This window comes from Microbispora oryzae (assembly GCF_017896165.1).
GTDB classification, from domain to species: domain Bacteria; phylum Actinomycetota; class Actinomycetes; order Streptosporangiales; family Streptosporangiaceae; genus Microbispora; species Microbispora oryzae.
This window is the reverse complement of the sequence record NZ_JAFCNB010000010.1, coordinates 56,909-113,353: the sequence shown is the minus strand read 5'-3', so window position 1 is coordinate 113,353 and position 56,445 is coordinate 56,909. Positions and strand designations below refer to the sequence as shown.

General features: G+C 70.2%; 53 protein-coding genes and 1 other RNA gene (2 of these 54 only partly in view). 31 read left to right on the top strand and 23 right to left on the bottom strand.

Annotation, left to right across the window (positions count from 1 at the left end; all coding sequences use genetic code 11):
• The 7 genes from JOL79_RS19435 to JOL79_RS19405 all read left to right on the top strand — a co-directional run.
• Positions 1-68 carry the final stretch of a dihydrofolate reductase family protein gene (locus JOL79_RS19435; RefSeq protein ID WP_210157267.1) on the top strand. Its footprint begins 577 nt before the window's first position, so 68 of the gene's 645 nt are visible here — the last part of the coding sequence; its start codon lies beyond the left edge, outside the window; the stop codon is at positions 66-68.
• A gap of 21 nt (positions 69-89) precedes the next feature.
• Positions 90-881, top strand: coding sequence for an alpha/beta fold hydrolase (locus JOL79_RS19430; RefSeq protein WP_210157266.1), 792 nt, complete (start codon positions 90-92; stop codon positions 879-881).
• 104 nt (positions 882-985) lie between these two features.
• Entirely contained in the window at positions 986-1,708 is a 723-nt protein-coding gene (locus JOL79_RS19425) for an ABC transporter ATP-binding protein (protein WP_210157265.1), read from the top strand.
• Positions 1,705-2,406, top strand: coding sequence for an ABC transporter permease (locus tag JOL79_RS19420; RefSeq protein WP_210157264.1), 702 nt, complete (start codon positions 1,705-1,707; stop codon positions 2,404-2,406). The genes JOL79_RS19425 and JOL79_RS19420 overlap by 4 nt, the downstream gene beginning before the upstream one ends.
• Before the next feature lie 10 nt (positions 2,407-2,416).
• Positions 2,417-3,559 carry a sensor histidine kinase gene (locus tag JOL79_RS35495; RefSeq protein WP_210157263.1) on the top strand — a complete coding sequence of 381 codons (1,143 nt, stop codon included), beginning with the start codon at positions 2,417-2,419 and terminating at the stop codon, positions 3,557-3,559.
• Complete coding sequence (locus JOL79_RS19410; protein WP_210157262.1) at positions 3,556-4,161, top strand: response regulator transcription factor; 606 nt, start codon at positions 3,556-3,558, stop codon at positions 4,159-4,161. Before JOL79_RS35495 ends, JOL79_RS19410 begins: the two co-directional genes overlap by 4 nt.
• A 113-nt stretch (positions 4,162-4,274) precedes the next feature.
• A complete protein-coding gene (locus JOL79_RS19405) occupies positions 4,275-5,087 on the top strand; it encodes an alpha/beta fold hydrolase (RefSeq protein ID WP_230985078.1) in 813 nt (270 codons plus the stop codon).
• Positions 5,088-5,139: 52 nt separating this feature from the next.
• Here JOL79_RS19405 and JOL79_RS19400 read toward each other — a convergent pair whose 3' ends face one another.
• A complete protein-coding gene (locus JOL79_RS19400; protein WP_210157261.1) occupies positions 5,140-6,000 on the bottom strand; it encodes a helix-turn-helix domain-containing protein in 861 nt (286 codons plus the stop codon).
• A 138-nt stretch (positions 6,001-6,138) separates the two neighbouring features.
• Here JOL79_RS19400 and JOL79_RS19395 point away from each other — a divergent pair, with 138 nt between their 5' ends.
• From JOL79_RS19395 to JOL79_RS19380, 4 genes are all read left to right on the top strand, one after another.
• Positions 6,139-6,894: an SDR family NAD(P)-dependent oxidoreductase gene (locus tag JOL79_RS19395; RefSeq protein WP_210157260.1), complete on the top strand. Its 756-nt coding sequence runs from the start codon at positions 6,139-6,141 to the stop codon at positions 6,892-6,894.
• An 80-nt stretch (positions 6,895-6,974) separates the two neighbouring features.
• Positions 6,975-7,412: a type II toxin-antitoxin system HicB family antitoxin gene (locus JOL79_RS19390; RefSeq protein WP_210157259.1), complete on the top strand. Its 438-nt coding sequence runs from the start codon at positions 6,975-6,977 to the stop codon at positions 7,410-7,412.
• Between the two features lie 230 nt (positions 7,413-7,642).
• Positions 7,643-8,827: a hypothetical protein gene (locus JOL79_RS19385; protein ID WP_210157258.1), complete on the top strand. Its 1,185-nt coding sequence runs from the start codon at positions 7,643-7,645 to the stop codon at positions 8,825-8,827.
• Positions 8,824-9,468 (top strand): 2'-5' RNA ligase family protein, encoded by a 645-nt coding sequence (locus tag JOL79_RS19380; RefSeq protein WP_210157257.1) that lies wholly within the window; start codon positions 8,824-8,826, stop codon positions 9,466-9,468. The genes JOL79_RS19385 and JOL79_RS19380 overlap by 4 nt, the downstream gene beginning before the upstream one ends.
• A gap of 101 nt (positions 9,469-9,569) precedes the next feature.
• Here JOL79_RS19380 and JOL79_RS19375 read toward each other — a convergent pair whose 3' ends face one another.
• The 4 genes from JOL79_RS19375 to JOL79_RS19360 all read right to left on the bottom strand — a co-directional run bounded on the left by JOL79_RS19375 (position 9,570) and on the right by JOL79_RS19360 (position 11,763).
• Entirely contained in the window at positions 9,570-10,379 is an 810-nt protein-coding gene (locus JOL79_RS19375) for a ParB/RepB/Spo0J family partition protein (protein WP_210157256.1), read from the bottom strand.
• An 18-nt stretch (positions 10,380-10,397) separates the two neighbouring features.
• A complete protein-coding gene (locus JOL79_RS19370; protein ID WP_210157255.1) occupies positions 10,398-10,751 on the bottom strand; it encodes a hypothetical protein in 354 nt (117 codons plus the stop codon).
• Between the two features lie 446 nt (positions 10,752-11,197).
• Positions 11,198-11,416 (bottom strand): hypothetical protein, encoded by a 219-nt coding sequence (locus tag JOL79_RS19365; protein WP_230985077.1) that lies wholly within the window; start codon positions 11,414-11,416, stop codon positions 11,198-11,200.
• A gap of 125 nt (positions 11,417-11,541) precedes the next feature.
• On the bottom strand, positions 11,542-11,763 hold the full coding sequence (locus tag JOL79_RS19360; protein WP_210157253.1) for a hypothetical protein: 222 nt from the start codon (positions 11,761-11,763) through the stop codon (positions 11,542-11,544).
• Positions 11,764-11,968: 205 nt separating this feature from the next.
• Here JOL79_RS19360 and JOL79_RS19355 point away from each other — a divergent pair, with 205 nt between their 5' ends.
• The 5 genes from JOL79_RS19355 (at position 11,969) to JOL79_RS19335 (ending at position 18,069) form a co-directional block, all read left to right on the top strand.
• Positions 11,969-12,637, top strand: a complete 669-nt coding sequence (locus JOL79_RS19355; RefSeq protein ID WP_307848616.1) for a DUF5919 domain-containing protein — start codon at positions 11,969-11,971, stop codon at positions 12,635-12,637.
• Between the two features lie 140 nt (positions 12,638-12,777).
• Positions 12,778-15,867, top strand: a complete 3,090-nt coding sequence (locus JOL79_RS19350) for a DEAD/DEAH box helicase (RefSeq protein ID WP_210157251.1) — start codon at positions 12,778-12,780, stop codon at positions 15,865-15,867.
• A 197-nt stretch (positions 15,868-16,064) separates the two neighbouring features.
• Positions 16,065-16,754, top strand: a complete 690-nt coding sequence (locus JOL79_RS19345) for a hypothetical protein (RefSeq protein WP_210157250.1) — start codon at positions 16,065-16,067, stop codon at positions 16,752-16,754.
• Positions 16,751-17,428 carry a DUF4166 domain-containing protein gene (locus tag JOL79_RS19340; RefSeq protein ID WP_210157249.1) on the top strand — a complete coding sequence of 226 codons (678 nt, stop codon included), beginning with the start codon at positions 16,751-16,753 and terminating at the stop codon, positions 17,426-17,428. Before JOL79_RS19345 ends, JOL79_RS19340 begins: the two co-directional genes overlap by 4 nt.
• An 11-nt stretch (positions 17,429-17,439) precedes the next feature.
• Positions 17,440-18,069, top strand: coding sequence for a TetR/AcrR family transcriptional regulator (locus tag JOL79_RS19335; protein WP_210157248.1), 630 nt, complete (start codon positions 17,440-17,442; stop codon positions 18,067-18,069).
• A 17-nt stretch (positions 18,070-18,086) separates the two neighbouring features.
• Here the strand turns inward: JOL79_RS19335 and JOL79_RS19330 are convergent, their stop codons facing one another.
• From JOL79_RS19330 to JOL79_RS19310, 5 genes are all read right to left on the bottom strand, one after another.
• Positions 18,087-18,713: a Uma2 family endonuclease gene (locus JOL79_RS19330; protein WP_210157247.1), complete on the bottom strand. Its 627-nt coding sequence runs from the start codon at positions 18,711-18,713 to the stop codon at positions 18,087-18,089.
• Between the two features lie 63 nt (positions 18,714-18,776).
• A complete protein-coding gene (locus JOL79_RS19325) occupies positions 18,777-20,987 on the bottom strand; it encodes a glycoside hydrolase family 6 protein (protein WP_210157246.1) in 2,211 nt (736 codons plus the stop codon).
• 96 nt (positions 20,988-21,083) lie between these two features.
• On the bottom strand, positions 21,084-23,108 hold the full coding sequence (locus JOL79_RS19320) for a polyprenyl synthetase family protein (RefSeq protein WP_210157245.1): 2,025 nt from the start codon (positions 23,106-23,108) through the stop codon (positions 21,084-21,086).
• Between the two features lie 20 nt (positions 23,109-23,128).
• Complete coding sequence (locus JOL79_RS19315; protein WP_210157244.1) at positions 23,129-23,878, bottom strand: ABC transporter permease; 750 nt, start codon at positions 23,876-23,878, stop codon at positions 23,129-23,131.
• Between the two features lie 35 nt (positions 23,879-23,913).
• The gene (locus tag JOL79_RS19310) at positions 23,914-24,573 is read right to left on the bottom strand and encodes an ABC transporter ATP-binding protein (RefSeq protein WP_210157243.1); all 660 of its coding nucleotides are present in this window, start codon (positions 24,571-24,573) and stop codon (positions 23,914-23,916) included.
• A gap of 303 nt (positions 24,574-24,876) precedes the next feature.
• Here JOL79_RS19310 and JOL79_RS19305 point away from each other — a divergent pair, with 303 nt between their 5' ends.
• A complete protein-coding gene (locus JOL79_RS19305) occupies positions 24,877-25,713 on the top strand; it encodes an SAM-dependent methyltransferase (RefSeq protein WP_307848615.1) in 837 nt (278 codons plus the stop codon).
• Between the two features lie 6 nt (positions 25,714-25,719).
• Here JOL79_RS19305 and JOL79_RS19300 read toward each other — a convergent pair whose 3' ends face one another.
• The 4 genes from JOL79_RS19300 to JOL79_RS19285 all read right to left on the bottom strand — a co-directional run bounded on the left by JOL79_RS19300 (position 25,720) and on the right by JOL79_RS19285 (position 30,149).
• Entirely contained in the window at positions 25,720-27,216 is a 1,497-nt protein-coding gene (locus JOL79_RS19300) for an FAD-binding oxidoreductase (protein ID WP_210157242.1), read from the bottom strand.
• Between the two features lie 72 nt (positions 27,217-27,288).
• On the bottom strand, positions 27,289-28,746 hold the full coding sequence (locus JOL79_RS19295) for an NADH-ubiquinone oxidoreductase-F iron-sulfur binding region domain-containing protein (RefSeq protein WP_307848614.1): 1,458 nt from the start codon (positions 28,744-28,746) through the stop codon (positions 27,289-27,291).
• A complete protein-coding gene (locus JOL79_RS19290; RefSeq protein WP_210157241.1) occupies positions 28,743-29,519 on the bottom strand; it encodes a hypothetical protein in 777 nt (258 codons plus the stop codon). The genes JOL79_RS19295 and JOL79_RS19290 overlap by 4 nt, the downstream gene beginning before the upstream one ends.
• Positions 29,520-29,561: 42 nt before the next feature.
• Positions 29,562-30,149 (bottom strand): DUF4142 domain-containing protein, encoded by a 588-nt coding sequence (locus JOL79_RS19285; RefSeq protein WP_210157240.1) that lies wholly within the window; start codon positions 30,147-30,149, stop codon positions 29,562-29,564.
• Positions 30,150-30,279: 130 nt separating this feature from the next.
• Between JOL79_RS19285 and JOL79_RS19280 the strand changes: the two genes are divergently transcribed.
• Positions 30,280-30,846 (top strand): sigma-70 family RNA polymerase sigma factor, encoded by a 567-nt coding sequence (locus tag JOL79_RS19280; RefSeq protein ID WP_307848613.1) that lies wholly within the window; start codon positions 30,280-30,282, stop codon positions 30,844-30,846.
• Positions 30,846-31,043 (top strand): anti-sigma factor family protein, encoded by a 198-nt coding sequence (locus JOL79_RS19275; RefSeq protein ID WP_210157239.1) that lies wholly within the window; start codon positions 30,846-30,848, stop codon positions 31,041-31,043. Before JOL79_RS19280 ends, JOL79_RS19275 begins: the two co-directional genes overlap by 1 nt.
• A 32-nt stretch (positions 31,044-31,075) precedes the next feature.
• On the opposite strand, the gene JOL79_RS19270 is transcribed toward JOL79_RS19275, so the two are convergent.
• Positions 31,076-31,792, bottom strand: a complete 717-nt coding sequence (locus JOL79_RS19270; RefSeq protein ID WP_210157238.1) for an ArsR/SmtB family transcription factor — start codon at positions 31,790-31,792, stop codon at positions 31,076-31,078.
• 162 nt (positions 31,793-31,954) lie between these two features.
• Between JOL79_RS19270 and JOL79_RS19265 the strand changes: the two genes are divergently transcribed.
• From JOL79_RS19265 to JOL79_RS19255, 3 genes are all read left to right on the top strand, one after another.
• Complete coding sequence (locus tag JOL79_RS19265) at positions 31,955-32,872, top strand: DMT family transporter (protein ID WP_210157237.1); 918 nt, start codon at positions 31,955-31,957, stop codon at positions 32,870-32,872.
• Between the two features lie 114 nt (positions 32,873-32,986).
• Entirely contained in the window at positions 32,987-33,805 is an 819-nt protein-coding gene (locus tag JOL79_RS19260; RefSeq protein WP_210157236.1) for a tryptophan 2,3-dioxygenase, read from the top strand.
• Positions 33,806-33,838: 33 nt separating this feature from the next.
• Positions 33,839-38,782, top strand: a complete 4,944-nt coding sequence (locus JOL79_RS19255; protein WP_210157235.1) for an NAD-glutamate dehydrogenase — start codon at positions 33,839-33,841, stop codon at positions 38,780-38,782.
• An 18-nt stretch (positions 38,783-38,800) separates the two neighbouring features.
• Here JOL79_RS19255 and JOL79_RS19250 read toward each other — a convergent pair whose 3' ends face one another.
• Positions 38,801-39,898 (bottom strand): DUF8094 domain-containing protein, encoded by a 1,098-nt coding sequence (locus JOL79_RS19250; RefSeq protein ID WP_210157234.1) that lies wholly within the window; start codon positions 39,896-39,898, stop codon positions 38,801-38,803.
• Positions 39,899-39,981: 83 nt separating this feature from the next.
• Here JOL79_RS19250 and prfB point away from each other — a divergent pair, with 83 nt between their 5' ends.
• Positions 39,982-41,091, top strand: coding sequence for a peptide chain release factor 2 (gene prfB / locus JOL79_RS19245; protein ID WP_210157233.1), 1,110 nt, complete (start codon positions 39,982-39,984; stop codon positions 41,089-41,091).
• A 56-nt stretch (positions 41,092-41,147) separates the two neighbouring features.
• Here prfB and JOL79_RS19240 read toward each other — a convergent pair whose 3' ends face one another.
• The gene (locus tag JOL79_RS19240) at positions 41,148-41,339 is read right to left on the bottom strand and encodes a hypothetical protein (RefSeq protein WP_210157232.1); all 192 of its coding nucleotides are present in this window, start codon (positions 41,337-41,339) and stop codon (positions 41,148-41,150) included.
• Positions 41,340-41,518: 179 nt separating this feature from the next.
• Here JOL79_RS19240 and ftsE point away from each other — a divergent pair, with 179 nt between their 5' ends.
• From ftsE to ssrA, 5 genes are all read left to right on the top strand, one after another.
• Positions 41,519-42,208, top strand: coding sequence for a cell division ATP-binding protein FtsE (gene ftsE, locus JOL79_RS19235; RefSeq protein WP_210157231.1), 690 nt, complete (start codon positions 41,519-41,521; stop codon positions 42,206-42,208).
• 14 nt (positions 42,209-42,222) lie between these two features.
• Positions 42,223-43,122, top strand: coding sequence for a permease-like cell division protein FtsX (ftsX, locus tag JOL79_RS19230; protein ID WP_210157230.1), 900 nt, complete (start codon positions 42,223-42,225; stop codon positions 43,120-43,122).
• Positions 43,123-43,212: 90 nt separating this feature from the next.
• On the top strand, positions 43,213-43,695 hold the full coding sequence (gene smpB / locus JOL79_RS19225) for an SsrA-binding protein SmpB (RefSeq protein ID WP_210157229.1): 483 nt from the start codon (positions 43,213-43,215) through the stop codon (positions 43,693-43,695).
• 3 nt (positions 43,696-43,698) lie between these two features.
• Entirely contained in the window at positions 43,699-45,588 is a 1,890-nt protein-coding gene (locus JOL79_RS19220) for a penicillin-binding transpeptidase domain-containing protein (RefSeq protein WP_210157228.1), read from the top strand.
• A gap of 341 nt (positions 45,589-45,929) precedes the next feature.
• Positions 45,930-46,317, top strand: a transfer-messenger RNA (tmRNA) gene (gene ssrA, locus JOL79_RS19215).
• 1,360 nt (positions 46,318-47,677) lie between these two features.
• Here ssrA and JOL79_RS19210 read toward each other — a convergent pair.
• On the bottom strand, positions 47,678-48,064 hold the full coding sequence (locus JOL79_RS19210) for a type II toxin-antitoxin system death-on-curing family toxin (RefSeq protein WP_210157227.1): 387 nt from the start codon (positions 48,062-48,064) through the stop codon (positions 47,678-47,680).
• Entirely contained in the window at positions 48,061-48,261 is a 201-nt protein-coding gene (locus JOL79_RS19205) for an Arc family DNA-binding protein (protein ID WP_210157226.1), read from the bottom strand. Before JOL79_RS19205 ends, JOL79_RS19210 begins: the two co-directional genes overlap by 4 nt.
• 138 nt (positions 48,262-48,399) lie before the next feature.
• Between JOL79_RS19205 and JOL79_RS35085 the strand changes: the two genes are divergently transcribed.
• Positions 48,400-49,002: a UTRA domain-containing protein gene (locus tag JOL79_RS35085; RefSeq protein ID WP_307848612.1), complete on the top strand. Its 603-nt coding sequence runs from the start codon at positions 48,400-48,402 to the stop codon at positions 49,000-49,002.
• A gap of 9 nt (positions 49,003-49,011) precedes the next feature.
• Here JOL79_RS35085 and JOL79_RS19195 read toward each other — a convergent pair whose 3' ends face one another.
• Positions 49,012-50,088, bottom strand: a complete 1,077-nt coding sequence (locus tag JOL79_RS19195; protein WP_210157224.1) for a S1C family serine protease — start codon at positions 50,086-50,088, stop codon at positions 49,012-49,014.
• Positions 50,089-50,274: 186 nt separating this feature from the next.
• On the opposite strand from JOL79_RS19195, the gene JOL79_RS19190 reads away from it, so the two are divergent.
• Positions 50,275-52,497, top strand: a complete 2,223-nt coding sequence (locus tag JOL79_RS19190) for an acyl-CoA dehydrogenase family protein (RefSeq protein WP_210157223.1) — start codon at positions 50,275-50,277, stop codon at positions 52,495-52,497.
• An 82-nt stretch (positions 52,498-52,579) separates the two neighbouring features.
• Here the strand turns inward: JOL79_RS19190 and JOL79_RS19185 are convergent, their stop codons facing one another.
• The 3 genes from JOL79_RS19185 to JOL79_RS19175 all read right to left on the bottom strand — a co-directional run bounded on the left by JOL79_RS19185 (position 52,580) and on the right by JOL79_RS19175 (position 56,121).
• Positions 52,580-53,734 (bottom strand): S1 family peptidase, encoded by a 1,155-nt coding sequence (locus JOL79_RS19185; RefSeq protein ID WP_210157222.1) that lies wholly within the window; start codon positions 53,732-53,734, stop codon positions 52,580-52,582.
• A gap of 86 nt (positions 53,735-53,820) precedes the next feature.
• The gene (locus JOL79_RS19180) at positions 53,821-55,080 is read right to left on the bottom strand and encodes a S1 family peptidase (protein ID WP_210157221.1); all 1,260 of its coding nucleotides are present in this window, start codon (positions 55,078-55,080) and stop codon (positions 53,821-53,823) included.
• A gap of 60 nt (positions 55,081-55,140) precedes the next feature.
• Complete coding sequence (locus JOL79_RS19175) at positions 55,141-56,121, bottom strand: LysR family transcriptional regulator (protein WP_210157220.1); 981 nt, start codon at positions 56,119-56,121, stop codon at positions 55,141-55,143.
• Between the two features lie 286 nt (positions 56,122-56,407).
• On the opposite strand from JOL79_RS19175, the gene JOL79_RS19170 reads away from it, so the two are divergent.
• A protein-coding gene (locus JOL79_RS19170; protein WP_210157219.1) for a damage-control phosphatase ARMT1 family protein crosses the window boundary here: on the top strand, positions 56,408-56,445 show its beginning. It continues 1,150 nt past the right edge of the window; 38 of the gene's 1,188 nt are visible here — the first part of the coding sequence; the start codon lies at positions 56,408-56,410; its stop codon lies beyond the right edge, outside the window.

The following is a 56,445-nucleotide window of genomic DNA, read 5'->3' as shown; positions in this document are numbered from 1 at the left end:
AGCGCTTCAGGATCGAGTCCGTGACCACCCCCAGCGGCGTCACCCACCTGACCTTCACCCGCCGGTAGACCCTTGAGAGGCTGACAGACATGACCGAGAACATCACGTCCGCGGACGGTACGACCCTCGCCGTCGACACGATCGGCCACGGCGCGCCGGTGATCCTCGTCGGCGGCGCGTTCAACGACCGCTCGACCGTGGCCGGGCTCGGGGCCGAGCTCGCGTCGTCGTTCACCGTGGTGACCTACGACCGCCGCGCCCGGGGAGCCAGCGACGACAAGAGCGACGACTACTCGGTGGCCAACGAGGTCGCCGACCTGGGGGCCGTCATCGACCACGTCGGCGGCCGGGCCTCGCTGTTCGGGCACTCCTCGGGGGCAGTGCTCGTGCTGGAGGGGGCCATGGGCGGGCTGCCCGTCGACCGGATCGCCGTCTACGAGCCGCCGTACTGCGCCGACGAGAACCAGCCCAGGCCGCCGGCCGACCTGTACGACCGGCTCGCGGCCCTGGTCGCCGCCGGTGACCGCGACGGCGCCACGGAACTGTTCCTCTGTGAGGCGGTCGGCGTACCGGCCGAAGTGATCCCCGGGATGAAGGCCGGGGAGGGGTGGTCGTTCATGGCCGGCAAGGCGCCGAGCCTGCCGTACGACATCCTGGTCAGCAAGCCCTGGCAGGTGATGCCGTTCGAGCGGCTCGCCCGGATCGGCGTGCCGGTGCTCGCGGTCTACGGCGACCAGACCTCGCCGCTCCTCGCCGAGGGGACGAGGGCGGTCGCGGCGACCGTGCCCGGCGCCGAACTGACGGTGATGCCCGGCGAGGACCACGCGGTGCTGCAGCGCCCGGCGGCGCTGGCGGCGATCCTGGCGAAGTTCCTCGGCTGAGCGGTCCGCCGGGCGGCTCCGGTTCCAGACCCGTGACATCTGTCGTGGCCGGGTCGTGACAGACGGCCGAGGTCCGCGCGGCGGCGGCGGCGGAGGCTTGCCGCATGGACATTCACGAAGGCGCCCCCGCCCTGTCCGTGGCGGGGCTGCGCAAGACGTACGGCGAGAACCGCGCGGTCGACGGAATCGACCTGGTGGTGGGCCGGGGGGAAGTGGTGGCCCTGCTCGGGCCCAACGGCGCGGGAAAATCCACCACGATCGACATGCTCGTCGGGCTCGCCCGCCCGGACGCCGGGGAGATCATGCTGTTCGGCGTGTCCCCCCGCGAGGCGGTGCGGCGCGGCATGGTCGGCGTGATGCCCCAGGAGGGCGCGCTGCTCGACGACGTGACCGTGGGCGAGACCGTGACACTGATCGCGTCCTTGCACCGCACGTCGATCCCTGTGGAGGAGGCGCTGCGCCGCGCCGGGGTGGCCGGCCTCGCCGACCGGCGGGCGGCCCGGCTGTCCGGCGGCCAGCGGCAGCGGGTGCGGTTCGCCATGGCGCTGGTGCCCGGCCCTGACCTGCTGGTGCTCGACGAGCCGACGGCGGCGATGGACGTCGAGGCCAGGCACGAGTTCTGGCAGTCGATGCACGCCTTCGCCGAGACCGGTCGCACCGTGCTGTTCTCCACGCACTACCTGGAGGAGGCCGAGGCGTACGCGGACCGGGTCGTGCTGATGCGGGCGGGCCGCGTCGCGGCCGACGGCCCCGTGTCCGCGGTCGGCGCGCTGGGCCTTGAGGACGCCTTCCTGCGCCTGACCGGAGCTTCGGAGACCGTGCGATGACCGGATACCTCGTGTTCGAGATCAGGCGGATTCTGCGCGACGCCAAGTTCCTGTTGTTCGCGGTCGCGCTGCCGGTGGGTCTCTACCTGCTGATGGCCGACCGTTTCATCGACCAGGGGGCGCCCGCGGCGTACGTCATGGGCGGCGTCGCGGCGTTCGGGGCGGTGAAGACGGCGCTCGACGTCGGCGCCCGCACGGCGGTGGAGCGCGGCATCGGCTGGCAGCGCCAGTTGCGGCTGACCCCGCTCAGCGGCGGCGGCTATCTGCTGGCCAAGGCGTCGGTGGCGATGGTCGTGGCGCTGCCCCCGGTGGCCGGGGTGTCGCTGGTCGCCGCGCTCGTCAGCGGGGTGCACCTGTCCGCCGGCGGGTGGGCGCTGGCCGTGCTCGGCGTGTGGGCGGGCGCGGTGCCGTTCGCCCTGCTCGGCCTGCTGATCGGTCAGTTCGCCACCGCCCAGAACCTGCAGGCGTACCAGGGTGCGGTGGTGCTGGTGCTCAGCTTCGTCGGCGGGCTGTTCATCCCGGTGAGCACGTTTCCGCAGGCGCTGGCGACGGTGGCCAAGGTCCTGCCGAGCTACTGGCTCGCGCAGGTCGGGCACGCCACCGCCCCCGGGCAGGCCGCGCTGGTCCTGGCGCTGTACACGCTCGTGCTGGGCGCCGCCGTGGCCGCCCGGTATCGCCTCGGCACTGCTCGGGCCTAGGGTGTTTGACGTGGGCGATCAGGGCGTATGGGGGCGTTCCGCCTGGCCGGTGTGGAACCCGGCCCGGGTGGGCTCCCGCTCTGCCCACATCCGCGGAATCATCGTGCTGTCGCTCCTCCTGCTCTGGCCGCTGTGGGAGGCGCTGGGACCGGACGGGGTGTGGCCGGACTCCCTGCCGCTGCGGATCGCGATCGGAGCCGTCACGGTCCTGTACGCCGCGGGCTGGCTCGGCGCCATGATCGCCGGGGTCCGCCTGCCGCCCCGGCGGCGGATCGTGCTCCTCGGGGCCCTGTTCGTGCTGGCGGCCGTGGCGGCCCTGCTGCGCGACGGCCCGTTCTTCCTCGGCCACGCCGGCGTTTTCGGCTTCGTGCTCGCGGTGGCGGCCTGGCTGCTCCCGGCCCGCTGGGGGGTGCTGCTCGGGCTGGCGACCTGGGCGGTTCAGGTGTTCGTGCATTGGGCCGCCCCCGGCCCCATGAGCTGGGGACAGGTGGGCGGGCTCGTCCCCGGGATCATCATTCCGGTGGCCGTGACGCTGCTGATCCGGCTCGTCGTCCAGCTCGGTCAGGCCCGCGAGGAGATCGCGGCACTGGCCGCGGCGGCGGAGCGCGACCGGCTGGCCAGGGACCTCCACGACGTGCTCGGGCACAGCCTGACCACGATCACCGTGAAGACCGGCCTGGCCCGCCGGGTGCTGGAGAGCGGCGGTGACCCGGAACGCGCGCTCACCGAGCTGCGCGACGTCGAGCGGTTGTCCCGGCAGGCGCACAACGAGGTGCGCCTGACCGTGGCGGGCCGCCGCCGGCCGTCCCTCGCCGCCGAGCTCGCGGGGGCCCGCGCCGCGCTGCGAGCCGCCGGGATCAGCCCGATCCTCCCGCCGTCCGCGGACCGCGTCCCGGCCGAACTGGCCGAGCCCTTCGCGTACGTCCTGAGAGAGGGAGTCACCAACGTGATCCGGCACAGCGGCGCGACGCGGTGCGAGGTGCTGTTCGGAGACGACTGGCTGGAGGTGCGCGACAACGGCCCCGGGCGGAACGCGGCGGGCCCGGGCAACGGCCTGACCGGTCTGGCCGAACGGCTGCGCGCCGTCGGCGGAAAGGTCGAAGCGGGCCCGCTCCCCGCCGGCGGCTTCCGGCTGCGGGCGAGCCGCGCATGATCAGGGTGCTGCTCGCCGACGACCAGGCGCTCGTACGCGGCGCCCTGGCGGCGATGCTCGCGCTGGAGCCCGACATCGAGGTGGTGGCCCAGGTCGGCTCGGGCGAGGAGGTGCTCGAGGCCGCGCGCCGGACCGTCCCCGACGTGGCGCTGCTCGACGTGCAGATGCCGGGCAGGGACGGCCTGGAGGTCACCGCCGATCTGCGCGCCGCGCTCCCGTCGTGCCGGGTGGTGATCTGTACGACCTTCGGGCGGCCTGGTTACTTCGCCCGTGCCATGGAGAACGGCGCCTCGGGCTTCGTCGTGAAGGACGCGCCGCCCGAGCACCTGGTCGACACGGTGCGCCGGGTCCACGCGGGCCTGCGCGTGGTCGATCCCGCCCTTGCCGCCGAGTCGCTCGCCAGCGGATCGAGCCCGCTGACCGCTCGGGAGCGCGACGTCCTGCGCGCGGCCCGGCAGGGCGGCACCGTGGCGGAGATAGCGCGGAGCCTGCACCTGTCAGCCGGGACCGTACGCAACCACCTGTCGGCGGCGATCGGCAAGACCGGCGCCGGCACCCGCGCCGAGGCCGCGCTCATAGCCGACGAGCACGGCTGGCTCTAGGCGGCCGTCGGCCGTATCCGGAGGCACGCGCGGTTCGCCGCCGGCCCTCTGCTGGTATGCCGGAGTTCCTCCACCGGATGGCTCGCTTCCAGGCGCTTGGCTAAGTTGTCGGCATGGAGGCAGAGGTCGGCGGCGCAGCGGTGCATTACGTCGAGCACGGCAGCGGAACTCCTGTGGTGGTGTTGCACGGGGCGGGGGTGGACCATCGCGAGATGGTCGGTTCCCTGGAGCCGGCGTTCCGCGACATGCCTGGCTATCGGCGCGTCTACGCGGATCTGCCCGGCATGGGCCGCACTCCGGTGCCGGATTGGTTCCGCGGCTCCGACGACGTCCTCGATCTCGTGCTCGGCCTGATCGACGCCGTCGTGGGCGACGAGAGGTTCGCTGTCGTCGGCCACTCCTTCGGCGGTTATCTGGCCGAGGGCGTCGCGCACCGGCGTCCGGCCCAGGTCGCGGGGCTCGCGCTGATCTGCCCCGTCGGTGAGGAGGCGCGTGAAGTGCCGCCCCATGCGGTCCTGCGCGCCTCGGTCGACGTGACCGATGCGCTGAGCCCGGCCGAGCAGGCCCAGTTCCGGGACTACTTCGTCGTGCAGACGCCCGCCACCCTGGAGCGGTTCCGGGAGTACGTGGCTCCGGCCCTGCCCCTCGTCGACCAGGACGGCCTTGGACGGATGTCCGAACAGTGGCGGCTGAGCGGCACTTCCGGGGACGCGCCGCCGTACATGGGCCCGACGCTGATCCTCGCCGGACGGCAGGACGCCACGGTGGGGTACGCCGGTGCGTGGGAGCTGGCGGAGCGATATCCGCATGCCACGTACGCCGTCCTGGACCGGGCCGGCCACGCGCTGCCGCACGAGCAGGCCGGGCTGTTCACCGCCCTCATCACCGAATGGCTCGACCGGGTGGGCGAGCGTCTCGCCGCGTGAGCGCCGTCGTCACCGGCCGCAGCCGTACTCAAGCGCGCTCACCGTGCCGCCATCAGCCCGTGACGGCGCGAAGGGCGCCGGGGTGGCGGCCGGTGAGGCGGTCGAGCCTGGCGGCGGTGGCGTCGTCCGCGGGGAGATAGGCGATCAGGAGCTGGTTGTCGTCGTCGGACAGGCCGAGGGTCTCGTAGGCCAGCCGCAGTTCGCCCGCCTCCGGATGCGCCAGCCGTTCGAGGCCGGTGCGCCTGGACGGTCCGGGCGGAGTCGCCAACCGGTCGGTGAAGGGCGCCCCGACGGCGAGGGTCAGTTCGTTGACGAGGTGCTCGACGTGCGGGTCCTCCCGGGAGACCCCTATTTTCAGCCCGGCGAGCCGCTCGCCGGCGACCCGGTCCCACTCGGGATACGCGGCTCTGGCCCGGGGGTCGGCGAAGACGTACCGCACCAGGTTGGGCGGCCGGCGGTCCAGCAATCCGATGGGGCCGGCGAGCCGCTCGTAGCCGTTCGTGTGGGCGAGCACGTCACCGAGCCGGTTGACGACCAATGCCGGGGCAGGTTCGAGCCGGTCGAGCAGTGCCCGGACGGTGGGACGGACCGACTGCGCGGGCGGTCCCTGGCACGGGCCGACGAGCCGGCCGGCGCCATCGGCCGCCTTGAAATGGTGGAGCAGATGGAGGCGGTCGTCGGCGGACAGGCGCAACGCGTCGGCGAGGGCGGCGAGCACGGGCACCGAGGGGTGCCGATCACGTCCCTGCTCAAGCCGGGTGAGGTATTCGACGCTGATCCCGGCGAGCGTGGCCAGTTCGGAACGGCGAAGGCCGGGGGTGCGGCGCCGGCCGCTGCCGGGCAGCCCGACCTCGGTGGGGGTGACGGCCTCGCGACGGGCCCGCAGAAACTCGCCCAGAGTGTTGTCGCTCACGATTCGCAGGCTACCGAGTGGCCGTGTTTCCGATCGTGGCCCTGCGGGGGCCAGTCTCGGCCCGGTCTCCCTCCCGTGGTTCCTGCCGCCGGATCCTCGGTCTTGCTCAAGGTTTCCGCTGTCGTGAGGAGCATTGGAATGGATCTGGGACTCACCGGCCGCACGGTCATCGTGACGGGGGCCTCCGGCGGCATCGGCCGCGAGATCGCCCGCGGGTTCGCCGCAGAAGGGGCCGACGTGGTTCTCACCTATCACCGTGCGCAGGCGGGCGCGGAACTGCTCGCCAAGGAGATCGGCGGGCGCTCGCTCGTCGCCCCGTACGAGCTGGACGACGAGGACGCGGCCCGCGGCCTGGTCGAGACCGTGCTGGAGTGGTCCGGCCGGATCGACGTGCTGGTCAACAACGCCGTGCGCTGGGGCGCCGCCGAGCCGGCCGCGAACCTTCCCTTCGAGGCCGTGCCCGACGAGAGGTGGCAGAAGGTGATCCGGGCCAACGTCGAGGGCGCGCTCCGGCTCAGCCGGGCGGTCGTCCCGTCGATGCGGGAGCGTGGCTGGGGACGGCTGGTGCACATCTCGTCGAGCATCGCGGTCGACGGCATGCCCGGCGGAGAGTACTACGGGGCGGCCAAGGCGGCACTGCACGGTTTCAGCAGGTCCGCCGCGTTCGGGCTCGGGAAGGACGGCGACATCCTGTCCAACGTCGTCATGCCCGGATTCACCAGGACCGAGACCAACGTCGCGATGGTCGAGCAGGCGGGCGGGCACTACAGCGCGCGGGCCCCGATCGGCCGCCTACTCGACGCCGCCGAGGTCGCGGGCGCCGTCGTCTACCTGGGCTCGGCCGCCAACACCGGCATCACCGGACAGGCCATCAAGGTGACCGGCGGCGCCTGACCGTCGAACGAAGAGTAGTAGTCGGCGTACGTGAGGCACCTCCAGATCCGATACTGGCGGTCGGACGAGGAGGAACCGGCATGGAATCGCATTGCGCCAGCTCCGCAGGCGAGCTTCTTCACGCGGTCGAGCGGGGCCGGAGCGTGACGGTGCGCGCTGGCGACCGGACCATGGCGGTCGTGGACGGCGAGCGGCTCCGTGACTTCCTGGCTCGCTTCTGCCCGGCCGAAGCCCGGGTCGTGGCAGAGGACGGCAGGTGGTCGGTCTTCATTCCCGGCCTGCCGGTGGCCGCCGACGGCTCGACATACGACGAGGCGATCGACGAGATGGGCAACGCCCTCCGGGAGTACGCCGAGGACTGGCAGGAGCACCTTGCGGATACGGCCAACCACCGGGGCAACTGGGCCCTGGTGCAGATGATCTGCCTGAGCAGCGAGGACCAGCTTCGGGAATGGCTGACGATCCACCGCCCGGTTCCCGAGGCGGGGCAGCAATATGCAACCCGGGACAGGGGCTAAGGAGCCGAGGCAAGGGCGGCCAGGGTCCTTGTAGGCGTGGACCCGCTCTGTTTCACCTGCTATGACAGCGCTGCGTAACCTTCCCGGCACAGGTGCGGATGGGGGAAACTGAGGGCGGCCAGGATCGCCCCCGGATCCGAGCAGAGGTGCAGGCGATGAGCGACGACCTTCCGCGATGGGCCGTACGGCTACGCGCCGAGCGGCGTGACAGGTTGTGGAGTCAGCGTGAGATGGCTCGCCGCCTGGTCGAGGCCGCCGATGGAGACATTCGTGCCCGCCTGCCGTCTCGGGAGACCATGATCCGCCGGATCAAGGCGTATGAGGCCGGGCACAACCAGCCCGGCGACCCCTACCGGGTCCTGTACGCCCGAGCCCTCGGGCTCAGCGAGGCCAACCTGTTCGGTGAGCCGGTTCCCACGGGTGACCTTTCATCCGTGGAGAGCGAGGCGATCGATTTCATGGCCTGGCTTGAGCAGACCAACGTAGGCGACAGCACGATCGGAATGCTCGCCGAGGAGACGGAACGTCTCCAGGAAACCCACGCGCATGTCGCTCCGAGGCGGGTGCTCGCCGATGTCATGCGCCTTGAGCGGCAAACTCGCCTGCTCGTCCGAGGGGGCAGGCAGAGGCTCCGCCAGACCCGTGAGCTGTTCCGCATCGAGGCCGAGTTGCTGGGCCATGCCTGCATCCTTCTTGGCGACCTGCATCGCAACACCGCCGCCATCAGCCACGGCACGGCCGCCGTGGTCTGTGCCGAGGAAGCCGGTGTGGGGCCAGCCGCCGCGCTCAGTGCCCAGGCGAAGACCGAACGATGGCGGGGGCGGCTCGCTGTGTCGGCCAACCTCGCACGGCAAGGGTACGAGTGCAGTCCGCCGACCCAGCTCCGAGTGCTGCTCGCCAGTCAGGAGGCGAATGCCGCGGGCCTGCTCGGAGACAGGCGGCGGGCGCAGGAAGCTCTGACGCGTGCCGAAGAGGCCGCCCAGGGTCGGCTCTCCCAAGACTCCGGCATATCGCCCTGGTCGTGTCCGCGCCCCCGGCAGGCGCTGTACGCGCTCTCGGTCGCCCTGCGGGCCGGCAATCCCGAGCAAGCTCTTCAGGCCGCCCGCATGGCAGAGTCGGCTTGGGCATCCGGCGACCCCCGCGTACCCGCCACTTGGGCGCAGATCAGGTTCGGAGCTGCCAACGCCTACGCCATGATGGGCGACCTTCATGGTGCCGCCGAGCAGATCGCGCCCGTGATGAGCATGCCGCCGGAGCTCCGCATGTCCACCGTGACGAACTACCTCGTGGAATTGGACGCGCGATTGGATGATCAGCGGTTCCAGGGCTCCGATGTCGCAGCGACCCTCCGAGACCAGATCCGCGACTTCACTTCCGTCGCCCTGTCGGCGGTCGGTTCTGGGGAGAACGCGTGAGCCCCCTGCCGCAGTTCATGGCTGACCGCTGGGGGAGACGCGAGATGCTCCCTCGGGGGAAGGGGCGTATCTACTGGCACGTCCTGTTCCGCGATCACCCTCAGGTTCAGGCGATGGTGAGCGAGGCGCATCGACGGTTGGCGGGGGTAGAGGGGCTTGATCCGGTGCCGTACGAGTGGCTGCACCTGACAACACTCGTCGTCGGCCTGACGGACGAGATCACGCAGGAGCAGCTCACCGCACTGATCGGCGAGGCTCGGAAACACCTGGCGGAGGTGCGGCCTATCACTGTGACGTTCGGCCGCGTGCTCTACCACCCTGAGGCGATCGCCGTGGAAGCGCGTCCCGTGGCGGTCCTGGCGCCGATGCTCGACGCCGTACGGGCCGCCACACGCGCCGCGACCGGCCGCGACGGCGAGTTGGGCGCCGATCCCTGGATCCCTCACGTCACCGTCGCCTACAGCAGCGCGGAACAGCCCGCCGCCCCCGTCATCGCGGCCCTGGGCCGCCACCTACCGGACTGCGAGGTCACGATCCGGGGCATCAGCCTGGTCCTCCAGGACGGCCCCGAATACCTCTGGGCCTGGCGCCCGCGCGCAGAAGTCCCCCTTGGCACTCCGGCTGATGGGAACGGCCTATAGGGCCCCGGCTGGTTGAGGCCGCAGATAGTTACTCGTCTCTGCCGTGACTCAGATGACCCGCAGTACAATCTGCACTTCACTAAGTGACGACCAGTCGCGAATTAACCGATGCGGTTATTGGCGCTGCGCCCCTTGTTCCAAGCTTCAACGACCATTTGATAGCACTGACTCTCGCGCGACCCAGTGCCGCTGTTGTTGTAACCGCCGTTTGAGGCCCGCGTCAACGCTTCAGAGCGCCAGCGTGCCGCCATGCCCCGCTTGAGTAGTCTCTTCGCGAGGTCCTCGTCATCGATACCGGAACCGTGGCGGGACAGGAACATCGCTACGCCACCCAGAATCACGCCGTCCCAGGATTCCTTGTTCCTACCCCAGGCGGCCTGCACCACCTGCAACGTTCGGTCCAGAACCTCTGGCCCGTACTGCTTGGTGATGCGCAGCACAGCGGAGACCGCACCCACACTGTTCGTTGAACTTGAACCCAGCTTGAGCTCATGGCTGTTGAGTACTCGGTCGACGTTCACGCAAAGCGCGTCTCCGGCGGTCAAGCCGACTTTGTACTCGTCCAGAGTGCTGACCTTAGCTGACTCCCGGTTCTTGATGAGGAAGAGCGTCGCCTCCTGCTGCTGGGTGAGGCCATAGTGGATCTCTGCCTTGATGGTCTGGAGGCCTCGGAGCCTGCAGGCCTCAGTGCGGTGCATGCCGTCAACCACGTACCGGCCGCCGTCAGCTCGCTCCGAGACCACGATCGAGCCGAGCGCGTCCACGATCAGGCCGTCAGCGATGCCTTTCGCTCGCTTCAGGTTGAGTCCGCGCTGTGCGTCTTCGTCGATCTTGAGCGAGTCAATGTCCACCTCAACGCCGTACTCAACTCGATGGTCCGGGAGTTCGTACTGGAAGCGAGACTTGGGCATAGGGCCAGACCTCCTTGTCTAAAGCTGCTTGAGCTGCTGTTTTGTCGATTCGAGAGGCGTCTCAAGCGGAAGGGGAACGCGCTTGAGAAACTCGGTCGCAACCTTCTCGCTGGTCGTTGACACCGTCCTGCGCGTGCTTCCGTTCCGCTCGTCGTAGTGCAGGACAACTGGAAGCGATTGCCATTTGTTTCTGGCAGCTCTGTGCTGTCTCCCCTTGTCAACCATCGTTTCGGCCCATGCCCCCATGACTGCAAGGGCAGGTACAGCGGCCCATGCAAGCAGGTCGTGCTTCCACTCGGTGGCGAGGTTCACAGCGATGGCCAGGCTGGCTGCGGTAAGAGCGCACCAAAGTTTCCGCGCCTTGAGGTTCATGTCTGATGGCCTATCAGGACGGCTTCTCGGTTAGGAGGCCGTCCTGTGTCCGTGCTCAACACCGCTCAGGCCCGTTCCGGGCACTTTAGCCGCCGCCTTACCGATGTACAACTAGAACTAATGCCTACTCTTGCGCCTGGAATCTATAAATCAGATCAAAATCGGGACAAATCACCACTGTGCAATCGTCCGGCATGCGGAAACGCCTGTTGATAACAAAGAGGTAACGCTGCCGTTGTCGTTGTGATGAGCTGAGCCGGTCGGGAGCCCAACCGGCTCGGGCCTCAGAGAGCGGGGGGAATCCTTGGCCGCACAGTAACGGTCGGTCATTCAGGATCCGGGGATAGGCGCCCTCAACTCGGCGGACGCCGCTGGGCCGGCTATCAGTCGATCTACGCCAGCTCGGAGCCCCTGCGTGAGGAGTCGGTGCGGTTCCGTTGAAAGGGTTATCGGGCGCGGCCGAGCAGCAGTTCCGTCCACAGTGGGCGCTTCCGCGCATGCGGCAGGCGTTCGGTCTCGTGGATCTTCGGCTGGTCGCCGCTCCGGTCCGTACGGCGGACGAACAGCAGCCCGCCGGAGGCGCACAGTTCATACGCCAGCGGCGAGCAGTAGTCGCAGGTGTGGGCCACGATCCGGACCCGGGCAGTGCGTCGGGTCTCGCGCATCCACCGGATCGCGACGTGCCCCGGCTGCTCCGGAGCCACATGCAACGCGGGACAGCCGGGGTCGACCTGGGCCCAAGCGTCAAGCGCACGGACAGCGGATGCTCGGAGGGCAGATGCGCCGCCTCTCACTGGGGCGGCAACCGTGCGGCGAGCTCTTCCTGATCGCGGAGTTGCGCAACGAGTTGGTCGGCGTCGTCAGCGTCGATGGTGTGGCTCAGCCCGTGATTTAGCTGCGCGTCGGTGAGCCGCCGATTGCGCGTGGCCCATAGGCGATCCGCCGAACTCCGCCAGATCGTCCAGCGAGGGAACGCGGCCTGCAGATCCTCAAAGGTTGTCGTCGTGGACATGGCGGCAGCATGACGTACCGTGTCGGGGCATTCACACCGCGTTCTCGGGACGCGCGGGACGTTCCGCGTTACCGTCTAGATACGTCCTCAACGTCCTTCCGATTCGAGGTCACTGGTGGCAAACGACTCCCTGCGCCAAGCCATGTCCAGTGCGAGACTTACCGAAAGGGACCTCGCGCTGCGATGCGAGGTTGACGTTAAGACGGTGTCCCGCTGGCTGACTGACGAGGCGCGCATGCCGCACCCACGTCATCGGTGGGCCGCTGCCGAAGCGTTGGGAGTGGATGAGTCCGTGTTATGGCCCGAGGCGATAAGGAACACGGTCAAGACCGGCCCCGATCGGGAAGTAGTGTCGGTCTACCCCTACCGATCAGCCTGCCCGAAGAGCGTGTGGCGAGCGCTCATCACCGAGGTGAAGTCGAGCATCACCCTGGCCGGATACACGAACTACTTTCTCTGGCTTGAGCACCCCAATCTGGCAAAGGTGCTCAAGCGCAAAGCCGAACAGGGCTGTCACGTCCGTTTCCTGATCGGTGACCCAGAGAGTGAGGTCACTCGCCGACGGGAGGAAGCCGAAGCTGTCCCACTCACAGTGTCCACTCGGATCCGTATCACGCTGGCCGAGATGGACCAACTCAAGGGCGTGCCCGGCATCGAGGCACGGTTCGGCGACGAACACATCGCCATGTCGGCGTTTCAGTTCGACGACGAGATGCTTGTCACCCCACACCTGGCCAAGCTGGTCGGCCATGACTCCCCGATGCTGCACCTCAAGCGCTACCAGGACGACGGCCTCTTCGACCGCTTCGCGTACCACGTCGAAGAGCTGTGGTCCGCCGGCCGAGACATCTGGCTGGAAGCGCCTGCGGGATGACGTCGCCCCTGATGACCCGATGAATGGGAATGTGCGGTGACTTATCTGATCACGTGTTTGTGATACTTGAGCGGGTGTTTCCAAATACGATGATCGCCTGCGGTGCGCCTGCAGCGCAGACCTAGTCACAAGGACATGTTGTGGACGACGCCCCGATCACTGGTCTATACGATTCCTTGCTCACCGACAAGCTCGCCAAAAGCGTCGATGCGTGGCGGCAGACGGGACACCTCGTGGAGGTGTCGGAAGTCGACAAAGAGGAGATCGCTCACCTGCTGGGCCGTTTCGTCGGGGAAACGGCGGCCCGCGCCTTGGCCATGCTGAGAGAGCCCCAAGAGCAGGTTGAGCTGGTCAATCGGCTACTGAGCCAACTGACGGAACCCGAAGAAGCTGTGGCAGATAAGCCGAGCAGGCTGTTGTCGATCGTGAGGGATAGCCCGGGGACGATCTTCCCGGCGCGCCCCTCGACCTCGCTGTCGGAAGCGGCCTTGCTGACCAACGCTCGCGAGGATCCCAACCTGGCGCACGAGTTGGCAGCCGAGTTAGCCACCGCCGACCGGGTGGACTTGTTGTGCGCCTTCGTCAAGTGGTCGGGGCTGCGAATTTTAGAACGCTCCCTCGCCGAGTTGCAGCGTCGAGGTGTTTCTCTGAGAGTGATCACTACGACGTATATGGGGGCAACCGAGCGCCGTGCGCTGGACCGGCTGGTGCGGGACTTCGGCGCCGAGGTGCGCGTCAGTTACGAGCAGAACTCAACCCGCCTGCACGCCAAGGCATGGTTGCTGCGCCGTCGCACCGGATTCGATACCGCCTATGTCGGCAGCTCCAACCTTTCCCGGGCGGCACTGTTGGATGGGCTGGAATGGAACGTCCGGCTTTCATCAGTGACCACCGCTCGGCTGCTTGACAAGTTCGAGGCTACCTTCGACTCCTACTGGAATCGGGCCGAGTTCGAGTCTTACGACCCGACGGTTGACGGAGACCGCTTGGATGAGGCGCTGTCTCGGTCGAAGGTAGGCAAGCAGCTTTTTGATATTCCTGCGTTGGTGCCACACCCGTTTCCACACCAGCGCGAGATGCTAGAGGACCTGGATGTTGAGCGCACCATCCGTGGCCGGCATCGCAACCTCCTCGTCGCCGCTACCGGCACTGGTAAGACGGTGGTGGCCGCCTTTGACTACCGCAACCTGCAGCAACGGCTGGGCCGTCAGCCATCATTGCTATTCGTAGCGCACCGGCGTGAGATCCTCGCTCAGGCACTGCGCACGTATCGGCAGGTGCTGGCCGTGCCAGACTTCGGTGAGTTGCATGTGGGCGAGGATCGTTCGCGAAGTTGGCGGCATGCTTTCGCCAGCGTGCAGTCACTCACCGCCATGGGAATCGAGTCCTTGGATCCTGAGCATTTCGACGTAGTGGTCATCGATGAATTTCACCACGCGGCAGCTCGTACCTATCGACGGATCATCAATCACCTCAAGCCCAAGGAACTGCTGGGACTCACCGCGACCCCGGAACGCGCCGACGGTACCTGGGTTCAGGACGAGTTCTTCGAGGGCCGTATCGCCTCGGAGTTGCGCCTATGGGACGCGCTGGACGCCGACCTTCTCTGTCCGTTTCACTACTTCGGTATCAACGACGAAACCGACCTGTCCGGAATTGGATGGTCACGCGGCTCCTATGATAGCCACGCGCTCGACAACATGTTCACTGGTGACGATGCCCGTGCCCGTCTGGTGGTCAACGCCCTGAAGGACAAGGTCAGTAACTTAGCCGCTGTTCGTGGATTGGGCTTCTGCGTATCAGTACGGCATGCGCAGTTCATGGCCGAATTCTTCACCAAGGCGGGGTTGCCTTCTCTTTCGGTGGACGGCTCGACCGATGACGTCGCCCGAAAGGACGCACTGCGGTTGCTGCGGGATGGCGAGGTTCGCTTCCTGTTCGCGGTTGACCTGTTCAACGAGGGTCTAGACGTCCCGGACGTGGACACGCTGTTGCTATTGCGGCCGACCGAGAGTGCCACTGTTTTCCTTCAGCAACTTGGCCGAGGACTTCGTCGTACCCCCGGCAAAGAGGTGCTTACGGTGCTGGACTTCGTCGGCCAACACCGTAAGGAGTACCGCTTCGCTAACCGATTTCAGGCGTTGACCGGGTTCGCGCGGGGGAGGCTAGACAAGCAGGTCAGGGACGACTTTCCGCTGCTGCCATCCGGCAGCCAGATTGTACTGGACCGCGTGACGAAGGATCGGCTGCTAGCCGAGCTCAAGATTCATCTCGCAGCGACCGTTAACACGCTGACGCAGGAGATCCGCTCTAGCGCGGAAAGGTCGCTTATCGCGTACCTCGAGGAGAGCGGGCGCGATATCGGCGACCTATATCGCAATCGAAGGTACTGGACATCGCTCCTCCGTCGGGCCTCTCTGCTGCCCGAGTCCGGCTCCCCGCTAGAGGAGGCGCTTGGCCGACGGATCCGGGCACTTTTGCACGTGGGCGACCGCCGTCGTGCCGAAGCGTATGCCCGACTGCTGAGCGCCGATTGCCCGCGCTATGCGGACTGCTCACCTTCGTATCAGGCCTTTGCACGGATGCTGTTCTTTTCCTTCTGGCGGGACGGTGGTGACTTCTCCTCCTACGATGAGGCGCTAGTACGGCTACGCGGGGAGAGCACTCTTTGCGAGGAGATCCGCCAGGTTCTTGCCTACGGTGTCGACCGCACACGGCATGTGGCCCGTCGGCTCGGTCCGAGTCTCGACGCCGTGCCGCTCTCGGTCAACGCCCGCTATTCCGCGGAGGAAGTGCTGGCCGCGATTGGCTGGGCATCCCTGGGAGGGCTGCTACCGTCCACGATGCGCGAGGGTGTTGCGTGGAGTCCTGTCACTAAGTGCGATGCCCTGTTCGTCACCCTGCATAAGAACGAGGCGGAGTTTTCCCCGCAGACCATGTACCGGGATTACGCGCTCACCCCAAGGCTTTTCCATTGGGAGTCACAGAACCGGACCAGTTCCCACTCTGCTACAGGTCTGCGCTATCAGAAACATGAGACCGGGGGTAGCCACGTGCTCTTGTTCACCCGGGAGCGGAAGGAGAACGACAACGGCCACCCCGAACCTTTCGTTTTTCACGGAACTGCACGATACGTCGAACATCGAGGTGATCGCCCGATGGCCATCACCTGGAGACTCGACGAGGAAATGCCTGCCGACCTATTTCGGAGGGCTGCCATAGCCGGCTGACGTCGGCGTCTGCACGCCGCCGTGGACGCCTGTGCGTATCTGCGCATGCCGGCCCGCGGCGCGTCATCGATCCGCGGTGACTCTTTGGCGTGCCGCCCTCCGCCTGAGCACCTTCCGCATGCTCTGATGCGACTTGAGCGATCGCTTAAATCGGCTTACCCTCGGGTTTGAGCGGTCGCTCAAACTTTGGAGGGCTCATGGGTCGCTTCGTCTACGTGGAGTGTCTGATCAAGGCGGACATCGAGGAGCTGTGGCGACGGACGCAGCGACCTGACCTGCATCAACGCTGGGACTTGCGGTTCGCCGAGATTGACTACCTGCCACGTGCCGACGGTCAGCCCCAGCGCTTCCGGTACGCCTTGCGACTCCTGCCCGGGCTGGTCATCACCGGTGCCGGTGTCACCGCCGGGGAGCGTCACGACACCGGCGGAAGGACGTCGGCGCTGCGGTTCGCCTCGGCCCACCCGTTCTCGCTGATCCGCTGGGGCTCCGGCTACTGGCGCTACATGCCCACCGACGACGGTGTCCGGTTCGTAACCCGGTACGGCTATCGCCCTGGCTGGGGGAAGGCCGTCGACCTCGTGTTCCGGCCGCTCATCGGCTGGGCGACGGCCTGGTCCTTCGACCGGCTCCGTATCTGGCTGGAGACGGGACGGACGCCCGAGCGCTCCCTGTGGCAGGCCCTCGCCGAAACCTGCCTGCGTACGTTCACCGCGGCTGTAGCCGTCGCGGCGACTCCGGCGGCCGTCGCCTGCGTGGTCGTCGCCGGGGTCGTCCTCCTGCCGCCGCTCCCGTCGACCCCTGCGGCCCGCCGATGCCTGCGCCGTCCGCCCGACCGGCCGGTGGTAACAGCCCCACACCCTCTGACCCATCTGGAGACGCTGTGACCTCGATCTTCGAACGTGCCCTCGGGGCCGACTTCGCCCGCCTGCATCCGCAACTGCGGCAGCGGCTCGGCGTCAGCGTCACCGATGGGCGGGCCTGCCTCGGCACTGGGGTGATGGAGCACATCTGGCATGCCCGGTTCACCCGGCCGTTCCTGGCCCTCGGCGCGAAGCGCAACATCCTCGTCCCCGAGCAGGGCCGGCAGGTGCCGTTCACGATCGAGAACTATCCGTACGTCGACTCCTACGGACGGGAGACGGTCACGTTCGTCCGCACCTTCGACCTGCCCGGCCGACGCAGGCGGTTCGACGCGACTATGGTGTACGACCTCGAAGGAGACGGCGTCGTCGACTACCTGGGCTGCCACCAGCATCTGGCCGTAGACCTCGACCTGCGGGTCGACGAGCTGGGCGGCCTGGTCATCCGGTCCGGCGAGTTTCGCCTGCACGAGGGCTGGTTCTCGTGCCGCCTCCCCGAGCTCATGACCGGCACCGCCGTCGTCAGGGAGTCGTACGACGACGACGCGGGGCGGTTCCGGATCGGAGTCACGGTCTCCCACCCCAGGCTGGGTCCCCTTTTCGGCTACCGAGGCACCTTCAGCGCCCGCTACGTCGACATCACCGAACACGGCGTGCCCGATACGGTGAAGCCGCGGCGCGAAGAGGTACGCCGCTGAAGGGGGAGACGATGGGCGACACCCGGACGAGGCTGCTCGAAGGCGCTCTGGAGACGTTACGGACCCAGGGCATCGCGGGGGCCTCCGCGCGGGCGATCGCCGGCTCCGCCGGGGTGAACCAGGCGCTCGTCTTCTACCACTTCGGCACGGTCGACGACCTCCTCGCCGCCGCCCTGCAGTACGGCTCGGAGCAGCGGGTGACCGTCTACCGGGCCCGCTTCTCGGCCGTCACCTCGCTGAAGGAACTGCTCGACCTCGGCCGTTCGCTGCACGCCGAAGAACGCGAGGCGGGCAACCTGGCCGTGCTCGCCCAGATGCTCGCGGGCAGCCAGATGGAGGGCAAACTCGCCCCCGCCACGGCGGCCGGGTTCGGCATGTGGGTCACCGAGGTCGAAGGGGTGCTCCAAAGGGTCCTGGCGGGCACCCCGCTGGCGGAGTTCGTGGACGTCGCGGGGCTCGCCCGCGCCACCGCTGCCGCCTTCGTCGGTCTCGAACTGTACGACGGGGTCGATCGAGACGGCGCGCAGCGCGCGTTCGACAGCCTGGAGCAACTCGCCGGCCTGGTGACCGTCCTCGACGACATGGGCCCGCTGGTCCGGCGTACCGTCCGCTCTCGCCTCCGCAGGGCCAACTCCGGCTGATCGCCCCCAGAAGGGGGCTAAAACTCCAGTTCGGACCAGTCGATGGCGATGGGGATGGGATTGGCGACGGCGGGCCGGTCTGCTGGTTCGTCCTTCATGAACGTCTCGATGTGCTTGTACAGCGTCGAGGCGTGGTCGAGCCGGTAGCGTTCGATGACCGAGACGCCTGTGCCGTCGAGCCGGACGATCCAGTAGTGCTCGACTCCCGCCTTCGCGTACTCGCCGAATTTGTCGGTCGTGTCCTGCGTCTCCGACCCGGGCGACACGATCTCGACGACAAGCAGGGCATGCTTGGCCCTGAGCCGTTCGCCGCGCTCCCGATCAAGGCAGCGGTAGAGGACCACGTCCGGCCGCCGGTTCAACAGCGGCACGTCGCGCAGCCTCAGGTCCACGTCGGTGTTGACCGTGAGGCACCCGCGCCCCCGGCCCATCGCCGCCTTGGCCTCTCGCTCGATCAGGTTCGCGAGACGGCGGGCCGCCGTTTGATGATCGGGGCTCGGCGCCTCGCAGTAGACGACGTATCCGTCAACGATCTCGATGGCCCGGCAGATCTCCTCCGGCAGAGCCTCGTACTCCTCCGCGGTGACAGGGGACGGCTGCGGCCGGAGGCGATGAAACCAGCTGTCATCGGGCAGGGCCGTCATCTCCCGTGGTGGTCGTAGCGGCTTCGCGCTCAGTCTAGGCGGCTGCTCACGGCGAGGGGCGGTTCAGCGCAGCGGGGGGACGGCGTTGCGGGCGCGGTCGAGGGCGAGGGCGGCCCACCAGGTGCCGCCGATGGGGTCGACCTGCTTGTAGACGGGATCCTGGGGCCCGGGGCCGCCGCGGGTGCACTGGCCGTTGGACATCTCGGGGGCGCGGAGCCACAGATACGCGTCAACCAGTTCGCTGCCGGTGTCGGTGGTCGGGCGGATGCCGACGCCTCGGCCCGGCGGGTTGCACCACGCCTGAGGGTCGGCGTACTTGCCGTCCGGCGGGCTCCATCCGCCCTTGCCGTTCCGGCTGGTGTCGATGACGAAGTGGGTCAGGGGCACCCCGGCGGGTACGGCGTCGAGCTCGGCGCCGGAGCAGGTGTTGTGATCGTCGTCGAGCCTCAGGTAGAGGCAGCGGGAGAGGCTCTCGCCATACCGGACAAGCCCGTCGGTCTCCTGGTAGTCCGCGGCGTTCAGGTAGAAACCGTCGGCGCGCTCCACGCCGGCCCGTACGAGCCGGTCGGCGATCTGGATGAGGCTCGGCCAGCCCTCGATGCCGCCGTCGAGATAGACGGCCGTGTGGGGGAGCGCGCCCAGGCGGTTCACCGCGTAGCCGAGCTCACGGTAGCGTTCGGCCGCGCCCGCCTTGCCGCCGGACGAGCAACTGTCCGAGCCGGCGACCTTGGTCAGGCTGTTGGGTTCCAGCACGACCACCGTCCGCGCCGACCCGATTCCCTTCGCCACCCGGTCGATCCAGGCGCGGTACGACCGCTCGTCCGGCTGCCCCCATTGGGAGCAGTCCTTCATCGGGATCTGGTCGGTCACGAACACGGGGACGGCGTGCCGGGCGGAGGCCAGCCGCACGGCGGACGCGACCGCGCGCCCGGCCACGGCGGCCGTCGCGTTGAGGTTCACGGGATGCGGCACCGCGGCCAGGGCGCGCATCAGCGCCGCGTCGGCCTTCCTGCCCTGCGCGTTCAGCACATCCGCCTGTCGCCGTGCGTCAGGGTCCGGCCGGTACGCGAACCGTACGGTCGGCTCGCGCAGCGGGTTGCCGTCGCTCCCCTTCGAGGCCGCGGGCGACGCGGGCGTACCGGCCGGGGCAGCACCCGCGACGGCGGAGCGCGTGGAGGTGACAGTTGAGGTGACGCCGGAGGCCGCGGGCCCCGAGGGCGGCGTGTCATCGCCGCCGAGCTTCACGACGGCCACCGTCGCGATCACGGCCAGACCGGCGACCCCGGCCACGACCCCGCCCAGCACTCCGCGCCGTCGCGTCACGCCTCCCGGCATGGTCGTGGCCGCTGACCCGAAAACCTGTGACCCCAGGATCGGTGACTCCACAACGGGACCCGAACCCGTGAGGACGTCCAGGATGTCCGGCACGGTCGGCCGTACGGCCGGGTCCTTGGCCAGAGCGCGGGCCACCAGCGCGCCCAGCGGCCCGTCGAGACCGGTCAGGTCGGGCTCCCCGTTGAGGACGCGATTGAGCACGACCGGGAGCGATCCCTGGCCGAAGGGCGCGCGGCCCGTCCCGGCGTACGCGACCGTGCCCGCCCAGGCGAAGACGTCCGAGGCGGGGGTGAGCGGGCCGCCCTCGAACTGCTCCGGCGACATGAACGACGGAGTGCCGACGACCGCGCTGCTCATCTGGGTGGCGGCGTCGGCGAGGTGGGCCACGCCGAAGTCGATGACCTTGGGACCGACGGGGGAGAGGAGGACGTTGCCCGGCTTGAGGTCGCGGTGGATGATGCCGGCCGCGTGGATGGCCCGCAGGGCGACGGCGACGCTCACCGCGAGGCCGTCCAGGCTGGAGCCGCGCAGCGGGCCGTCCCGTTCGACGGCCTGCCGGAGGGTCGGCCCGGCGACATACTCCGTGACCAGGTAGACGGTCTCGCCGTCCACCTCGGCGTCCAGTACGGCGGCGGTGCAGAAACGGGCGACCCGCTTGGCCGCCTCCACCTCGCGGCGGAACCGGCGGCGGAAGCCGGGATCGGCGGCGATCGTGTGGTGGAGCAGCTTGACCGCCACGCGTGTGCCGTCCGGCGCCTCGCCCAGGTAGACGGTGCCCATCCCGCCCTCGCCCAGCCTGCGCAGCAGCCGGTAGGGCCCAACCTGACGCGGATCGTTCTTACGCAGGTCGGCGGGGTGCTGCGGGCCTGACCTGGGCCCGTCGTCGGAGCCGGGTAAGCTCCCCGGCTCGCCGCCGCCGTTCACGCCGGATCGCGACATCGCTCGCCCCCGCTGGAGTGCCCTCGACAGATCGTTAAGGATCCTATTGACCGCGGCCGGTCTTGTGGGAGGGCCTCCCGAGAGGCGGGACGGCGGTCAGCGGCCCGCGCCGGTCTCCGCGTACTCAAGCAGGAGCTCGCGGCGCAGCCGGGCCAGGTACGTCTCACTGCCCGCGGAGGAGCGGCTGTACCGGTCGATGTCGTGGATGGCGCGCCAGCCGGGCAGCCGATCTCGGATCATGCGCAGCAGGCCGATCACCGGCGTGGAGCCGGAGCCGCCCTGGGCGGGCCCCAGGATGGCGGGCCCGGCGGTGAGGATGGCGTCCACCTGGGCGTGGCCGTTCTCGATCTGCCGGGTCACCTCGTCGATCGCCTCCCGCCTGCCGCAGCCGGTCTCGTGGCGGAGCACCCTGACCAGGTTGTAGGGAGCGCCGACGGCCTCGTCCTCGTCGAAGGTCCTGAGGTCGTTCTCCGCGAGCATGGTGGCCGTGCCGAGGTCCAGCAACCGCCGGAGAAGCGGGTGATCATGGAGCTCCGGCTCGAACTCCCGTCCGCAGGTGATCTCGAAGCTGTCGAGGAAGACCGGCACCCCGGCGCTCCCCAGACGCAGCGGGAGCTGGTCTCGCAGACTCGGGACGAATCCGCTGAGCCGGTGGCATGCCTCGCGCTCGGCCGCCTCCAGCCATTCCAGCAGGTGACCGATGGCCCGTGTCCGCCACGCGGGCGACTGGATCAGGCGGATCCGTTCCCAGGCCTGAGCCAGGCCCGTGGCGACCGCCCCACCGGACGGCGGGCCGTCGTCGAGCCCCCGGACGAGAAGGGTGAGCCGGCGTCGCAGCCGGACGACGTCGGCGGGGTCGGTGAGCCCCGGCTCGTCGAACAGGTCGTCGAGCAGGGCGAACATCACCATCCACCGGGCCAGCGTCTCGACCCGCTCGGCACCGGCGTCCGGCCAGAACCGCGCGGCGACCGCTGCCATGCCGCTCCATCGCGGGTGGCGGGCCTCCTCCGGCGTGGCGGCCAGGCCGGTGTCCAGCAGCCATGCGTTCAGCCGCTCCTGTACGCGCTCCAGCTCACCGGCCGGGACGGGAAGGGGCACGGGAGAGGGCGCGGGTACGGAGACGGGAGGCGGGTCGGCCCGCTCGCCGACGTTCAGAACCGACCGCGCGTAGCCGGCCAGCCCCTCGCGGGACCGCGGATCACCGAGGCCGTCGAGCCGGCGGATGGCTTCCCGCAGGTGGGTGGCGGCGACCTCGCGGGCCTCGTCCACGGCTCCGCAGGAGAGCACCAGCCGACGCGCGGCCTCGGCGTCGGCCGCGGTCACGCCGTGACGCAGCAGACGGGCGAGCGCGGGTTCGCGGGCCAGCGCCCTGATCACGGGAAGCGTGTAGACGCCTTCCATGATGTCGGAGTTGGCCGGTTTGCCGAGCTCCGCCGTCGTGGCGGTCAGGTCGAGGACGTCGTCGCGCACCTGGTAGGCCAGGCCGAGATGCCAGCCGAACCGCGCGATCGCCTCCTCGGCCTCGGGCCCCTGCCCGGCCTGCATCGCACCCAGCCTGCAGGCCAGGGAGAGCAACTCGGCCGTCTTGGCGCCGGTCACCTCCAGGTAGGCCTCCTCGGTGCGCGAGAGCCGGAAGCGGTCGGCGGTCTCCGCGATCGCCCCGGCGCAGGTGTGCTGGATGGCCTCGGTGACCACCAGCGCCTCACGCCGCCCCAGCTCGGCCACGATCCGGCTGCCGTTGACGAACAGCAGGTCACCGGCCAGGACGGCCATACGCGCGCCCCACACGCTGTTGGCGCTCGGCCGTCCTCTGCGCTGGCGCGCGTCGTCGATGACGTCGTCGTGGTAGAGCGATGCCATGTGCAGCAGTTCGACGGCCGCCGCGGCCTTGACGGCGCGGACGTCGGTGGCCCGCTCAGGACCGGCGAACACGTAGTACGACAGCAACGTCAGGGTTGGCCGGATCAGGCGGCGCCGAGCGCCGGCGGGCTGCCCGATCAACACCGTCGGCGCTGTCACATCTGAGCGGCGCGGCGAGTCGGCCGGGACGACGAGTTCCCGCACCCGTTCCAGGTCGGACTCCAGGGCGGGGAAGGCGTGAGAGACGTTCTCGGATGTCACGGACGCTCCTGACGGGGGACTCATGAATGCGCCGTCACCGGCCCGCCCACCGGCTGGTGCGCGCTGGTGCGGGCGGCGAAGGCGGAGATGCCGAGCGCCAGGGTGCAGAGCGCCCAGCCAACGGCCGGGCCGACGGCGTTCCAGGGCACCGTGTCCATGGCCACGGCCGCGACCGCCCCCTGCATCGGCCCGTAATCGGGCAGATACCGCACCAGGGCGCCGGCCGCGGCCGGGGTGGCGAGCGGACTCTGCAGAGCCAGGTCGATCGAGCAGATGACGGTGACGAGGACCAGGCCGGCCAGGTCGCTGGTCAGCACCGCGGCCAGCACGACGCCGATTCCCCCGTAGATCAGCGCCCCGGCGGCGAGGGCGGCGGCGAGGAGCACGGGCTGCGCGGGACGGTGGGTCAGCCAGATCAGGCCGGTCGCGTAGAGCGCGACGCAGAGCGCCACCACCGCCAGGGCGGTGAGCTTCGCCGCGATCAGGCACAGCTGGGGGAAACCGGCCCGCACCAGCCGGCGGTCGAAGGACGCCGAGTTCAACGTGGTCACGAACATCATGAAGCCCGTGATCAAAGCGAGGATCTGCAGCGCCCCGGCGAGCTGGTTGAGGACGTTGGCCGGCATCATGACGACCCGGCCGGCGGCGCGGATGTTGAACGGAAAGGCGATCTCCAGGGACAGGGCGTAGATGAGGATCGCCCACACCGGGATGAAGACCACGATGATCACCAGTGCCAGCCGGTTGCGCAGATGCTCCACGAAGGTCATGCGCACGGCGGTGGCGTAACAGGTCCAATGGCGTCTCACGGCGCGCCGGCCCCGCCCACGGCGTTCACGCGTTCCTGCTCCCGTTCCTGTTCGCGCAGCACGCCGCCCTCCAGCCGATGGAGCGTGTCGAGGCGGCCCGCGTCGTAGGCGAGATGGGAGACCACCAGCACGGAGCGGCCACGCGCGCGCAGTTCCTCGGCCAGATCCCAGAACCGCACGTACGTCTCCCAGTCGAAGCCCTGGTAGGGCTCGTCGAGCAGGAGCACGTCCGGGTCGTGCATCAGGGCCAGGACGAGGTTGAGCTTCTGCCGCGTGCCGCCGCTCAGCGTGGCGGGGCGGGCCCGGCGGGAGCCGGAGAACCGCAGCGCCTCCATCAGCTCCTCGGCCCTGCGCGGGCTGTCCATGCCGTAGGCGACCTGGAAGAAGCGCAGGTGCTGCTCGACCGTGAACGCGTCGTGCAACACCGTCTCCTGCGGGCAGTGACCGATGCGCCCGCCGTGGCGCACCGACCCGCCGTCCGGCCGCAGGTCGCCCGCGAGGACCCGCAGCAGCGTGGTCTTGCCCGCGCCGTTCTCCCCGACGATCCCCACCACCCGGCCGGGAGACAGGTCGAGGTTCACTCCGCGCAGGACCGGGCCGCCCCGGTAGCTCTTCCGTACGTCCCGCACCCGCAGCACGGGATCACCCGATGGCATGTGCCGCCCTCCCCGTGACGCGGGACCGAGAAACGCTCAAGGATCCCCCCGATTGATTGCCCTGCGTAAAATGACTATCACAATCAGTGACGACAAAAGCATTACTCCGGTGCCTCCGTTGACGACACACAGAGCATTCCGGGTATTGCCGGACGACCTGTAGCGGTGACGCCTCCTCCAGCGACGTCCCTTACTCGCGTCTTTGCGGCGCATGCGGCAAAGTTTCGGGGAATGGTCGGTAAGCGGTTCGGGGCCCGTGGAAGTACCGTGTGGCCCCCTTGATCGCACAGTGGAGGTGCGGCCGTGGCGGAGCGCGAGGGCTCGGCGGATACGGCGGATTGGGGATCAGGCCCGGCGTTGCCGCCCGGACTGGACACCAACCGGCCCAATGTGGCGCGAATGTACGACTTCTTCCTGGGCGGTAAGGACAATTTCGCGGCCGATCGGGAGGCGGCCGAGCAGGTGATGGCGGTCGCGCCTATTACCCGGGAGGTCGCGCGGGGAAATCGGGCGTTCCTCGGCCGGGCGGTTCGATTCCTGGCGGGGGAGGCGGGGATCCGTCAGTTCCTCGATATCGGGGCGGGCCTGCCGACCGGGGCGAATGTGCATCAGGTCGCCCAGGGCGTCGACCCCGAGTGCCGGGTGGTGTACGTCGACAACGACCCGGTCGTGCTGGCGCACGCGCGGGCGCTGCTCGCCACCGACGCGCGGACCCGGGTCGTCCTGGGCGACGTACGCGGGCCGGATGAGATCCTGACCGATCCGGATGTGCGTGGGGTGCTGGACCTGTCGGAGCCGGTGGCGGTGCTGCTGGTCGCGGTGCTGCACTTCGTCCACGACCACGAGGACCCCTATGGGGCCGTGCGGGCGCTGGTCGACGCGATGGCTCCGGGATCGTTCCTGGTGGTCTCACATGTGGAGTACCGCCCGGAGCTGTTGCGGGGCGCCCGGCCCTATGACCGGGCGAACGCGCAGGTCGCGCCGCGGACCTTCGACGAGGTGACGCGGTTCTTCGACGGGCTGGAGCTGGTGCCGCCGGGGTTGGTGAACGTCCGGCGGTGGCGGCCCGACGCGAGGGTCCTTTCCGAGCAGCTGGGTCCCGGCGTGCCGTGCTTCGGCGGGGTGGGCGTCAAACGCTGAACCCGGTCAGACACCCTGGGGGAGACGGAACAGCCTGCCGGGGTCGTACGCCGCCTTGACCTGGGCCAGCCGGGCGGCGTTGGCGCCGTAGTACTGCTGCCGCCAGTTCTTCAGCTCGGGGTCGGCGTAGTTCACGTACGCGTGGTCGCCGAGGTACGGCCGCATGGCGGCGTGGGCGGTCCTGGCCCAGCCTGCGGCGCCGCCGAAGTGGGCGTAGTACTGCACGCCGAACAGCGCCTTGCGATGCGGGAAGGCGGTGGCGTCGGGACGGACCCGGGCGACCGCGCCGCCGAGCGCGTCGAGCAGCACGGAGTGCCGTCCCGGCGCGGCCACCTGGGCCAGCAGCGCCTTGATCCCGGCGGAGGTCAGCGGCGTGTAGGCGAAGTGCGACTTGGCGGAGAACGAGTCGCGGACGAGCTTCCCGCCCGGATTCTGCCCGGGCAGGGTGCCGGGGCGGTGACACTGGGCCACGGACGACGACGCGCAGCCCGCCTCGACCATCATCGCGTGGTCGTACGCCGACGTGGCGACGTAACGCGACGAGGGACCGGAGCCGATCCGGTCGACGAGCTTCTGCAGCAGGTTCTCGCAGGCCGTCCTGCCACCGAGGTAGAGCCCGCCGACCATCACGTCGAGCGACGGGTCGTGGTTGAGGTGACAGTTGGACCACAGCGCGTCGGGGGCGGACGGCGCCCAGGACTGCCACGCCTTCAGCACCGCCGCGGCCTTCGACCACGGCCAGTGCAGGAAGAACAGGGTCACGGAACGCGTCTGATGGGTCCGGAACGTGAACGACGTCGCCACGCCGAAGTTGCCGCCGCCGCCTCCCCGGGAGGCCCAGTAGAGGTCGGGGTGTGACGTCGGCGAGCAGGTCAGCGTCTTCCCGTCCGCCGTGACGACCTTCAGGGACTCAAGCACGTCGCAGGTCAGGCCGTACTGCCGCGACACCACGCCGATGCCGCCGCCCAGGGTCAGCCCGGCCACGCCGACGGTCGGGCAGGAGCCCGCCGGGATGGAGACCCCGTGCGCGGCCAGCTTGGCGTAGACGTCGACCAGGCGCGCGCCGGCGCCGACCGTGGCGTGGCCGCCCGAGTAGGACACCTTGCTCATCGGCGACACGTCGACGACCAGCCCGGTGCCGGTGGACCAGCCCGCGTAGCTGTGGCCGCCCGACCGCGAGGTCACCGGCACCTTGAACTTCCGGGCGAAGGCCAGGCACTCCGACACGTCGGCCGCCGTCGAGCAGTACGCCACCCCGGCCGGCCGCACGGAGTCGAAGGCCGAGTTGAACACCCGGCGGGCGTTGTCGTACGACGCGTCGCCTGGACGGATCAGCGTGCCGGCCAGCCCGCGGCCGAGCGCGGACCAGTCGGCGGGACGCGGGCCCGCGGCGCCGGAGACGCGAGCGGCCGCGCCTGACGCGCCCGCCGCGCAGGAGGCACCGGACGCGGCGACGGCCCCGGCGAGCGCCGAGACCCGGAGGAAGCTCCGTCTGCTGATCATGTCGTACTCCCCGAGGTGGTGATCTACCTCGTTGAGACGCACGCTCGTCCGGTCCGGTTGGTTACAGATCCATCACTTCGTCCCTATTCGCAGGGCCAGTGCGGGACACATCTCCACGGCCTTCTGCGCGTCGCCGACAAGCCACGATGGGACGCCGCTGTCCATGAACACCGGAAACCCGTGATGGTCGAGCTTGACCAGCTCCGGCACGAGATGCGCGCACAGGCCGTGGCCCTGGCAGCGCGTCCAGTCCACGACGAGCCGGGCGTCCAGCGCCTCCTCGATCGGCAGCGGGAGCACCCCCTTCGTCTCCCGCCCGCAGCCGCCGTGGAAGCGGTGCTCCTCGACGTCGCTAGCGAACGCGTCCAGCGCCGACAGCGCGAACCGGGCCGAGCCGTCGGGATGGAAACACGCTCCCCGCCCCTTCACCGCGGAGGCGGCCCGCCGGACCAGGTCGGGGCCGTCCGGGTCGCCGTCCTGGAGCTGCCGGCAGGCCCGCGCGAGGTCGGGCAGGCCGAGCCGGCAGGGCCCGCACTGCCCGGCCGACTGCGCCGCCAGATAGGTCGCCACCCGGGCGGTCTCGCCGAGCGGGCAGGTGTCCTCGCCCAGGACCACGACGATGCCCGCGCCCAGCTCGCCGCCCGCCTCCTTCGCGCCGCGCCGGGACAGGATCGCGCCGTACGCGCTGTCGGCCGACATCCACGTGCCGTGGTAGCCGCCGAGGAGCAGGCCGTCGCCGATCTCCGCCCCGCACAGGTCGAGCACGTCGGCCAGCCGCACCCCCGGCGGAACCTCGACGACCGCGGGGGCGCCCACAGAGCCGCCGACCGTCAGCAGGATCGTCCCCGGCTCCTGCACGGTGCCCACCGCGCCGTACTCCTCCGGGCCCAGCTCGGCGAGTACGGCGAGCTGGGCGAACGTCTCGGTGTTCGACAGCAGTGTGGGCAGGCCGTCCACTCCGCTGTCGCTGGACCGGACCTTCCGGCCGGGGGGCAGGCCGCCCTCCCCGTTGACCGCGCGGACGAGCGCGCCGCCCTCACCGGAGATGAACCTCTCCTGGATGCCGGCGACGCGGACGAGGCCGGTCAGCCCGCGTTCGGCCACGGCGGCGGTGACCGAGGCCTCGGCCAGCTCGCCCGCGCCGACCGCGATCACCACCTCCCTGGAGTTGAGCGCGCTGGCCGCGAGCAGGGCGCCCTCAAGCACGAGGTGGGGGGCACGGGTGAGCAGGGTCTTGTCCTTGAGGCTGGCCGGCTCGCCCTCGGCGGCGTTGACCAGCACGACGGTCTGGCTGTCGCGGGCACGGGAGGCCACGGCGCGCAGCTTGCGCGCGAACGGGAATCCGGCGCCGCCCCGCCCCCTCAGGTCCACCTCCTCGGCCATCGAGACGAGCGCGTCCACGGTCTGGCCCCGGAGCCGGTCGTGGTACCTGTAGTGGGCGTTGAGATCGAGCCTGCGGTGGTCGTCGAGCCCGGCGGTGAGCCGGGCCGCGCCGAGCCGTTTGACGTGGGAGACGCGGTAGGGAATCACACGATCCTCCGGAGCCTGGGTTCCTGGGGTGTCCGCTCGGGGGCTTGTTCTCCGGTCCGCCCGCGGGCGGGCGGCGTATGGGCGGTGCGGGTCTCGCCGAGACCGGCGTGCCCGCTGCGGCGGAGGGGGGCGGCGCTCCACTCGCCGGTCGCGGCCTGCCGGGCGGGCCGGGTGGCGGCCGCGAACCGGATCAGCAGCGCCGTGCCGGCCGCCACCATGCAGGCCACGTAGCTGAAGGTCACCCAGGGGGCGGCGGCCCGGCCGGCCGTCAGGCCGTGCAGGATCGCCGCCGGCCAGGCGAGGTAGGCCAGGTCGTGCAGCCCGCGCCACATCCAGGGCCGCTCCGCCTGGGCGAACCTGCCCCGCATCACGCCGGTCGCGACGATGACGACGAACAGGTCGGACGCGACGGCGCCCGTCGACACGTAGACGTTCGTGGTGGGGAGCACCGACCCGTACGGCGGCACCACCCCGGCGGCGATCTTCATGCCGATGTGCACGATCAGGAAGCCGACGCCGAGCAGCGCCATGGCGCGGTGGAGGAGCTGGACGCGCACCCGCTGCGCGATGGGCAGGACGACGCGGTCGGTGGCGGCCAGGCCGAGCCCGACCGTCGCCGTGAGGCCGACGAGCGAGAAGACGCCGGCGTAGAACGTGAGAAACGACTGGGCCCCGGCCAGGAACGCCGCGCCGCCGGTGGTCCGGGTGGCGGCGAGCCCTCCGGTGACGACGAGGGTGACCAGGGCGCCCAGGCCGATCCGTACGCTCCGCATGGATCCTCCTTGACCGATGACGGCCGGAGACGGCTGGAGAGGTTAGAGAGAGGGAGTGGGCAGCGTGGAGTAGTCGACGAGGCCGGTGCCTTCGAGCAGGGTCATCTGCTTCAGCACGACGTCGACCGCCTGCCCGGCGAAGTCGCGGATCAGGCTGTTGCGGGTGCCCGCGCGCACTCCGGAGACGAAGGTCAGCACCGTGCCGTCGGCGTCGCGCAGGCGGTCGGTGAAGACGCGGTCGAAGTCGGCGCCGCGGGCCGCCGCCATCTCGTCCAGCCATCCGCGCTGGTCCGGGCCGGGCTCGTCGGGCAGCGGCACGGCGAGTTTGGCGGCGAGCTGCCCGACCGCAGCGGCGAGTTTGGTGTGGTCCTCCACGAGGTGCCTGCCCACGTCCTTGACCTTGCCGCTGCTCGCCCGGTCCTGGGCCCAGCGGCCTGCGGGGATCGCCCAGAGACCGGCGCGCCGCACCCGTATCAGCAGGTCGCGGTCGGCCGGGCTCAGCGGGCCGTAGGGGGTCCGCGTCCAGCCCGCCTCGGACGACGCGCTCCGCGGGACCACCACGATCACCGTGATGGCCGCCGCGAAGAGAAAGACACCGAGCACCAGGAGCTCCCCGAACCGCAACCGCATCCCGTCTCCTTTCGTGACCTTCGGTGTGAGGTACGCGGCCGTCCCGGGGGATGGTTCACCAAATAGTTAGAAATGACTGGAGTTACGGATGAGGTGTACGTGACAGTAAGGACGGTGCAAATATGTGGCCGTGCGTCGACAACTCGACAGCCGGTTCGTGCGTCTGGCCCCCTTCGACACGGATGACTCTGACCGGGATGAGCGCCTGATCAGGGAGCTGTACCGCGAGTTCGGCGGTCCGCTGCTGCGTCATGTGAGGAAGGCGACCGGCGACGACCTGCAATGGGCGGAGGACGTCGTCCAGGAGACGCTGGTGCGTGCCTGGCGGAACTCGGCGAAGCTGACGTGGGAGCCCGGGCTGCTGTGGGCGTGGCTCCTGACCGTCGCGCGCCGCATCGTGATCGACGGGCGCCGCCGCCGCGGCGTCCGGCCCCGAGAGGTGGAGGCCCCCGAGGACGACAGCGTCGCGGTGTCCGACGACTCCGAGGGAACGCTGTCGGCGATCGTCGTCGCCGACGCGCTGCGCGGCCTGTCAAGGCAGCACCGCGAAGTTATCGAAGAGACATACTTACGCGACCGGACGGTAAGCCAAGCCGCGGAGGTTCTCGGCATCCCACCCGGTACCGTGAAGTCGCGGCTTTTCTACGCCATGCGCGCGCTTCGATCGGCCCTGAAGGAGAGGGGGGTGGCCAGCTGATGTCCGCGTCGTCGCCTCACTTCGACGTGGCCGCGTACGCTCTCGGAGTGCTGGACGACGACGACGCCGAGGCGTTCGAGCGCCACCTCGACGAGTGCGCGCCATGCCGGGCGGAACTGCTGGACACACAGGACCTGCCCGGCCTGCTCGACGCCTTCAAGGACGGCTCCGTCCCCTCGGAACGCACCATCCCCTGACCGGCCTGCTCCCGGCGTTCCGCCCGCCCCGGTCACCGGAGGGTCGCCGCCGGTAGTCCGAGCAGCTCCGCCAGCGCGCGTTCCCCCTCTGGGGTGACCTTGACGGCCCGGGCCGAGCCGATCCGCACACACCACCCCGCCTCCAGCGCGTGGCGGCACAGCGCCGCTCCGGCGAGCCCGGCCAGGTGTGGCCGGCGCTCGGTCCAGTCGAGGCACCCGCGCGCCAGCGGGCGCCGGCCCGACGGGGCGAGGGGCGCTCCCAGGTCGGCGAACCAGCGGAGACCGGCGTCCGTGAGCGCGAAGCCGGTGTCCTGGCGCAGCAACCCGCGTGCGGTCATCGCCTCCGTGACGGCGATGCCGAGCCGGCCCGCCAGGTGGTCGTAGCAGGTGCGGCCGCGCGCCAGCGCCCCCGCCGCGCTCGCGGCCCGCAACGTGGGCGGCCCGTCCGGCCGCCCGTGCTCGGGCGCGGCCTGCGCCGCGAGGTCCTCGATCAGGTGGGCCACCCGGGCGTCCGCCAGCCGCACGTAGCGGTGCCGGCCCTGCCGTTCCTCGGCGAGTAACCCGCCCCCGACGAGCCGGTCGATGTGCGCGCTGGCGGTGGAGGGGGCCACTCCGGCGTGCCGGGCCAGCTCGCCCGCCGTCCAGGCCCGGCCGTCGAGCAGCGCCAGGCAGAACCGCGCCCGCGTCTCGTCGGCGAGGAGCGCGGCGAGTGCGGCCAGACCCGAGGTGACACGCTCGGAAGAAGACATGGACGGCATGGCCCCAGGATGCGGCACCCACGTTGCGGTCGCGACCGAAGAGTCCGCGGCGACGCGGCCGCGCAACGCCGGGCCGTCCGGCTCGCGGGAACGCCGTCCGGCTAACGGAGATTTCGTCATCCGGCGAAACGTCCCCGGCCTAGCGTCGGCCGGGTGAGAACCGAATCGCGCGTCGACCGCCGCCAGGAGCCGCGCCGTCCCGCGGCTCGCGCCGCCCTCGCGGCCGCGGGGGTCACGGTCCTGTTGTGGGCTTCGGCCTTCGTCTCCATCCGCAGCGCCGGAGAGGCCTACTCTCCTGGAGCTCTGGCCCTGGGACGGCTCCTCGCCGGGGCCCTCGTGCTGGGCGTGATCACGCTGGTTCGCCGGCCGGGATGGCCGGCCCGTGCCGCCTGGCCGGGGATCGTCTGCTCGGGAGTCCTCTGGTTCGGCGGCTACATGGTCCTGCTGAACTGGGGCGAGCGGGAGGTGGACGCGGGTACGGCGGCGCTGCTGGTCAACATCGGGCCGATCCTCATCGCGCTCCTCGGCGGCAGACTGCTCGGCGAGGGCCTGCCGCGGCCGCTGCTCGCCGGCATGGCGGTGTCGTTCGCCGGCGCGGCGGTCGTCGGGCTCTCCATGTCCGGCGGCGGCCGTTCCTCCCCGCTCGGCGCGGTGTTGTGCGTGCTGGCCGCGTTGACGTACGCGGGCGGGGCGGTCGCCCAGAAGCCGGCGCTCCGGCACGCGGGGGCGCTGCAGGTGACCACGTTCGGCTGCCTGTTCGGGGCGGCGGCCTGCCTGCCCTTCGCGGGGGTCCTCGTCTCGGAGGCGGCGCGCGCCCCGCTGCCGGCGACGCTGAACATGCTCTACCTCGGCGTCGGCCCGACCGCCGTCGCCTTCACCACCTGGGCGTTCGCCCTGGCCCGCACGACGGCCGGCCGGATGGGCGCGACCACCTACCTCGTGCCCGCCCTGGTGGTGATCATGTCGTGGGTGCTGCTCGACGAGGTTCCCGGCCCGCTCACGCTGGCCGGTGGGGCGCTGTGCCTGGCGGGGGTGGCGGTCTCTCGCCGCCGGGCGCAGGCACCCGCGTAGCGTCCGGTGCGCGCCGAGTTGACGTCTGTGATGTTATGGGGTGATATCTGGGGCATTGGCGCATTGTCTCCGGTCAATGGGGATCGGAGGATCGCGCCACAGGGGGAGTGGCGCATGCCTATGCCGCACGGGCGGCCGGGGGTCGACGGATCGACGCCCCCTTCGCACAGTTTCGGTGAGGACGGCGGCCGTCTTTCCTACGGCGGATATCTCCGCCTGGACGATCTGCTCGCGCAGCAGGCTCCCCAGTCGGGCGCGAGCGACGAACTGCTCTTCATCACCGTTCACCAGGTGTACGAACTGTGGTTCAAACTGCTCCTGCACGAACTGGAGCGGATCAGGGACGCGACGATCGCCGGGGACATCCGGCAGGCGCGTCATCTGTTCCGCCGGGTGCACGCCGTCGAACGGGTCCTGGTCGATCAGGTCCAGGTCCTGGAGACGATGACCCCGCAGGACTTCCTGGAGTTCCGGTCGGTGCTCGCCCCGGCGAGCGGGTTCCAGTCCGTGCAGTTCAGGGAGCTGGAATTCCTGTCCGGGGCCAAGGACCCCTCCTATCTGACGCGCCTGCGGGACGCCGGCGACGCGGAGCTCGCAAGGCTCCGCCGCCGCCTCGGCGAGCCCTCCCTGTGGGATGCTTATCTGAGCGCCGTCGCCCGGCGTGGCCTCGCCGTCTCCGACGAGGAGATCATGGAGTCTCTGCTGGTCGTCGCACGTGACCGCGCGTCGTACGGCGATCTGTGGGACCTGGCCGAGGATCTTCTCACGCACGACGAGACCGCCGCCCTGTGGCGGATGCGGCATGTCCAGATGGTGGAGCGTCAGATCGGCACCAAGTCCGGTACCGGTGGCTCCTCCGGGGCACCGTACCTGAGGGGGCGGACACGTGTTCATTTCTTTCCCCTGCTGTGGGAACTACGGGCCTGGCTATGAGTTACCAGGGCTCACAAAGGAGTGAGTGAGGACATGCCGCTGGATACGGCTCTAAATAAACACGAATCGGATGAAGCGCTGGACGAGCTTCTCCGTACGGCGGCGGGCAGATGCGCGCACGCCCCGGGCACCCAGCTCCCCGGGGGCGAGGATCCGCTGACCTTCCTGCGGCAGTACTACCGCCAGGTGCCCGCCGATGACCTGGTGGATCGCGATCCCGTGGACGTGTTCGGGCCGGCGCTGGCCCACGGTCACCTGGCCGAGTACCGCCCCCAGGGGCGGGCCCTCGTCCGCGCCTTCACCCCCACTCTGGACGAGTACGGCTGGGACCCCGGCCACTCCGTCGTGCAGATCGTCACCGACGACATGCCGTTCCTCCTCGACTCCGTGACCACCGAGCTCGACCGGCACGATCTGGGCACCCACCTGATCGTCCACCCCCAGATGCAGGTCCGCAGGGACATGACCGGCGCCCTCCTCGGCCCGGACCGGCAGGACGTCACCGGCCAGTCGCTGCGCGAGTCGTGGATGCACATCGAGATCGACCGGCAGTCCGATCCGGCCGTGCTCAAGGAGCTGGAGGGCGACCTGCAGCGGGTGCTCCTCGACGTCCGCAGTGCGGTCGAGGACTTCGCGAAGATGCGGGCCCTGGCCATCCGGACGGCCGAGGAGCTGTCGGCCGGCCCGCCGCCGCTCGACCCGGCCGGTGTTGAGGACAGCGTCGAGCTGCTGCGCTGGCTCGCCGACGGCCATTTCACGTTCCTCGGCCTCCGGGAGTACCGCCTGGAGCACACCGACGAGGGTGAGAACCTGCGGGCCGTCCCCGGCACCGGCCTGGGCATCCTGCGCGCCGACAAGGCCGGGTCGGACAGCTTCGCCGCTCTCCCGCCCGAGATGCGGGCGAAGGCGCGCGAGAAGCAGGCGCTGATCGTCACCAAGGCCAACAGCAGGGCGACCGTCTACCGCCCCAACTACCTCGATTACGTCGGGGTGAAGCTCTTCTCCCCCGAAGGGGAGGTCGTCGGCGAGCGCCGGTTCCTCGGCCTGTTCACCCATGTGGCGTACAACGAGTCGATCTCCCGGATCCCGGTGCTGCGGCGCAAACTCGCCGAGGTGCTCGACCGGGCGGGCCTGTCCCCCGACAGCCACGACGGCAAGGACCTCATCGAGATCCTGGAGACCTATCCCCGGGCCGAGCTGTTCCAGATCTCCGTCGACGAGCTGCTGCCGATCGCCCTGGGCGTGCTGCGCCTGCGCGAGCGCAAGCAGGTGCGGCTCTTCCTCCGGCGCGACGACTACGGCCGCTACATCTCCTGCCTGATCTTCCTGCCGCGTGACCGTTACACCACGAAGGTCCGGCTGCAGATGCAGCAGATCCTGCTCAGGGCGCTCGGCGGCACGGCTCTCGACTACAGCACCATGATCGGTGAGTCCGCGCTCGCCCGGCTCCACGTGGTCATCAGGGGTGAGCGCGGCAAGCCGCTCGCCGAGATCCCCGTCGACGTCTCCGAGCTGGAGGGGCGGCTGGCGGCCACCACCCGCTCCTGGGAGGACGACCTCGCGGCCGCGGTCCACGAGCTGTGCACCGAGCAGGACGCGCCGCGCCTGATCCGCCGCTACGGCACCGCCTTCCCCGAGGGCTACAAGGCCGACTTCCCGCCGCGCGCCGCCGTGACCGACCTGCTCCGGCTCGAACAGCTCGGCGAGGGCCCGAACGAGGTCGCCATGAACCTCTACGAGCCGTACGGCGCGGCCGAGGGGGAGCGGCGGTTCAAGCTCTACCGGCTGGGCGCCCCGATCTCGTTGTCGCACGTGCTCCCGCTGCTCCAGCGGATGGGCGTGGAGGTGGTCGACGAGCGGCCGTACGCGATCGACCGCGATCACGATCCGGCCACCCGGGACGCCTGGATCTACGACTTCGGCCTGCGGTACACGCCGTCGCCGGACGTCGACCGGGAGGAGTTCAAGCGGCTCTTCCAGGACGCGTTCGCCGTGCTGTGGCGCGGCGAGGTGGAGAACGACGGCTTCAACGCGCTGGTGCTGGCCGGCGGGCTGTCCTGGGAGCAGGCGGAGATCCTCCGGGCGTACGCCAAGTATCTGCGGCAGGCGGGCACCACGTTCAGCCAGCCCTACATCGAGAACGTGCTGCTGGGCAACGTCCGGCTGGCCCGGCTGCTGGTGCGGCTCTTCGAGGCCAGGCTCGACCCGCGGCGTCCCGAGGACGCCAGGGCGGAGGTCTGCGACGCGCTGACCGAGGAGATCCTCGCCTCCCTGGACGAGGTGGCCTCGCTCGACGAGGACCGCATCCTGCGGGCCTACCTGGAGATGATCCAGGCGACGCTGCGCACAAACGTGTTCCAGCAGGCCCACGGCGACGGCCGCGACGCCGGCAGCCGGGGCAGTCAGTTCGTGGCGGGCCGGCGTAAGCCGTACATCTCGCTGAAGTTCGACCCGCAGGCGATCAGCGTGCTGCCGCTGCCCCGGCCGCAGTACGAGATCTTCGTCTACTCGCCCCGGGTCGAGGGCGTCCACCTGCGCTTCGGCAAGGTCGCCCGCGGCGGCCTGCGCTGGTCGGACCGCATGGAGGACTTCCGCACGGAGATCCTCGGCCTGGTCAAGGCGCAGATGGTGAAAAACACCGTCATCGTGCCGACCGGGTCGAAGGGTGGGTTCGTCGTGAAGCGTCCGCCGGTGGGAGGACGCGACGAGCTGATGGCCGAAGGTGTGGCCTGTTACCGCGAGTTCATCTCCGGGCTGCTCGACCTCACCGACAACCTGGTCGCGGGCCAGGTCGTCCCGCCGCCCGCCGTCGTGCGGCACGACGGCGACGACACCTACCTCGTCGTCGCGGCCGACAAGGGCACCGCGACGTTCTCCGACATCGCCAACGGCGTCGCCAAGGACTACGGCTTCTGGCTCGGCGACGCCTTCGCCTCCGGCGGCTCGGTCGGGTACGACCACAAGGCCATGGGCATCACGGCCCGCGGCGCCTGGGAGTCGGTCAAGTACCACTTCCGCACCCTCGGCGTCGACGTGCAGACCACGGACTTCACCGTGGCCGGCATCGGCGACATGTCGGGCGACGTCTTCGGCAACGGCATGCTGCTGTCGGAGCACATCAGGCTCGTCGCGGCGTTCGACCACCGGCACGTGTTCGTCGACCCGGAGCCCGACGCCGCCGTGGGCATCGCCGAGCGGCGGCGGCTTTTCGCGCTGCCGCGCAGCTCGTGGGCCGACTACGACAGGTCGCTGATCTCCCGGGGCGGCGGGGTCTGGCCGCGGACGGCCAAGTCGATCCCGATCTCCCCGCAGACGCGGGCCGCGCTCGGCCTCCCCCAGGCGGTCACCGCGCTCGCGCCGAACGACCTGATCAGCGCGATCCTGCGGGCCCCCGTCGATCTCCTGTGGAACGGCGGCATCGGGACGTACGTCAAGGCCTCCGCCGAGACCCACCCGGACGCCGGCGACAAGGCCAACGACGGCCTGCGGATCGACGCGTCGGAGCTGCGCTGCAAGGTGGTCGGCGAGGGCGGCAACCTCGGCTTCACCCAGCGCGCCCGGATCGAGTACGCCCTGAACGGCGGCCTGATCAACACCGACTTCATCGACAACTCGGCCGGGGTGGACACCTCCGACCACGAGGTCAACATCAAGATCCTGCTCGACCAGGTCGTCCGCGACGGCGAGATGACCGACAAGCAGCGCAACCAGCTCTTCCTCGAGATGACCGACGAGGTGGGCCGGCTGGTGCTGGAGGACAACTACGCGCAGAACGTCGTCCTCGCCGGGGCCCGCGCCCAAGCGCCCGAGATGCTGCACATCCACTCGCGGTATCTGCGGCGGCTCGAACGCGCCGGACTGGTCAACCGCGAGCTGGAGTTCCTGCCGTCGGACAAGATGCTCGCCGAGCGCCGTCAGGCCGGGCTCGGCCTCACCGGGCCGGAGTTCGCCGTCCTGCTGGCGTACACCAAGCTCGTCGTGGACGCCGAGCTGCTCAGGTCGGACATCCCCAACGATCCGTACCTCGCCTCGTGGCTGGTGTCGTACTTCCCGTCGGCCCTGCGCGAGCGGCTCCGGCCGTACATGGACGCGCACCCGCTGCGGCGCGAGATCATCGCGACCCGCGTGGTCAACGACGTGGTCAACTTCGGCGGCACCAGCTTCGTGTTCCGGTTCGGCGAGGAGACGGGCGCGTCCACGGCCGACATCGTGCGGGCCTACCTGGTGGCCCGGGAGGTCTTCGACCTGCCGTCATTCGTCCGCCAGGTCGAGGCGCTCGACAACGAGGTCGACACCGACACCCAGATCGCCATGCTGCTGGAGGGCAGGAAGCTGTCGGAGCGGGGCACCCGCTGGCTGCTCGGCAACCGCAGGCCGCCGCTCGACCTCGCGTCCACGGCCCAATTCTTCATCGAGGGATCGGAGGGCCTGGAAACCCAGCTCCCGAAGCTGCTGACCGGCCCCGACCTGGCGGCGTACGAGGAGCGCAGGGACTCCTTCATCGCCCGCGGGGTGCCGGGCGACCTGGCCGAGCGGGTCGCCTCGATGGTGCCCGCGTACTCGACGTTCGACCTCGTGGAGATCGCGACGATCACCGGCAGGCCGGTCGTCGAGGTGGCGGAGGTCTACTTCGACCTGGCCGACCGCCTGCAGCTGGCCCGGCTGCGGGAACGGGTGATCGCCCTGCCCAGGGACAACCGGTGGAACTCGATCGCCCGGGCCGCGCTCCGCGACGATCTCTACGCGGCGCACGCCACGCTGACCCGCGACGTGCTGATCCACAGCAAGCCGGGCCTGTCTCCCGAGGAGCGGCTGGCGAGCTGGACCGAGGCCAACCAGGCGGCGGTGACCCGGGCGCGGCAGACGCTGTCGGAGATCTGGGAGAGCGACACCTTCGACCTGGCGACGCTGTCGGTGGCCCTGCGGGCGGTCCGGACGCTCGTGGCGACCAGCAACCTGCCCCACTCCGCGGGCTGAGTCACCGGGAGAACGCGGTCACCGGTTGGACGCGCCGGTGACCACGCTCTCGTAGCCGATGATGTGGGCGGGCGCGGTGGACGCCTTCGGCGGGACCGCGCCCACGTACTGCTGGGTCTCGGTGATCTGCCGCCGTTCCCTGATGAGGACGTCGCCCTTGCCCAGCAGCCACCCCGCCGCCGCCGGGATCGGCACCGGGCGGCCCTCGCCGCACTTCAGGCCCAGGCTGGCGCCTGAGGAGAGGAGCGACCAGGAGGAGGTGCGCAGCAGCGTGTAGAGCATCATCGCGCCGCCGTCGGCCGTCCGCAGCGCGAAGATCGGGTAGTTGGGGGCGGACGCGAAGATCGACTCGTACGTCATGCAGTCGGAGGTCTTGGCCTTGGCCTTCAGCTTGTTGATCTCGGTGAAGAAGCCGGTCGTCTGCGGTCCGGGGGCGATGAGCCCGGAGGCGTAGCCCTGGGGGCCCTCCTCGGCCACGGTGGCGTGCAGCGGGCCCATCAGGTTCGGGCTGATGGCCACCGAGGTGTCACGGGCGTCCAGGGCGGTCGCGTAGCCGTCGGCGTCGAGCCGCACGCCCGGCGGCCGCTGTCCCTTGTACAGCGGCGACGCGAAGCTGTTCTGCCAGGCGCCGTCGCGGCCGATCCTGATGAAAGTGAGGACCACGGTCCGCGGGCCGCCCTTGCCACCGCGCCGCTCGGCGGTGGCGGCGAACCACTGGACGGTCCTCCTGGCGCTCTGCCGGGGGACCAGGACCGTCCGCTTCGCCCAGGTGTAGACCGGCGGTTTGGACTTCTCCGAATGGATCTCCGCGATGGTCATCGACCGCTGGCCGTCTCGGGTCAGGCCGAGGACCCACTTGTCGGCCCCGCCCGCCCGCACCACGTTGTCGGTCGCCAGGAACCCGTCCAGCACCTCGCGGGCCTCGTCGGGGGTCACCGCCTGGTCGTCCGGGCCGGGGCTCGGGCTGGGCCCCGCGCTCGCGCTCGCCCGCGGAGAGGGGGCGCTCGTCGCCGGGCTCGTCGACGCCGCGCGCCGCTCGGCCGCGCTCCCGCCGGAGCAGGCGACGGCGGACCCGAGGAGGACGAGGGCCAGCGCACTCCGAACGACCCCGATCACGCCAGCCTCCCCGTGCAACTGACCACATGCTAACGGAGGTGCGAGACCTGACAGGGTCCCGTGTTCGCGTACGCTTTACAGACGTGGCAGCCATCGATCCCGCCGAAGAGATCAACGAGCTTTCCGGCACGCTCAAGAGCATCCAGGACGTCCTCGACGTCGAGTCGCTGCGCAAGCAGATCACCGAGCTCGAGGAGCAGGCTGCCGCGCCCGACCTCTGGAACGACCCCGAGCAGGCGCAGCGGGTCACCAGCCGGCTGTCCCATGCGCAGGGCGAGGTGAACCGCGTCGACGGCCTGGCGCGGCGCCTGGACGACCTGCCGGTCCTGTTCGAGCTGGCCGCCGAGGAAGGCGACGAGGACGCGCTGCACGAGGCGGAGCGCGAGCTCGGCGCGCTGAAGTCCGAGGTCGGCGCGCTGGAGGTGCGCACGCTGCTGTCGGGCGAGTACGACGCCCGCGAGGCCCTGGTGACGATCAACTCCCAGGCCGGCGGCGTGGACGCGGCCGACTGGGCCCAGATGCTGCTGCGGATGTACCTCAGGTGGTCCGAGCGCAAGGGCTACCCGGCGGAGGTCTACGAGACCTCCTACGCCGAGGAGGCCGGCATCAAGTCCGCCACCTTCGCCGTCAAGGCCCCCTACGCGTACGGCACCCTGCGGGGCGAGCACGGGACCCACCGGCTGGTCCGGATCAGCCCCTTCGACAACCAGGGCCGCCGGCAGACCTCGTTCGCCGGCGTGGACGTCGTGCCGGTCGTCGAGCAGACCGACCACATCGACATCAACGAGGACGACCTGCGGATCGACGTCTACCGGTCGTCCGGCCCCGGCGGCCAGGGCGTCAACACCACCGACTCGGCCGTCCGGATCACCCACCTGCCGACCGGCATCGTCGTCTCCTGCCAGAACGAGCGCTCCCAGCTGCAGAACCGGGCCACCGCGATGGCCGTCCTGCAGGCCAAGCTGCTGGAGCGCAAGCGGCAGGAGGAACTGGCCGCGATGAACGAGCTGCGCGGCGAGACCACCACCTCGTGGGGCACCCAGATCCGCAACTACGTGCTCCACCCGTACCAGATCGTGAAGGATCTGCGCTCGGGCGTGGAGGCGGGCAACCCCACCGCCGTGCTCGACGGCGACCTCGACGAGTTCATCGAGGGGGAGATCCGCTGGATGCGCCGCCAGGAGAGCCAGTAGCGGCGGGCGGGCCGCGTCACCGGCCCGCCGCCGCGGGCGGGCCGGTCAGTGACCGCCTATCCTTGACCGCTCAGATGGGAGAGCGCCGCCAGGGCGATCACCAGCACCACGAGAAGGCCGATGACGACGGGCGACAGCCCCCCGAAGCCGTGGTGGTGCACCTTGGCGCGGCCCTCCCGGCAGACGGGGCACCGGCCCTCCACCACGGGGCCCGCGCACGCCGCGCAGATAAGATGTTCGCAGCTCATAGCAGCTTTACCGCCCCACTACCTCAGGCCGAATCGTTTTGTTTCCGTTATGGACGTTCCATGCCAGTGTTACCCCTAGACTGGCCTCTGGCCAAACGGAACGCCGATCATTCTCAATGTGACCGGCGACCCCCGGACCGGCTGTCCAACCCCCTAGACTGGCTTGCCGTGATGCGCCCGTGATCCATTTCGATAATGTCACCAAGGTCTACGCGAACCAAAACCGGCCCGCCCTCGACCACGTGAGCGTGGACGTCGACAAGGGCGAGTTCGTGTTCCTGGTCGGTCCGTCAGGCTCGGGGAAGTCCACCTTCCTCCGGCTGGTCCTGAAGGAGGAGCGGCCCAACTCCGGGTCGATCCACGTGGCCGGCAAGGACCTGGCCCGGTTGTCCAACTTCAAGGTGCCCCACCTGCGCCGCCGTATCGGCTGCGTCTTCCAGGACTTCCGGCTGCTGCCCAACAAGAACGTCTACGAGAACGTCGCCTTCGCGCTCGAGGTGATCGGCAAGCCCCGCCGGTTCATCCGCAAGGTGGTGCCCGAGGTCATCGAGCTCGTTGGGCTCGAAGGCAAGGCCCACCGGATGCCCGAGGAGCTGTCCGGTGGCGAGCAGCAGCGGGTCGCGATGGCCCGCGCGTTCGTCAACCGCCCGATGATCCTCCTCGCGGACGAGCCCACCGGCAACATCGACCCCGCGACGAGCATCGGCATCATGAAGGTGCTCGACCGCATCAACAGGACCGGCACGACCGTCCTCATGGCGACGCACGACGCCGCCATCGTGGACTCCATGCGGAAGCGCGTCGTGGAGCTCGAGGACGGCAAGATCGTCCGCGACCAGTCGCGCGGCGTCTACGGCCAGGCGTATTAGGAGTAACTGGGACCATGCGGGCCAATTTCATCTTTTCCGAGGTCTGGATCGGCCTTCGCCGCAACCTCACGATGACCATCGCGGTCATCGTGACCGTCGCCGTCGGCATGGCGCTGCTGGGTGTCGGATTGATGATCAACTCCCAGGTCTCCAGGCTGACCAGCTACTGGACCGACAAGGTCGAGCTGTCGGTCTACCTGTGTACCGACAAGTCGCCCTTCCCCGCGTGTAAGAACCGGGGCGCCGTGACCGAGGCGGAGAAGACCTCGCTGAAGCAGACGATCCAGGCGATGCCGGACGTCGAGCGGGTCGAGTTCGAGGACCAGGCCCAGGCGTACAAGAACTTCCAGGAGAGCGACAGCAACAAGCTGCTGCTGTCGGTGACCAGGGTCGAGGACATGCCGGAGTCCTTCCGCGTGAAGCTCAAGGACCCGGACAAGGCGGCCGCCGTCGCGGACAGCCTCAGCGGGCAGCCGGCCGTGTCGCGCATCATCAACCAGCGTGTCCTGCTCGACTCGGTGTTCGGGTTCATGGGCAAGCTGCGGAACATGGCCCTCGGCGTGGCGATCCTGATGGTCTTCGCGGCCACCCTGCTGATCGGCAACACCGTTCGCCTGTCGGCCTACAACCGCCGCCGGGAGACCGGCATCATGCGGCTGGTCGGCGCGTCCAACATCTACATCCAGCTCCCGTTCGTGATGGAGGGTCTGATCGCGGGCCTGATCGGCGGCGTGTTCGCCGGCGTCCTGCTGATCATCACCAAGATCCTGGTCTTCGAGGGCATCCAGATGTACATGCAGAACCCCATCGGCTGGGACACGGTCGCCGGTGTGATCACTCTCACCATGGTCATCGGTGTGCTGATCTGTGTGCTCGCCTCGTTCATCACGCTCCGCCGCTACCTGCGCGTGTGATCACTGATCCCGTCCCGCCCGGCGCCGCGGCTGGTCCCGGGGCGCTCCACGAATCGTTTTCGCCCACCCGACCGGCGGTAGGCTCCCTCTATGCCACGTGAGACCGGGCGGAAACTGATCGCCCAGAACAAGCGTGCCAGGCACGACTACTTCATCGACGACACCTATGAGGCCGGGCTCGTGCTGACCGGCACCGAGGTGAAGTCGCTGCGGGCGGGCAAGGCCAACCTGAGCGAGGGATACGCCTCGGTGCAGGACGGCGAGGCCTGGCTGATCAACGTGTACATCCCGGAGTACAGCCAGGGCACCTGGACCAACCACGCGGCCCGCCGCACCCGCAAGCTGCTGCTGCACCGCAAGGAGATCGGCAAGCTGGAGGCCACTCTCAAGGAGCGCGGCCTCACGCTCATCCCGCTGGCGATGTACTTCAAGGACGGCAGGGCGAAGATCGAGATCGGCGTCGCGCGCGGCAAGAAGGACTACGACAAGCGGCAGACGCTGATGGAGAAGCAGGCCAACCGCGAGATGTCCAGGGCCATGTCCGACTCGCTGCGCCGCCGGGGGGGCCGCTAGGCCGTGGCCGTCCATGCGAGAGTCGTCCGGGCCGCGCTCGCGCTCGGGCTGACCGCGCCCCTGCTGGCGGGATGCTTCGAGGAGCCGTCGCCGAACGACGCCGTGCGCGACTTCCTGCTCGGCTGGCAGACGGAGGACTACGCCGCGGCGGCCGCCCGGTCCGACGGCGACCCCGCCATCGTGCGCAAGACGCTGGAAGACGTGCGGCTCCAGCTGGACGCGGCCTCGATCCGCTTCTCCATCAAGGGGATCAGCCACTCGGGCGACACCGGGCAGGCCGGCTACCACGCCGAGGTCGACCTGGGGGAGAACAACCCGCTCTGGCGGTACGACGGCGTGCTGCCGCTGCACCTCGTCGGCGGCGAGTGGAAGGTCCGGTGGTCGCCGAGCGTGATCCACCCCGACCTGCGCCCGGGGCAGCGCCTGGCCGTCGCGACCGTTCCCGTCGCCAGGAAGCCGATCCTCGACCGGAGCGGCAACCCGCTGCAGGAGGAGACGATCCTCTACGTGGCCGGAGTGCGGCCCGCCAAGGTGAAGGACCCCGGCAAGCTCTGCGAGGAGCTGTCGCGGGTCACCGGCTTCGCCCAGGACCGGCTGCTCGGCCGCATCCTGTCCTCACCGCCGCAGGACTTCGTCGCCCTCGCGACCTTCGGGCGCAGCAAGTACGCCCAGATCCAGGACAAGCTCGCGGCCATCTCCGGGCTGCAGATCGTCACCGACAACCCGCCGGTCGCGCCCAAGTCGCCGGTGCAGGTCGTCGGCCGCGTCACCGCCATCACCGCCGAGGCGGAGCAGCAGCTCGGCGGCCCGCAGCGGGCGGGCGACACCATCGGCAGGGACGGGCTCCAGCGGGCGTACCAGGACCAGCTGACCGGCTCCACCGAGACCCGCATCGTCATCCTCGACGACAAGAGCTGGCGCCAGGTCAAGGAGCTGAAGTCCTGGCCGGGCCGGCAGAACACCGACGTCAGGACCACCATCGACAGCGGCCTGCAGACGGCGGGCGACCACGCGGTGGCGGGGGCCCGGCCCACCGCGCTCGTCGCCGTGCAGGCGTCCACCGGCCAGGTGCTCGCGGTCTCCACCAGCGGGCTCAACCAGGAGAAGGACGCCCTCGCCGGAAAGTTCGTCCCCGGCACGGCGTTCTCGATCGTCGCGGCGCACGGCCTCGTGTCGGCCGGGCTCAACCCGGCCCAGCGGGTGCCGTGCAGCGCCGACCGCACCGTGGGCGGCGCGCGCTTCCAGCAGTCCGGGATCGCCGGCCTCGTCACCCCGACCTTCCAGACCGACTTCGCCCAGGGGTGCGTCACCGCGCTGGCGTCCCTGGCCCGGCGGGTGAACGGCGAACGGCTGACCGGCAGCGCCGCGCAGTTCGGCATCGGCAGCGGCTGGCGGCTGCCGCTGAAGTCGTTCAGCGGGTCGGTCCCGTCCGCGAAGGGCGACGCCGCGGTGGCGCGGGTCATCGCGGGGCAGACCGTCCGGGTCAGCCCCCTCGACATGGCCCTCGTGGCGGGCGCCGTCGACAGCGGCACGTGGCGTCCGCCCGTGCTCGTCACCTCGCCGGCGCAGCCCACGCCCGCCGCCGGCTCCGCGCCGGCGACCGAGCCGCAGCCTGTCACGATCGACACCGCCGTGAACGCCAAGCTGCGCGCGCTCATGCGGGCGGGCGTCGTGTCCGGCGCCGCCCGCGCGGCCGAGGTCCCCGGAGGCGACGCCGTGTACGGCGTCGCCGGGCAGGCCGTGCAGACGGAGCGCAAACAGCGCAAGGCGCTCTCGTGGTTCGTCGGCTGGCAGGGGGACGTGGCGCTGGCGGTGGTGACCGAGAACCCCGATCAGGGAGCCGCCGCCGCCATGGCCGGCGCCTTCTTCCGCGAGGGCCGGCCGCCGACCTGAGATTCCTGCGCGATTTCCCTCCGCGGATTCGTTCCGCGGCCGAGCAACCATCGGGGCGTCTTCCGGCGTCTTCCTTAGTGACTGGGACCCGCTTGGGGGGTTGCGGGCCCAGTCGCCGTGATGAGACCAGGGCTCCATCTCGGGGGGAGCCCTGCCGTCCGGACCGGCTCGACCCTGCCGGTCGGGCCCCCGGGGACGCGTGCCGAGTGCCGTGTCCCCGGGGGCTTCGGCGGCTCGCACGCCCCGGGGCCGTACACCGGCGGGAATCTCGGTCGCGGCGCCGCTGTTGTCAGAGGTAAACTGGTGGTGCCCGGCAAGTGAAGCCGGGTGACGTCCGACCAGGGGGTGACCGGTTTCGACTTCGGCATTGCAAGTCAGGGGAAGCGGGTCGGGGACTGCGGACATAACCCCGTCAACACTGTGACCGCACACCAATAAGTGCCAATAACACGCGCACTGAGGTGAGCCAGGGTTCCCTGGCTCTCGCTGCCTAAGATCAGCGAATAACCTCTGTCAGCCCGGGAGTGCCTCCGGCCCGGAGCTGGCATCGCTAGGAGGCTCAACCGTTCGACCCGGTCACGGGGACGATCGGGAAACCAAACAGTGACTGGGCCCGTCGGCGACTCGCCTGTGAGATTGCCGGGGCCGAGAAAATCGCTACAGGCTGCACCCGGAGAAGCCCTTTCTTGGTGTTGAAGGACGCGGGTTCGATTCCCGCCACCTCCACTCACTCGGAACGGCCCGTGGTCGCTGTCCCTTCAGGGCACCGGCCACGGGCCGTTCTCGCTTTCTGAAGCGTGGATCTCGACGTGAGGTCCGACCGGGTAAGCCAGGTTGGGGAGATGAGGGCCGCGATCCCTGCGGCGAGCACGGGAACTCCGAGCCGCCGCTGACCCGTAGCAGGATGCGCATCGAGCCGGCGGAGCGGATCGTGACCAGTGCGCCGGCGAGGCCGATGAGGACCATCACCGCCACGAAGTACAGCCAACCGGTCGGAGCCTGATATCCCCGCTCAAGGTGGGTGAATGCGGTCTCGCCCAGTCGGCGGTCGAGCCGCTCCTGCTCCATCACCGAGGTTCGATGAAGGGAAGGGTCAATGATCAACTGCTCCGGCTCCAGATGAAAGCCGAGATCTCGCACGACCTTCGCGGGGATGAATACAGCCCCTATATGGGAATCGGCGGGCCTGACGGTGATCGCCGGGATGGTTTTGGTGGATGCCGCATGGTCAGGGGAGAACCCTTCCACGACGAGTGCACCTGGCCGGGCCTCGGGTTGATAGTCCGCCCTGTCCCGCGCGGTTATGGCGACCGAAATGATCGTCACCGCGATCGCGACGGCGGTCGCGCTCATCGTTGTCGCCACGCCAGTAGAAGTTCGGGCGGGCTTGTCGGCCATGTGGCGGGCTGCCGGCCGAAATGCCGGCGGCAGCCGTAAGGCGTTTCGCCCGAGCACTCCCACCAGCCATGGGGTGAAGGGTCCTAACCCGAGAATCAGTAGCGCTCCGCCCATCACGCCGGCCAGGGCGGTCATCATTGACCCGAAGTCGTCATAGTGCTGGTCTTCATGCGTGGACCACGCGGTGAGTGCCATTACCACGATGCCGATCGTCGACAGGGCTGCCCAAAAGACCAGGGGATGCCCGCGCCTGCGGCCGTATCGGTCGCGAGGGGCTGATCGCGCCGCGAAGAATACGGAGCCGCACACTAACGCTGCGAGGATGCCTACCATCACTGCGAAAACCACGACGAGCGCTGCAAGCATGGGGAAATCGTACGCAGGAGCGCGCGAGGTCAAATGGGAAATAGGCGACCCGGCCCGCGAACCATCTCGCGCTCGTCACCCACCGAGGCTGGCCGAGCTGCTGTGAAGTGTTCGATTAGGCACCGCCACCTGCAATTCCGAGGGCCGGTCAACGACCACGGCAGCCGACCGGTCCTCTGTGTTTGTCAGGAGGAATCCCACGGATCCCCACGGACAAGGGTTCCTCGCCTCCTCGCGCTGTGGGCGTGCCTGCCCGGCAGGGTGGTCATGGCCGGGTGCCCATCTCCCCGCTTCACAACTCTGTCGGGCGCCCGAAGTCGCGTTGTCACCTGTCCTGAGGTTCGTCCAGGTCGCGGAGTCGCTTGGCGATCTCGTGTACGTCGTCGAGTTCGCCGGTGGTGACGGCGATGACCAGGGCTTCGGCGGCGTCGGTGTCGGTGCCGGTGAGGGTTTCGCCGTTGAGTTCCAGGAAGACGACGGCGCTGGCCCAGCCGAGGCGTTTGTTGCCGTCGACCAGGGGATGGCCGATGATCACGCTCTGCATGAGGGCGGCGGCCTTGGTCCACAGGTCAGGGTAGGCGTCCTCGCCGTAGACGGTGGTCTGCGGGCGGAGTACAGCGGCGTGGAACTGGCCTCCATCTCGGAGGCCGACTGTGGGGAGGATCTCCTCGGCGATGGCCAGGAGGTCGGCCTTGGTGAGGTAAACGGTCACCTGGAGAGCCGGTCGAGGAGCTCGGCGTCCCGCTCGGCGACCCTGCGGGCGATGGCGCGGACGGTTTTGGTCTGGCGGCGGGCCAGATACTCCTCGATCGCGGTCACGATCTCGCTGTTCAGGCTGGCACCGTCCTCGTCGGCGGTGACTCTGAGTCGACCATGCAGCTCGTCCGGGAGACGCAGTCGTAGTTCCATGCGGACATGGTACCGGTTTGCGGTACCGCTCGTTGGTATCCGGGGTCGGTGTCTTCTGATCGGACGCGCCCGGGCTCCCGGTGTGGGGGCCCGGGCCCTTCTACGTGCCCGCCGGCCGCTGGGCCTACAGTCGCTGTAGTGACGACCGGGGAAGGGGAGATCGTTTCTCGTGGGCAACTCGTGAGCGAGGATGGCGGGCGGGTGATCGTGCGGCGGTCGCTGCCCACGGAGCCGGCCGTACGGGCGTCGGAGTCGCTGTTCCTGACCGAGGCCGCCCGGCAGGGGGTCCGCGCGGGCCGCCGCATGCTCTACGTGGGCGCCGAGGCCGCCGCGCCCGACGTCGCCGCCGCGCTCCGGGTCGAACCGGGCGCGGACGTGCTGGCGCGGCGCAAGCTGCTGCTCGCCGGCGACGTCCCCGTACGGGTGGCCACCAGCTATCTGCGGCTCGACCTGTTCGGCGGCACGCCGCTGAGCGAGCCCGGGTTCGTGACGCCCAGCCTGCAGGCGGGGATCGAGGCGCTCGGTCACCGGTTCGGACGGGCGGAGGAGCACCTGGTCGCCCGGCCGCCCGCCGGGGCCGAGGCCGCGACGCTGGAACTCGGCCCGGGGGAGTGGGTCGTGCGGATCCTGCGGGCGAGCTACGCCGCCGACGACACGCCGATCCACGTGCTGGAGACGGTGTGCGCGGCGTCCCGCCACGTCTTCCCCATCGTGCAGATAGCCGGGGCCGACGAGTTCTGAGCGATCCCGCTATCCCGTCGGCGGCAGCTCGGAGAGCGTCACTATGGCGGTGCTGCGGCGGCCGTCCGGGTGCTGTAGATCGATCTGCACCCGGTCGCCCGGCTTGAGCGTCGCGAGCAGCTGCGACAGGGCGTTGGACGACGGCGTGGGCGTGCCGTTGACCTTGACGATCACGTCGCCCGGCCGGATGCCCGCCTTCGCCGCGCCGCCCTCCGGGGTGACGGCCCCCACCACGACGCCGATCGGGTTGCCCGAGGAGTCGACCGCCGTCCCCACCCGTACGCCGAGCGCCGCCCGGTGGCTGTTGACCACCCGGCCGAACCGGATGATCTGCCGGGCCACGTCGGTGGCGGTGTCGCTGGGAATCGCGAAGCCGATGCCGGGGGCCGCGCCGAGGTCGGGGTCGACCGCGGCGAGGGTGGGGATCCCGATGACGTTGCCGGACAGGTCGACGAGGGCGCCGCCGCTGTTGCCGGGATTGATCGGCGCGGAGGTCTGGATGGCGTTCGTGATGATCGCCGGGGCCGAGCCGCCGTGGCTCTCGCCCGAGACGGTACGGCCGAGGGCCGACACGATGCCCTCGGTGACGCTGCCGGAGAAGCCGAGCGGGTTGCCCATCGCGAGCACGAGCTGCCCCACCTGCAGGTCGGCCGACCGGCCGAAGACGGCGGGGGTGAGGCCCCGGGCGTCGTCGACCCGGATCACGGCGAGGTCGCCGGCGGGGAAGGTGTTGACCAGGTGGGCCTTCCTGGGGCGGCCCCCCGTGGCCAGGGTCACCTGGAACTCGCGCGAGGTGCCCACGACGTGGGCGTTGGTGAGGATGTGACCGCCGGTGTCGTAGACGATGCCGGAACCCAGGGCCTGGGTCGTGGTGATCTGGACGATCGCCGGCAGCACCTTCTTGATGACCCGCTCGAAGTCGGTCTCCAGCTGGGCCGGCGCCACCGTGGTCGCCGGACCCGGTGTCGTCGCCCGTACGTCGCTCCTGGGCGCGGGTCCGGCCGGGCCTCCGGCGTGGCATCCCGCGACCGACAGTGCGACCAGGCCGGTCGCCGCCAGCCGAACGATCTTCCCCGAAAGCTCCATAGTCCCCTCTCTACCCGTGCGCGCTCGCCCTCATGGGGCGCCGCGCCCGGGAGAACTCCCAGGTCATGGAGGTGATGGGCGGCGCTCGTCGCAGGTGGGTGATATTGCAGTGGTTTGCCCAGTTCCCGCCGTCGAACTTTCCTCTAGAATTTGGTTCTGTAACGGACGCTGGCGCGGGAGGACCGGATGGCGATCGGGCTGAGCGAGGAGCACGAGGCGCTGAGGGAGTCGGTGACCGGCTGGGCCGAACGCGCCGTGCCCGGCGATCTGGTCCGGCGCGCCGTCGGCGCGGCGGCCTCCTCCGAGGCCGAGGAGCGTCCCGGATTCTGGGCCGCCCTGGCGGGCCAGGGCCTGCTCGGGCTGCATGTGCCGGAGGAGTTCGGCGGCTCGGGATACGGGCTGCTTGAGGCGGCCGTGGCGATCGAGGCCCTGGCCGAGCGGGTCGCGCCCGGTCCGTACGTGCCGACGGTGCTGGCGAGCGCGGCGATCCTCGCCTCGGGCGCCGCGAAGGCCCAGGCGGACCTGCTCCCGCGGCTCGCGGACGGATCGGCGGTCGGCGCCGTCGCTCTCACCGGCGCTCTCACGGGCGCGCTGTCCGGTGTCCGCGAGTCAGGTGTGCTGACCGTGCACGGGACGGTCGAACCGGTCCTCGGCGCGACGCTCGCCGAGGTGCTCGTCCTGCCCGTGACCACCGATCGCGGGGAGGAGTGGGTGGCCCTCGACGCCCCCCAGACGGCCGTCACCCCCATCCGCCCGCTCGACCTCACCCGTGGGGTCGCCAGAGTGGAGGTCGACGGCGCGGCCGTACCGGAGGAGCGGGTCCTGACCGGCCTGACCCGTGCGCGGGTGCTCGACCTGGCCGCCGTCGTCCTGGGCGCGGACGCCACGGGGGTGGCGGCGTGGTGCGTGGCCGCCGCCGCCGATTACGCCAGGGTCAGGGTGCAGTTCGGCCGCCCGATCGGGCAGTTCCAGGGCGTCAAGCACAAGCTCTCCCGGATGCTGGTCGCCCTGGAGCAGGCGCGGGCCACGGTCTGGGACGCCGCCCGCGCGGAGGGCGAGGAACGCGCGTTCGCGGCGGCCGTCGCGGGCGTGACGGCGCCGGACGCCGCTGTGCGGTGCGCCGGGGACGCCATCCAGGTCTTCGGCGGCGTCGGGTACACCTTCGAGCACGACGCCCACCTCTACTACCGGCGGGCGCTGACCCTGCGTGCGCTGCTCGGCCCGTCGTCCGGATGGGCGGAGACCGTCGCCGGGCTCGTGCTCGCGGGTGTCACCAGGGAGATGCGGGTCGACCTGCCGGCCGAGGCGGAGCCGCTGCGTGAGCGGATCCGCGCCGAGCTCGCGGAGATCGCCGCGCTGGAGGGCAAGGAGCGCGACCGCGCCCTCGCGCGGGCCGGCTTCGTCATGCCGCACCTGCCGCGCCCCTGGGGCCGCGCGGCGTCGCCGCTGGAGCAGGTGCTGATCCACCAGGAGACGCGGGCCGCCGCCGTCAAACCACCGCAGATGATCATCGGTGCGTGGGTGGTGCCGTCCATCGTCTCGTACGGCACGCCGGATCAGCAGGAGCGTTTCCTGCCGGGCACGCTAAGCGGCGAGATCGTGTGGTGCCAGCTCTTTTCGGAGCCGGAGGCCGGGTCCGACCTCGCCTCGCTGCGGATGAGGGCCGACAAGGTCGAGGGCGGCTGGCGGCTCAACGGCCAGAAGATCTGGACCTCGGTCGCGCACGTGGCGCAGTGGGGCATCTGCGTCGCCCGCTCCGACGCGACCAAGCCCAAGCACGACGGCATCACCTATTTCGTCGTGGACATGCGGGCGCCCGGGGTCACCGTGCGGCCGCTCACCGAGATGACCGGGGAGAACCTCTTCAACGAGGTCTTCTTCGACGACGTCTTCGTGCCGGACGACCTGGTGGTGGGCGAGCCCGGTGACGGCTGGCGGGTCGCCCGCAACACGCTGTCGAACGAGCGCGTGTCGCTGTCGTCGGGCTCGGGCGGCACCGGAGCCTCCGTCCCCGACCTGCTGGGGCTGGCCGGGCGGCTCGGCCGCGACCTCACGCCCGCGGAACGGCAGGAGATCGCCGAGGTGGTGTGCGAGAGCCACGCGATCGCCGCGCTGTCGCTTCGGGTGACGCTCAGGCAGCTCGCCGGCGCCGAGCCGGGCGCCGACGCCTCGGTGCGGAAGCTGCTCTCGACCTCGCACGCCCAGCGCGTGTCGGAGGCGGCGGTGCGCCTGCTGGGCCCGGCCGCCGTCACCGCGGCCGACTGGAGACTCGGCGACGCGGGCTACTGGAACCGCGCGATCCTGGCGACCAGAGCCATGACGATCTACGGCGGGACCACCGAGGTGCAGCTCAACATCATCGGCGAGCGCATGCTCGGGCTGCCGCGCGACCCGGAGCCCGGCAGATGACCCGGCGAGTGACCGGCTGATCTCCGCGCGACGGCGCCGCCGTCCCCCCGAGGAACGGCGGCGCCGTGAGCGCTCCGGCGGGTCAGCCGGTCACGAGCGTGAGGCCGTAGACCGACAGGATCTCGTTGACCGGCTGGAAGTAGGTCGTGCCGCCGTAGGTGCAGTTGCCGGAGCCGCCCGAGGTGACGCCCTGGGCCTGGCTGCCGGAGATGAACGGGCCGCCCGAGTCGCCCGGCTCGGCGCACACGTTGGTGCGGGTCAACTCGGAGACGGTGCCCTCCTGGTAGCGGACGCTGGTGTTGCGCTGCTGGACCGTGCCGCAGTGCCAGCCCGTGGTGGAGCCGGAGCGGCAGATCGAGGCGCCGACGACGGCGACGGTGGAACCACTCACTGTCACGTTGCCGCTGCTGCCCCTGACCCACGGGCGCGGGGTCCAGTTGCTGTTCACCGCGGCCCAGGAGTAGTCGTTGCCGGGGAAGGAGTAGCCCTGGAACGACCCCATGGCCACCTGGTTGTAGCCGGTGAGGCTGCTCCCGACGGTGGCGCAGTGGCCGGCGCTGACGAAGCCGTTCGTGCTGCCCCGCCGCACCGAGAAGCCGACCGAGCAGCGGGCCCGGTTCGCGATGTAGTACGCGTCGCCGCCGCGGACGTCGTAGAAGGTCTGCGGCTGTTCGGCGGACTGGACGACCTGTACGGCGCTCGTGTCGGCGCCGCTGGCGGCGACGAACGCCTCGGCGTCCGCAGGCTGGGCGGCCTGGACGACGACGCTGTTGCTCCGCACGTCGACGTACCAGGCGGAGACGCCGGCCGGAGCGTTCGCCGCGGCCCGGTCCAGGGCGTCCTTGGCGGTGGTCAGCGTGGCCAGCGAGCGGCCGACGATCTGGGGCTGGGCGCCGGAGGCGAGGATGGCGCCCGCCTGGCCGGCGTCGGTCGTCGCGACGATCTGCGTGGCCGACGTGGGGCCGGTCACCCAGGTGCCGGCGAAGCTGCCGCCGAGCGACGCCTGGACCTTGGCCTCGGTCGCGCTCGCGCGGGACTCGTTCGCGATGCGGGCCTCGGCCTGGGCGGCGCTGATGCCGAGGTCGCGCTGCATGGCCTCGATCATCGCGGGCGGCGGCTTGACGGGGGAGGAGGACGAGGAGGAGGCGGCGGTCTGCGCCATGGCGGGGGTGGCGACCAGGGCGAGGGCGGCCATGGTCAGAGCGCATCCGGCGATAACCGTGCGTCTGTGAAGCATGGAGGGCTCTCCTTGTCGGTGGGGTGCCGTCACCGTAACGTGGCGGCCCCCGCGTGTGGATCTATCAGTTCGCCCCTACCACGGGCCTATGGAAGGACGGCTCGCCGCGCGGCCGACGCGACCGGGCTGAGGGCAGGAGTGGGGACCGGGCCGGGCGCGGGGCTTGAGGTGATGCCGGAGGTGACGAGCGTGAGCCCGTAGGCCGAGAGGATCTCGTCGACGGGCTGGAAGTAGGTGATCCCGCCGGAGGCGCAGTTGCCGGAGCCGCCCGAGGTGACGCCCTGGGCCTGTCCGCCGGAGATGAACGGGCCGCCCGAGTCGCCCGGCTCGGCGCACACGCTGGTGCGGGTCAGCCCGGTGACGGTGCCCTCGCCGTACGTGACGCTGGTGTTGCGCTGCTCGACCGTGCCGCAGTGCCAGCCCGAGGTGGAGCCGGAGCGGCACACCGAGGCCCCTTCGACAGCGGGAGCGGATCCGGTGACGGCCACGCTGCCGCCGTTGCCGTTGTTCACCCAGGGCCGGGCCGCCCAGGAGGAGTTCGTCGCGACCCAGGAGTAATCGTTTCCGGGGAAGGACGACCCCTGGAAGACGCCCTGGCCGACCTGGTTGTTGAAGGCGGTGGTCGGGTAGCCGGCCCGGCCGCAGTGGCCGGCGCTGACGAATCCGCTCGTGCCCCCGCGTACGACGGAGAAGCCGATCGAGCACCGGACGGAGTCGTTGACGTAGTAGGGGTCGCCGCCCCGCAGGTCGTAGAGCGGCCGGGGCCGTTCGTCCGACGGCATCACGCGCACCACCGTGGGGTCGGCGCCGGCGCCGGCCACGAACGCGGCCGCCTCGGCGGGCCGGGACGACAGCACGGTGACGTTGTTGGCCCGCGTGTCCACGTACCAGATGGGCGTCGAGACGGGGGCGGTGGCGGCGGCCAGGTCGAGCGCGGCCTTCGCGGCGGTGAGCTGCGCCAGCGAATGGGACACCATCTTGGGGACGGCGTTCTCGGCCTCGATGTCGGGGATCCGCGCGGCGTCGGTGGTGGCCACGACCAGGGTGGCCGAGGTGGGCCCGAGGACCCAGGCCCCGGCGAAGGCGTCGCCCAGGCGGCCGCGCAGCCGCTCCTCGACGGCGCTCGCCCGCGACTCGTTGGCCAGCCGCTCCTCCGCCTGCGGAGCGGTGAGCCCGAGGTCGCGCCGCAGCCCGTCCAGCACCGCCTGCGGGGGCACGGACAGAGGCGGAGTGGTGCCACGGGCGGGGCCGGGCTCGGTGGCCGCGGCTGCCGCGACGGGGGCGACGGTCAGCGAGGTCAGGGCGGCGAAGAGGGTGTATAGGGCGGCGATGAGTATGTGCGGCATCTGCTTCTCCTCGGTACGGGGAGCGCTGAACGTACCGAGGAGGGCTCGCGAACCGATCGATCAACTCACCTCTGTCACCGGAATATTGAACGTACCGAATATAGGATTTGCGACTAGCCACTTTTTGTAACGCGCGCTCCGTCCCACCGCCTCCGCGTGGGCGGCGCGCGCGTGCTCCGCCACCACGGGCGCGACGCCCGCCGAGAAGGAGCCGGAACGCCATCCGAGCAGATGCCGCCAGCGGAGCGGCGCGCCCGTGATCGGCATCATGACGAGACCCGAGGTGAGCTGGAAGGTGGCCTGGCACAGCGCGACGGCCTTGCCCGCGCCGACGAGGTGGAGGCAGGTGGGCACGTCGGTCTCGTAGATGGACATCGGGACGAAGCCGGCCCGCGCGCACGCGGCGGCGAAGCAGTCGGCGAAGCAGCCGTCGCCGGGCGCGGCCATCCAGCGCTGGTCGGCCAGCCGCGACAGCTCGAGCTCGCTCTCGCCCGCCAGCGGGTGGTCCTCCGCGAGCAGCACGAAGACGGGGTCGGTGCCGACGACGCCCCAGCTCATCGCGTCCGCCGCCGGAGGCGGGCTCTCGCCGCAGGTCCCGAGCAGCACGAAGTCGAGCCGGCCGGCGGACACCTGGGCGGTGAGCTCCCGGGCCGACCAGGACGTCCGGGTGATGACGGGGGCGCCCGGCTGCGCGGCCGTGAGACGCTCCACCAGGCCGCCGAGGATGGGTCCGTGAGTGGCCCCCAGCCGGTAGCCGGGCATCTCCGCGGGCGTGTTGGCGAAGCGGACGGCGTCCTCCTGCAACTCCCGTACGGCGGGAAGCAGCACCCGCGCCCGCGCCAGCACCATCTCGCCAAGGGGAGTGGGGCGGGCTCCGTTGCGGTCGCGTTCGAACAGGGGACCGCCGAGGGAGCGCTCGATGCGCTTCAACTGTGCGGTGAGCGACGGCTGGGCGAGACCGAGCCTCGCCGCGGCCTTGGTGACGCTGCCCGTCTCCGCGACGGCGCTCACAACTCTGAGATGGCGGATCTCCAGATCCATACCGGGACGGTACGACCACGGTCGTATGGCTGCAATCCCACATTGTCACGAAATTTGACTTAACTGGTCGATCAAGCTATTTGTGAGTCAGGTTGATGAAACCTGTTATCGGGATTCCGGACGGTCTTGCCGGAAACACCGGCAGGTCAAGGGCGATCCCGGAGAGGGCCGCAACCGGAACGTGTTGCGGCAGGCAGGCCCCCGAACTCCCGACCGCCTTTTCGGTGTCGGCCGGCCCTGCGCTTAACTTGGCTGAAGGTTCCAACGCTCGGGAGGATGTCCGGAAATGAGCCACGCGTACGGCGACACGGAGCCGCAGGCGCC

Excerpts from the sequence above, each read along its gene's own strand:
- JOL79_RS19410 (WP_210157262.1), top strand. The coding sequence starts at position 3,556 with ATGATCAGGGTGCTGCTCGCCGACGACCAGGCGCTCGTACGCGGCGCC.
- JOL79_RS19330 (WP_210157247.1), bottom strand. The coding sequence starts at position 18,713 with ATGACGGCCCTGCCCGATGACAGCTGGTTTCATCGCCTCCGGCCGCAG.
- JOL79_RS19205 (WP_210157226.1), bottom strand. The coding sequence starts at position 48,261 with ATGGAACTACGACTGCGTCTCCCGGACGAGCTGCATGGTCGACTCAGA.
- JOL79_RS19430 (WP_210157266.1), top strand. The coding sequence starts at position 90 with ATGACCGAGAACATCACGTCCGCGGACGGTACGACCCTCGCCGTCGAC.
- JOL79_RS19360 (WP_210157253.1), bottom strand. The coding sequence starts at position 11,763 with ATGTCCACGACGACAACCTTTGAGGATCTGCAGGCCGCGTTCCCTCGC.
- JOL79_RS19260 (WP_210157236.1), top strand. The coding sequence starts at position 32,987 with ATGCCTATGCCGCACGGGCGGCCGGGGGTCGACGGATCGACGCCCCCT.
- JOL79_RS19325 (WP_210157246.1), bottom strand. The coding sequence starts at position 20,987 with ATGTCGCGATCCGGCGTGAACGGCGGCGGCGAGCCGGGGAGCTTACCC.
- JOL79_RS19290 (WP_210157241.1), bottom strand. The coding sequence starts at position 29,519 with ATGCGGAGCGTACGGATCGGCCTGGGCGCCCTGGTCACCCTCGTCGTC.
- JOL79_RS19345 (WP_210157250.1), top strand. The coding sequence starts at position 16,065 with ATGGGTCGCTTCGTCTACGTGGAGTGTCTGATCAAGGCGGACATCGAG.
- JOL79_RS19335 (WP_210157248.1), top strand. The coding sequence starts at position 17,440 with ATGGGCGACACCCGGACGAGGCTGCTCGAAGGCGCTCTGGAGACGTTA.
- JOL79_RS19370 (WP_210157255.1), bottom strand. The coding sequence starts at position 10,751 with ATGAACCTCAAGGCGCGGAAACTTTGGTGCGCTCTTACCGCAGCCAGC.
- JOL79_RS19395 (WP_210157260.1), top strand. The coding sequence starts at position 6,139 with ATGGATCTGGGACTCACCGGCCGCACGGTCATCGTGACGGGGGCCTCC.
- JOL79_RS19425 (WP_210157265.1), top strand. The coding sequence starts at position 986 with ATGGACATTCACGAAGGCGCCCCCGCCCTGTCCGTGGCGGGGCTGCGC.
- JOL79_RS19390 (WP_210157259.1), top strand. The coding sequence starts at position 6,975 with ATGGAATCGCATTGCGCCAGCTCCGCAGGCGAGCTTCTTCACGCGGTC.
- JOL79_RS19365 (WP_230985077.1), bottom strand. The coding sequence starts at position 11,416 with ATGCGCGAGACCCGACGCACTGCCCGGGTCCGGATCGTGGCCCACACC.
- JOL79_RS19240 (WP_210157232.1), bottom strand. The coding sequence starts at position 41,339 with ATGAGCTGCGAACATCTTATCTGCGCGGCGTGCGCGGGCCCCGTGGTG.
- JOL79_RS19310 (WP_210157243.1), bottom strand. The coding sequence starts at position 24,573 with ATGCCATCGGGTGATCCCGTGCTGCGGGTGCGGGACGTACGGAAGAGC.
- JOL79_RS19255 (WP_210157235.1), top strand. The coding sequence starts at position 33,839 with ATGCCGCTGGATACGGCTCTAAATAAACACGAATCGGATGAAGCGCTG.
- JOL79_RS19385 (WP_210157258.1), top strand. The coding sequence starts at position 7,643 with ATGGCTCGCCGCCTGGTCGAGGCCGCCGATGGAGACATTCGTGCCCGC.
- JOL79_RS19315 (WP_210157244.1), bottom strand. The coding sequence starts at position 23,878 with ATGACCTTCGTGGAGCATCTGCGCAACCGGCTGGCACTGGTGATCATC.
- JOL79_RS19175 (WP_210157220.1), bottom strand. The coding sequence starts at position 56,121 with ATGGATCTGGAGATCCGCCATCTCAGAGTTGTGAGCGCCGTCGCGGAG.
- JOL79_RS19375 (WP_210157256.1), bottom strand. The coding sequence starts at position 10,379 with ATGCCCAAGTCTCGCTTCCAGTACGAACTCCCGGACCATCGAGTTGAG.
- smpB (WP_210157229.1), top strand. The coding sequence starts at position 43,213 with ATGCCACGTGAGACCGGGCGGAAACTGATCGCCCAGAACAAGCGTGCC.
- JOL79_RS19195 (WP_210157224.1), bottom strand. The coding sequence starts at position 50,088 with ATGGAGCTTTCGGGGAAGATCGTTCGGCTGGCGGCGACCGGCCTGGTC.
- JOL79_RS19275 (WP_210157239.1), top strand. The coding sequence starts at position 30,846 with ATGTCCGCGTCGTCGCCTCACTTCGACGTGGCCGCGTACGCTCTCGGA.
- JOL79_RS19180 (WP_210157221.1), bottom strand. The coding sequence starts at position 55,080 with ATGCCGCACATACTCATCGCCGCCCTATACACCCTCTTCGCCGCCCTG.
- JOL79_RS19420 (WP_210157264.1), top strand. The coding sequence starts at position 1,705 with ATGACCGGATACCTCGTGTTCGAGATCAGGCGGATTCTGCGCGACGCC.
- JOL79_RS19300 (WP_210157242.1), bottom strand. The coding sequence starts at position 27,216 with ATGATCAGCAGACGGAGCTTCCTCCGGGTCTCGGCGCTCGCCGGGGCC.
- JOL79_RS19190 (WP_210157223.1), top strand. The coding sequence starts at position 50,275 with ATGGCGATCGGGCTGAGCGAGGAGCACGAGGCGCTGAGGGAGTCGGTG.
- JOL79_RS19270 (WP_210157238.1), bottom strand. The coding sequence starts at position 31,792 with ATGTCTTCTTCCGAGCGTGTCACCTCGGGTCTGGCCGCACTCGCCGCG.
- ftsX (WP_210157230.1), top strand. The coding sequence starts at position 42,223 with ATGCGGGCCAATTTCATCTTTTCCGAGGTCTGGATCGGCCTTCGCCGC.
- JOL79_RS19285 (WP_210157240.1), bottom strand. The coding sequence starts at position 30,149 with ATGCGGTTGCGGTTCGGGGAGCTCCTGGTGCTCGGTGTCTTTCTCTTC.
- JOL79_RS19405 (WP_230985078.1), top strand. The coding sequence starts at position 4,275 with ATGGAGGCAGAGGTCGGCGGCGCAGCGGTGCATTACGTCGAGCACGGC.
- JOL79_RS19185 (WP_210157222.1), bottom strand. The coding sequence starts at position 53,734 with ATGCTTCACAGACGCACGGTTATCGCCGGATGCGCTCTGACCATGGCC.